At 58.3% G+C, this 56,301-nt stretch carries 54 protein-coding genes, 6 pseudogenes and 2 riboswitches (1 of these 62 only partly in view); of the genes and pseudogenes, 33 read left to right on the top strand and 27 right to left on the bottom strand.

All coding sequences use genetic code 11. The features are described 5' to 3' along the window. From C6558_RS26175 to C6558_RS26230, 11 genes and pseudogenes are all read left to right on the top strand, one after another. The coding region (locus C6558_RS26175) for an SIS domain-containing protein (protein WP_146160914.1) at positions 1-834 on the top strand (834 nt) is incomplete at its 5' end. Positions 835-1,034: 200 nt separating this feature from the next. Next, positions 1,035-2,099, top strand: coding sequence for a radical SAM protein (locus tag C6558_RS26180; RefSeq protein WP_107027899.1), 1,065 nt, complete (start codon positions 1,035-1,037; stop codon positions 2,097-2,099). Between the two features lie 159 nt (positions 2,100-2,258). Continuing rightward, positions 2,259-3,410, top strand: coding sequence for a hypothetical protein (locus C6558_RS26185; RefSeq protein WP_107027900.1), 1,152 nt, complete (start codon positions 2,259-2,261; stop codon positions 3,408-3,410). 349 nt (positions 3,411-3,759) lie between these two features. Next, a riboswitch (TPP riboswitch) is annotated at positions 3,760-3,862 on the top strand. 141 nt (positions 3,863-4,003) lie between these two features. Next, on the top strand, positions 4,004-4,747 hold the full coding sequence (locus tag C6558_RS26190) for an ABC transporter permease (protein WP_107027901.1): 744 nt from the start codon (positions 4,004-4,006) through the stop codon (positions 4,745-4,747). Positions 4,748-4,781: 34 nt separating this feature from the next. After that, positions 4,782-5,729, top strand: coding sequence for an ABC transporter substrate-binding protein (locus tag C6558_RS26195; RefSeq protein WP_107027902.1), 948 nt, complete (start codon positions 4,782-4,784; stop codon positions 5,727-5,729). After that, positions 5,726-6,466 (top strand): hydroxyethylthiazole kinase, encoded by a 741-nt coding sequence (locus C6558_RS26200; protein ID WP_107027903.1) that lies wholly within the window; start codon positions 5,726-5,728, stop codon positions 6,464-6,466. The genes C6558_RS26195 and C6558_RS26200 overlap by 4 nt, the downstream gene beginning before the upstream one ends. Next, the gene (thiE, locus tag C6558_RS26205; protein WP_107027904.1) at positions 6,453-7,115 is read left to right on the top strand and encodes a thiamine phosphate synthase; all 663 of its coding nucleotides are present in this window, start codon (positions 6,453-6,455) and stop codon (positions 7,113-7,115) included. Before C6558_RS26200 ends, thiE begins: the two co-directional genes overlap by 14 nt. Next, positions 7,112-7,921, top strand: coding sequence for a bifunctional hydroxymethylpyrimidine kinase/phosphomethylpyrimidine kinase (thiD, locus tag C6558_RS26210; RefSeq protein ID WP_107027905.1), 810 nt, complete (start codon positions 7,112-7,114; stop codon positions 7,919-7,921). Before thiE ends, thiD begins: the two co-directional genes overlap by 4 nt. Before the next feature lie 638 nt (positions 7,922-8,559). Next, positions 8,560-9,797, top strand: a pseudogene (locus tag C6558_RS26220) (TRAP transporter large permease subunit). 21 nt (positions 9,798-9,818) lie between these two features. Continuing rightward, a pseudogene (locus tag C6558_RS26225) lies at positions 9,819-10,817 on the top strand (TRAP transporter substrate-binding protein). A gap of 153 nt (positions 10,818-10,970) precedes the next feature. Then, a complete protein-coding gene (locus tag C6558_RS26230; RefSeq protein ID WP_107027908.1) occupies positions 10,971-11,894 on the top strand; it encodes a nucleotidyltransferase and HEPN domain-containing protein in 924 nt (307 codons plus the stop codon). Between the two features lie 77 nt (positions 11,895-11,971). Here the strand turns inward: C6558_RS26230 and C6558_RS26235 are convergent. The 4 genes and pseudogenes from C6558_RS26235 to C6558_RS26250 all read right to left on the bottom strand — a co-directional run. Then, positions 11,972-12,177: pseudogene (locus C6558_RS26235) on the bottom strand (transposase); the annotation flags it as partial. Positions 12,178-12,233: 56 nt separating this feature from the next. Further along, on the bottom strand, positions 12,234-13,766 hold the full coding sequence (locus C6558_RS26240) for an FAD-dependent oxidoreductase (RefSeq protein WP_107027909.1): 1,533 nt from the start codon (positions 13,764-13,766) through the stop codon (positions 12,234-12,236). Positions 13,767-14,061: 295 nt separating this feature from the next. Continuing rightward, positions 14,062-14,493 carry an Rrf2 family transcriptional regulator gene (locus C6558_RS26245; protein WP_057215310.1) on the bottom strand — a complete coding sequence of 144 codons (432 nt, stop codon included), beginning with the start codon at positions 14,491-14,493 and terminating at the stop codon, positions 14,062-14,064. Positions 14,494-14,541: 48 nt separating this feature from the next. After that, the gene (locus tag C6558_RS26250) at positions 14,542-15,006 is read right to left on the bottom strand and encodes a group III truncated hemoglobin (protein WP_107027910.1); all 465 of its coding nucleotides are present in this window, start codon (positions 15,004-15,006) and stop codon (positions 14,542-14,544) included. Positions 15,007-15,162: 156 nt separating this feature from the next. Here C6558_RS26250 and C6558_RS26255 point away from each other — a divergent pair, with 156 nt between their 5' ends. The 6 genes from C6558_RS26255 (at position 15,163) to C6558_RS26285 (ending at position 21,371) form a co-directional block, all read left to right on the top strand. Further along, positions 15,163-15,435 (top strand): DUF6522 family protein, encoded by a 273-nt coding sequence (locus C6558_RS26255; RefSeq protein ID WP_057210591.1) that lies wholly within the window; start codon positions 15,163-15,165, stop codon positions 15,433-15,435. Between the two features lie 1,592 nt (positions 15,436-17,027). Continuing rightward, complete coding sequence (locus C6558_RS26265) at positions 17,028-17,720, top strand: Crp/Fnr family transcriptional regulator (protein ID WP_107027911.1); 693 nt, start codon at positions 17,028-17,030, stop codon at positions 17,718-17,720. Positions 17,721-17,759: 39 nt separating this feature from the next. Then, the gene (locus tag C6558_RS26270) at positions 17,760-18,863 is read left to right on the top strand and encodes an ABC transporter substrate-binding protein (RefSeq protein WP_107027912.1); all 1,104 of its coding nucleotides are present in this window, start codon (positions 17,760-17,762) and stop codon (positions 18,861-18,863) included. After that, a complete protein-coding gene (locus tag C6558_RS26275) occupies positions 18,860-19,924 on the top strand; it encodes an iron ABC transporter permease (protein WP_107027913.1) in 1,065 nt (354 codons plus the stop codon). Before C6558_RS26270 ends, C6558_RS26275 begins: the two co-directional genes overlap by 4 nt. Beyond that, on the top strand, positions 19,921-20,688 hold the full coding sequence (locus C6558_RS26280) for an ABC transporter ATP-binding protein (protein ID WP_107027914.1): 768 nt from the start codon (positions 19,921-19,923) through the stop codon (positions 20,686-20,688). Before C6558_RS26275 ends, C6558_RS26280 begins: the two co-directional genes overlap by 4 nt. A 320-nt stretch (positions 20,689-21,008) precedes the next feature. Beyond that, complete coding sequence (locus C6558_RS26285; protein WP_107027915.1) at positions 21,009-21,371, top strand: YcgJ family protein; 363 nt, start codon at positions 21,009-21,011, stop codon at positions 21,369-21,371. A 471-nt stretch (positions 21,372-21,842) separates the two neighbouring features. Here the strand turns inward: C6558_RS26285 and C6558_RS26290 are convergent, their stop codons facing one another. Both C6558_RS26290 and C6558_RS26295 read right to left on the bottom strand, forming a co-directional pair. Then, entirely contained in the window at positions 21,843-22,253 is a 411-nt protein-coding gene (locus C6558_RS26290) for a pseudoazurin (RefSeq protein WP_225906570.1), read from the bottom strand. 145 nt (positions 22,254-22,398) lie between these two features. Continuing rightward, positions 22,399-23,097 (bottom strand): annotated as a pseudogene (locus C6558_RS26295) (methyl-accepting chemotaxis protein); the annotation flags it as partial. Positions 23,098-23,282: 185 nt separating this feature from the next. On the opposite strand from C6558_RS26295, the gene C6558_RS26300 reads away from it, so the two are divergent. The 7 genes from C6558_RS26300 to C6558_RS26330 all read left to right on the top strand — a co-directional run bounded on the left by C6558_RS26300 (position 23,283) and on the right by C6558_RS26330 (position 31,592). After that, the gene (locus C6558_RS26300) at positions 23,283-23,807 is read left to right on the top strand and encodes a YcnI family protein (RefSeq protein ID WP_107027918.1); all 525 of its coding nucleotides are present in this window, start codon (positions 23,283-23,285) and stop codon (positions 23,805-23,807) included. A 22-nt stretch (positions 23,808-23,829) separates the two neighbouring features. Next, positions 23,830-25,443: a copper resistance protein CopC gene (locus C6558_RS26305; RefSeq protein ID WP_158268961.1), complete on the top strand. Its 1,614-nt coding sequence runs from the start codon at positions 23,830-23,832 to the stop codon at positions 25,441-25,443. Positions 25,444-25,561: 118 nt separating this feature from the next. Continuing rightward, positions 25,562-26,101 (top strand): cytochrome c oxidase subunit 3, encoded by a 540-nt coding sequence (locus tag C6558_RS26310; RefSeq protein WP_057225582.1) that lies wholly within the window; start codon positions 25,562-25,564, stop codon positions 26,099-26,101. A 3-nt stretch (positions 26,102-26,104) separates the two neighbouring features. After that, positions 26,105-26,389, top strand: a complete 285-nt coding sequence (locus tag C6558_RS26315) for a cytochrome C oxidase subunit IV family protein (RefSeq protein WP_057225584.1) — start codon at positions 26,105-26,107, stop codon at positions 26,387-26,389. A gap of 254 nt (positions 26,390-26,643) precedes the next feature. Continuing rightward, on the top strand, positions 26,644-27,831 hold the full coding sequence (locus tag C6558_RS26320; protein ID WP_245449214.1) for a cytochrome P450: 1,188 nt from the start codon (positions 26,644-26,646) through the stop codon (positions 27,829-27,831). Between the two features lie 289 nt (positions 27,832-28,120). Continuing rightward, positions 28,121-29,356 carry an NnrS family protein gene (locus C6558_RS26325; RefSeq protein WP_107027920.1) on the top strand — a complete coding sequence of 412 codons (1,236 nt, stop codon included), beginning with the start codon at positions 28,121-28,123 and terminating at the stop codon, positions 29,354-29,356. A 565-nt stretch (positions 29,357-29,921) separates the two neighbouring features. Beyond that, positions 29,922-31,592 carry a GMC oxidoreductase gene (locus tag C6558_RS26330; RefSeq protein WP_245449215.1) on the top strand — a complete coding sequence of 557 codons (1,671 nt, stop codon included), beginning with the start codon at positions 29,922-29,924 and terminating at the stop codon, positions 31,590-31,592. Positions 31,593-32,086: 494 nt separating this feature from the next. On the opposite strand, the gene C6558_RS26335 is transcribed toward C6558_RS26330, so the two are convergent. From C6558_RS26335 to ugpB, 5 genes are all read right to left on the bottom strand, one after another. Continuing rightward, complete coding sequence (locus C6558_RS26335) at positions 32,087-32,521, bottom strand: hemerythrin domain-containing protein (protein ID WP_057210661.1); 435 nt, start codon at positions 32,519-32,521, stop codon at positions 32,087-32,089. Positions 32,522-33,316: 795 nt separating this feature from the next. Beyond that, the gene (locus tag C6558_RS26340; RefSeq protein WP_107027922.1) at positions 33,317-34,369 is read right to left on the bottom strand and encodes a sn-glycerol-3-phosphate import ATP-binding protein UgpC; all 1,053 of its coding nucleotides are present in this window, start codon (positions 34,367-34,369) and stop codon (positions 33,317-33,319) included. Beyond that, entirely contained in the window at positions 34,369-35,217 is an 849-nt protein-coding gene (ugpE, locus tag C6558_RS26345) for a sn-glycerol-3-phosphate ABC transporter permease UgpE (protein WP_025428914.1), read from the bottom strand. The genes C6558_RS26340 and ugpE overlap by 1 nt, the downstream gene beginning before the upstream one ends. Positions 35,218-35,226: 9 nt before the next feature. Further along, the gene (gene ugpA / locus C6558_RS26350; RefSeq protein WP_057220613.1) at positions 35,227-36,108 is read right to left on the bottom strand and encodes a sn-glycerol-3-phosphate ABC transporter permease UgpA; all 882 of its coding nucleotides are present in this window, start codon (positions 36,106-36,108) and stop codon (positions 35,227-35,229) included. 72 nt (positions 36,109-36,180) lie between these two features. Then, entirely contained in the window at positions 36,181-37,488 is a 1,308-nt protein-coding gene (gene ugpB / locus C6558_RS26355) for a sn-glycerol-3-phosphate ABC transporter substrate-binding protein UgpB (protein ID WP_025428912.1), read from the bottom strand. Between the two features lie 589 nt (positions 37,489-38,077). Between ugpB and repC the strand changes: the two are divergent. Then, positions 38,078-38,278 (top strand): annotated as a pseudogene (repC, locus tag C6558_RS40980) (replication initiation protein RepC); the annotation flags it as partial. A gap of 41 nt (positions 38,279-38,319) precedes the next feature. On the opposite strand, the gene C6558_RS40985 reads toward repC, so the two are convergent. From C6558_RS40985 to C6558_RS26405, 9 genes are all read right to left on the bottom strand, one after another. Then, positions 38,320-38,568 (bottom strand): hypothetical protein, encoded by a 249-nt coding sequence (locus C6558_RS40985; protein WP_156613018.1) that lies wholly within the window; start codon positions 38,566-38,568, stop codon positions 38,320-38,322. Beyond that, positions 38,544-38,876, bottom strand: a complete 333-nt coding sequence (locus C6558_RS40990) for a hypothetical protein (RefSeq protein WP_025428910.1) — start codon at positions 38,874-38,876, stop codon at positions 38,544-38,546. The genes C6558_RS40985 and C6558_RS40990 overlap by 25 nt, the downstream gene beginning before the upstream one ends. 123 nt (positions 38,877-38,999) lie before the next feature. Continuing rightward, positions 39,000-39,269 carry a hypothetical protein gene (locus C6558_RS26370; protein ID WP_025428909.1) on the bottom strand — a complete coding sequence of 90 codons (270 nt, stop codon included), beginning with the start codon at positions 39,267-39,269 and terminating at the stop codon, positions 39,000-39,002. A gap of 215 nt (positions 39,270-39,484) precedes the next feature. Further along, on the bottom strand, positions 39,485-40,102 hold the full coding sequence (locus tag C6558_RS26375; RefSeq protein WP_107027924.1) for a thiamine phosphate synthase: 618 nt from the start codon (positions 40,100-40,102) through the stop codon (positions 39,485-39,487). Next, positions 40,099-40,872 (bottom strand): thiazole synthase, encoded by a 774-nt coding sequence (locus C6558_RS26380; protein ID WP_084815240.1) that lies wholly within the window; start codon positions 40,870-40,872, stop codon positions 40,099-40,101. Before C6558_RS26380 ends, C6558_RS26375 begins: the two co-directional genes overlap by 4 nt. A 2-nt stretch (positions 40,873-40,874) precedes the next feature. Beyond that, positions 40,875-41,072, bottom strand: a complete 198-nt coding sequence (gene thiS, locus C6558_RS26385; RefSeq protein WP_025428906.1) for a sulfur carrier protein ThiS — start codon at positions 41,070-41,072, stop codon at positions 40,875-40,877. Next, positions 41,062-42,057, bottom strand: coding sequence for a glycine oxidase ThiO (gene thiO / locus C6558_RS26390; RefSeq protein ID WP_084815239.1), 996 nt, complete (start codon positions 42,055-42,057; stop codon positions 41,062-41,064). The genes thiS and thiO overlap by 11 nt, the downstream gene beginning before the upstream one ends. Before the next feature lie 222 nt (positions 42,058-42,279). Further along, positions 42,280-42,411, bottom strand: a riboswitch (TPP riboswitch). A gap of 941 nt (positions 42,412-43,352) precedes the next feature. Continuing rightward, positions 43,353-43,622: a hypothetical protein gene (locus tag C6558_RS26400; RefSeq protein ID WP_025428903.1), complete on the bottom strand. Its 270-nt coding sequence runs from the start codon at positions 43,620-43,622 to the stop codon at positions 43,353-43,355. Between the two features lie 358 nt (positions 43,623-43,980). Then, positions 43,981-44,181: a hypothetical protein gene (locus C6558_RS26405; protein WP_057210642.1), complete on the bottom strand. Its 201-nt coding sequence runs from the start codon at positions 44,179-44,181 to the stop codon at positions 43,981-43,983. 232 nt (positions 44,182-44,413) lie between these two features. Here C6558_RS26405 and C6558_RS26410 point away from each other — a divergent pair, with 232 nt between their 5' ends. Beyond that, positions 44,414-44,854, top strand: coding sequence for a hypothetical protein (locus tag C6558_RS26410; RefSeq protein ID WP_025428898.1), 441 nt, complete (start codon positions 44,414-44,416; stop codon positions 44,852-44,854). Positions 44,855-45,844: 990 nt separating this feature from the next. Here C6558_RS26410 and C6558_RS26415 read toward each other — a convergent pair. Continuing rightward, complete coding sequence (locus tag C6558_RS26415) at positions 45,845-46,270, bottom strand: hypothetical protein (protein WP_107027926.1); 426 nt, start codon at positions 46,268-46,270, stop codon at positions 45,845-45,847. 611 nt (positions 46,271-46,881) lie between these two features. Then, a complete protein-coding gene (locus C6558_RS26425; protein ID WP_038577891.1) occupies positions 46,882-47,127 on the bottom strand; it encodes a hypothetical protein in 246 nt (81 codons plus the stop codon). A 207-nt stretch (positions 47,128-47,334) separates the two neighbouring features. On the opposite strand from C6558_RS26425, the pseudogene C6558_RS26430 reads away from it, so the two are divergent. After that, positions 47,335-47,808: pseudogene (locus C6558_RS26430) on the top strand (C-5 cytosine-specific DNA methylase); the annotation flags it as partial. A gap of 188 nt (positions 47,809-47,996) precedes the next feature. On the opposite strand, the gene C6558_RS40370 reads toward C6558_RS26430, so the two are convergent. Then, complete coding sequence (locus tag C6558_RS40370; protein ID WP_164474905.1) at positions 47,997-48,170, bottom strand: hypothetical protein; 174 nt, start codon at positions 48,168-48,170, stop codon at positions 47,997-47,999. Positions 48,171-48,233: 63 nt separating this feature from the next. Here C6558_RS40370 and C6558_RS40025 point away from each other — a divergent pair, with 63 nt between their 5' ends. Then, complete coding sequence (locus C6558_RS40025; RefSeq protein WP_158268962.1) at positions 48,234-48,410, top strand: hypothetical protein; 177 nt, start codon at positions 48,234-48,236, stop codon at positions 48,408-48,410. Between the two features lie 167 nt (positions 48,411-48,577). Here C6558_RS40025 and C6558_RS41435 read toward each other — a convergent pair whose 3' ends face one another. After that, positions 48,578-48,712 (bottom strand): hypothetical protein, encoded by a 135-nt coding sequence (locus C6558_RS41435; protein ID WP_256371984.1) that lies wholly within the window; start codon positions 48,710-48,712, stop codon positions 48,578-48,580. Positions 48,713-49,399: 687 nt separating this feature from the next. Between C6558_RS41435 and C6558_RS26445 the strand changes: the two genes are divergently transcribed. From C6558_RS26445 to tnpB (C6558_RS26460), 3 genes are all read left to right on the top strand, one after another. Then, the gene (locus C6558_RS26445; protein WP_057225602.1) at positions 49,400-49,894 is read left to right on the top strand and encodes a ferritin-like domain-containing protein; all 495 of its coding nucleotides are present in this window, start codon (positions 49,400-49,402) and stop codon (positions 49,892-49,894) included. Between the two features lie 858 nt (positions 49,895-50,752). Further along, complete coding sequence (locus C6558_RS26455; protein WP_107027928.1) at positions 50,753-51,199, top strand: transposase; 447 nt, start codon at positions 50,753-50,755, stop codon at positions 51,197-51,199. Next, a complete protein-coding gene (gene tnpB / locus C6558_RS26460; RefSeq protein WP_107027929.1) occupies positions 51,196-51,528 on the top strand; it encodes an IS66 family insertion sequence element accessory protein TnpB in 333 nt (110 codons plus the stop codon). The genes C6558_RS26455 and tnpB (C6558_RS26460) overlap by 4 nt, the downstream gene beginning before the upstream one ends. Here the strand turns inward: tnpB (C6558_RS26460) and C6558_RS26465 are convergent. The 3 genes from C6558_RS26465 to C6558_RS41710 all read right to left on the bottom strand — a co-directional run bounded on the left by C6558_RS26465 (position 51,466) and on the right by C6558_RS41710 (position 54,810). Then, positions 51,466-53,682, bottom strand: coding sequence for a recombinase family protein (locus C6558_RS26465; protein WP_245449216.1), 2,217 nt, complete (start codon positions 53,680-53,682; stop codon positions 51,466-51,468). The two genes, tnpB (C6558_RS26460) and C6558_RS26465, sit on opposite strands and share 63 nt — an antisense overlap. Before the next feature lie 145 nt (positions 53,683-53,827). Continuing rightward, the gene (locus C6558_RS26470) at positions 53,828-54,289 is read right to left on the bottom strand and encodes a helix-turn-helix domain-containing protein (RefSeq protein ID WP_107027931.1); all 462 of its coding nucleotides are present in this window, start codon (positions 54,287-54,289) and stop codon (positions 53,828-53,830) included. Between the two features lie 194 nt (positions 54,290-54,483). Then, the gene (locus tag C6558_RS41710) at positions 54,484-54,810 is read right to left on the bottom strand and encodes a DUF5372 family protein (RefSeq protein WP_371412301.1); all 327 of its coding nucleotides are present in this window, start codon (positions 54,808-54,810) and stop codon (positions 54,484-54,486) included. Here C6558_RS41710 and tnpB (C6558_RS41715) point away from each other — a divergent pair. Together tnpB (C6558_RS41715) and C6558_RS26480 are read left to right on the top strand one after the other, a co-directional pair. Then, on the top strand, positions 54,747-54,932 hold the full coding sequence (gene tnpB, locus C6558_RS41715; RefSeq protein ID WP_371412305.1) for an IS66 family insertion sequence element accessory protein TnpB: 186 nt from the start codon (positions 54,747-54,749) through the stop codon (positions 54,930-54,932). The two genes, C6558_RS41710 and tnpB (C6558_RS41715), sit on opposite strands and share 64 nt — an antisense overlap. Before the next feature lie 64 nt (positions 54,933-54,996). Beyond that, a protein-coding gene (locus tag C6558_RS26480) for an IS66 family transposase (protein WP_107027933.1) crosses the window boundary here: on the top strand, positions 54,997-56,301 show its 5' portion. Its footprint extends 351 nt past the window's final position; 1,305 of the gene's 1,656 nt are visible here — the first part of the coding sequence; it begins with the start codon at positions 54,997-54,999; its stop codon lies off the right edge, out of view.

Below are 56,301 nucleotides of genomic sequence, written 5' to 3' on the forward strand. Positions count from 1 at the left end.
GAAATCCCGCTGTCGCCGCAGTCGGCCGCGCTGTTCATCTCGCAGTCCGGCGAAACCGCCGATACGTTGGCATCGCTTCGGTACTGCAAGGACCATGGCCTGACGATCGGCGCGGTCGTCAACACCCACGAATCGACCATTGCGCGCGAATCCGATGCCGTGTTCCCGATCCTGGCCGGTCCTGAGATCGGTGTTGCCTCGACCAAGGCCTTTACCTGCCAGCTGGCGGTGCTCGCCGCCCTTTCGATCGGCGCCGGCCGCGCCCGTGGCACTGTCTCGGCCGATGAAGAACAGACACTCGTTCGCCACCTCGCGGAAATGCCGCGCATCATGGGCCAGGTGCTGAACGCCATCCAGCCAAAGATCGAGATGCTGTCGCGCGAACTGTCGAAGTGCCGCGACGTGCTCTATCTCGGTCGCGGCACCAGCTTCCCGCTGGCGATGGAAGGCGCGCTGAAGCTCAAGGAAATCTCCTATATCCACGCCGAGGGTTATGCCGCCGGTGAATTGAAGCATGGTCCGATCGCGCTCATCGACGAAAACATGCCTGTTATCGTCATCGCCCCGCACGACCGCTTCTATGAAAAGACCGTGTCGAACATGCAAGAGGTGGCAGCCCGCGGTGGACGCATCATCCTGATCACCGACGAAAAGGGGGCGGCCGCCTCGAAGCTCGAGACGATGGCGACGATCGTTCTGCCGAATGTCGACGAGATCATTGCGCCGATGATCTTCTCGCTACCCATCCAACTGCTTGCCTATCACGCGGCCGTGTTCATGGGCACCGACGTCGACCAGCCGCGCAACCTGGCAAAATCGGTGACGGTCGAATGACGTTTTGTTGATGCTGGCTGCACCCTGTTGTGAATGATGTTGCCGATCTAGGCTGCGGAAAACTTGTGCAACGCTTGTGCTGGTGGAGAGCAAAGCGATCGGCTCAAACGCACGTTCTCATTGAAGGAGTGTTGTATATGATTGCGGTACGTTCGGATCGCAATCTATGCTACTAACCACGACATTCGAGGATCAAGAACTTGGTTTCGTACAACAGTGTAATCAGTAATGCCAAGGAGCTTCTGCTCAAGCAGGCGAAGTCCCTGCTAGGCGTTTTTCCGATGGGATCAGACCGCCCAAAATCCTCGGCGCCGACAATGAGAGAAGTTTGGCTTCCCGAGAATGGCCAGCGCGTCGCTCTGGTACGTTGGTTCATAACTGAGTGGTGCAATTATCGCTGTCCATATTGTCCACAAACACATGAACGGCGCGCACCTAAAGGGAATGGCTTTACCGCCCACGCATTCGACAATTTTCCCGTCGAGGAATGGAAAGATGCATTCGATCGCCATTTTGACGACCATCGGCTTTCTATAGTCATCACCGGTGGCGAGCCGATGGTTGACCGCCAGAATATGGGCAAGGTGCTTGCCCATCTGACTATGAAGCCCAACGTTGAGTGTATTCGCATCGACACCAATGCGTGGTGGAAACCTGAACTTTTCGTGGGTGTAGATTTCAGGAAGATCATCCTGATGTGCACATTCCACCCGAGTCACACAAACGAAGAGGAGTTCAAGGAACGCATTTTGGTTTTAAAGCGAGCGGGCGTCCAAATAGGCATGGTCAACTACGTCATGAGTGATGACAACGTGGAGGCGTTCAAGCGTCGTCGGGACGAATTTGCTGAATTGGGCTTGGTTCTACACCCAAACCCGCTGTGGCTGAGCAACGGAACGTATTCAGATGCGAGCTTAATGGTCATGGCCGATGCGATCCCGGACCTTGACTTTCGCTATCGTACCGGCAGCGATGACCCGTTTGGCCTGCAATGCAGCTTTCCGGCGGTGGCCTATGAGGTAGACTACACGGGGAAAGTGTTTGTCGGCTGCCACCCCGCCGAGTTTGGATCGTTCTTCGATCCAGAGCTTCCAGCGCGGCCGACCTCGGCCGTGCCGTGCCCATTTCATTCGTGCGTATGCTTGGACAAGTATTCGTTTCTGGACGGTGTCGAGCGCAATCTAAGCCTCAATCCATTGGCTGAGTATTCGAAAGCATTGCAGCATCAGCACTCCTCGACTGCAGGCGAGTTGCTGCGGCCCTGAACGGGAACCCGTTCGCAGGAACGTTAAGGTGATTCGTAGTAGAGCGAAAGCTTCGGCTCATAGCATCTGATGGTTCTCACATGGCGGGTACTGCCACATCACGATGCGCGGTTACCTTATGCCTGATTCTTCAGGTATGCTGCAAAGACAGGAGTTATTGTGAAGCGACGCTCGTTCCTCAAGGCGGGTCTAGTAGCGGGCGCGGGCGTGGTTGCCGTGACGAAGGGGTCTTTGACGGTCAGCGCACGCGACCGATTGCCTTTCGTAAACGGAGAGAACTACGGCCTGCGCTCATCCGAAAACGGACTTGATCCCAGCAACGCTCCGGCAAATACGGCCGCGTTAAAGGCGATTCGGGACATGATGCAACGAGGCGGTGCACATAGAGGGGGAAAAATTGTCCTTCCTCGGGGTGGGGTCTACTTCTTTAACGATGAGATTAGGTTTGATGCAGATCGGATTGAGAAGGTACATAATATTTATCTTGAAGGAGAAGGTCAGCAGGCTACGGTTATGGATTTCTCCACTGCTGCTCCCGGGAAGTGCGGCATAAAATTTGGGCCTGGCGTAGGCTTTGGAGTACGCAATCTCTCCATTCGGAGTGCTCCGTCCCACAACATCGCGGTGGTCGGCGACAACTCGGGGGGCAGCAACTACGCGGCGCGCGGGATGTTTGAGAATGTAAGAACGCAGCAGGCTGGCGCCGAAGGAATACTTGTCCAAAATGCGTTCGGGATCGAAATGCGAAGCATTTGGTCGACGTTGAACGCGGGCGCTGGTGTTAAAATCTCCGGATTTTCAACCACAATTGCTGCCTATAGTTGCTATTCCTCAGACAATAAAGGCGTTGGCTGGCATATAGCTGGCTCTGTTGCCGCCGCGCTGTTTAATTGTTCAGCTGATCGCGACCTTTTTGGATTTTACATTGAGGGCTGCACAACCGTTAATATTGTCAGTGGTTACTCCGAAGGGTGCCAAAAGGAAGCTGTCTATGTCAGGGCATCACCCATGGCATCCTTGCCGCTGGCACTCCAAGAGCAAGTCAATGGTGCAAATCTCATCAAAATCGACGGATTTTACGCCTTGGAGAATAGCAAGATTGGTCTCAACAAAGCTGCCAATTTTCTGTCCGTGGAAGGTGTCTCCAACCAGGAAGCCACTGTTGAGTACACGGGGGCTTGGTCTTCCAATCAGCCCGGCCAATCACTCGGCGCGCGTTTCAACGGTACCGCTGGAAAGATTGTACGGAAACCGGGCATTAATCGCATTCAAGGTGACGTAGTGGACGTTGGAAGTGTAACAGTCTTATAGAAAGCGATGCAATCCCTACCGGCATCAGTACACGACACCATGTAAACGAGCGATTCAAGCAGCCGTTCGTGGGTGTGGTAGATATCCCTTGATGAAATATTCATATGCTTCCTTGGTGTTGTGTCTGATTATATTTTTATTATATCCTGTGTTTGCCGAGGCATTCACAATATTATTCTTTGGTTGTTCTGTCGTTATCTATAAATTCGGTATTTTTATGTGAATTCAACATGACGTGATTCAGATTTCGCACCCATTGCCAGTCACTGGTAGTCGTGTCCTTTTGTATTGGCGGAAACACAGAGTTTTGAAAGTATCCTTGACACATTTGAGAGTATCCCATAGGTTCAAGTATTCCGAGGGGAGCACTACTCTGTGCTGAGATGGCGGTGAGCCGGACCCTTGAACCTGATCCGGGTCATGCCGGCGTAGGAACGGGAAAAGAGCCAGTTTCGGCAAACTAATCGCGTCTTCGCTTTCACCTGGGTCTCCGTGATATTTTGTCTGGAGATCGATCGATGCTGTCTTTTGCCAAGTTGCCGCCGGATGGCGGGTTTGTATTTAGTCCGGGTTGCTGCGTCGGCTGACCGGCGATGCGCGTGTCTTTCACATTTGTTCGTAGCCTTGCTGTGCTTGCTGTCCTCTGGCAAGGGGCGGTCGTCGTCTTTGCGCTGCCGCGCTATCTGCTACCAACGCCGATCGAGGTACTGGCCGTCTTTGCGCGGCAGCCAGAATTTCTGCTTGAGCAGAGCTTGGTGACGATCGTCGAAATGCTGGCGGGGCTCGCGGTCGGCACGGCGTTCGGCGCTGCGACTGCTATCGTGCTCGCGGCATTGCCGCGGCTCGGAAAGCTCGTCTGGCCTTTCGTGCTCGTCCTCCAAGCCTTTCCTGTCTTCGTCATCGCACCTTTACTGGTGCTGTGGTTCGGCTTCGGCATGATCTCCAAGATCGTGATGGCGGCGATCATCATTTTCTTTCCCGTTGTTTCCGCATTCTCTGATGGGCTGCGACGCACCGATACGCAGATCCTTGATGCCGTGGCGCTGACCAAAGCGAGCCACTGGCAGGCGCTAAGGTTTGTGCGGCTGCCGCTGGCGTTGCCGGGGTTGGTATCCGGCCTGCGGGTTGCGGCCCCCTTGGCGCCGCTCGGCGCGGTCGTCGGCGAATGGGTTGGCGCCTCGGCCGGCCTCGGCTTCGTTATCGTCCAGGCAAATGCCCGCATGCAGACCGATGTCGTCTTTGCCGCGATGGCCATTCTTGCCGTGCTTGCCGTCGGCCTCAGGCTTCTCGTCGATGAGGCAACCCGTCCTCTCGCGCACTGGGCGCGGGAAACGTGAATTTCTGAGATCCATTGGGAGAGTTCATAACATTATGATCCGCAACTTTCTGTTTTCCGCCAGCCTCGCGCTCTGCGTCGTCTTTTCAGCCGGCTCAGCAACTGCCGCTGAAAAGCTGACAGTGATGCTGGAGTGGTTCGTCAATCCCGACCATGCTCCGATCGTTGTCGCCAAGGAGCTCGGCCTGTTCGAAAGGGCGGGGCTCGATGTCGAGTTGGTTCCGCCCGCCGATCCTTCAAGCGTGCCGCGTCTCGTTGCAGCGGGGCAGGCGGATATCGGCGTGCATTATCAACCGAATCTCTATCTCGATCATGCCGCGGGCCTGCCGCTTGTTCGCATTGGCACCCTGGTCGAGACTCCGCTTAACACCGTCACCGTCCTTGACGACGGTCCGATCCGAAGCCTTGCCGATCTGAAGAGCAAAAAGATCGGCTTTTCCGTCTCCGGTTTCGAGGATGCAATGCTCGGCCGGATGCTGGCCTCGGCCGGCCTCAAGAAAGAGGATGTCGAATTGATCAACGTCAACTTCGCGCTCTCCCCATCGCTGATCGCGGGCAAGGTCGATGCAACGATCGGCGGCTTCAGGAATTTCGAGCTGACGCAGATGCGGCTCGAGGGGCATGATGGCCGGTCCTTCTTCCCAGAAGAGCATGGCGTGCCGTTTTATGACGAACTCGTCTTCGTTTCCGACAAGGCAAAGGTGGCCGACAAACGCTTGCGGCCCTTCCTGGCCGCGGTGGAGGAGGGAGCGATCTTTCTCATCAATCATCCGGATGAAGCCTGGAAGCTGTTCGTCAAGGCCTACCCGAACCTGGATGACGAACTTAACCGCAGCGCATTCACGGACACTCTGCCGCGTTTCGCCAAAAGGCCGGCGGCGCTCGACCGTGGCCGCTACGAGCGGTTTGGCGCTTTTCTCTCCGAAAGCGGTTTGATCGGCAAGGCACCTGATGTCGACGATATCGCGGTCGAAATTCGATGACGGGTACATCGGACTTCGTCGAAAATGCCGCTGCATCGCTGGCGCTTGTGCGGGAGCAGCGCCCGCGGGTGCATTGCCTGATGAACACGGTGGTGCAGAAGTTTGTGGCCGATGGGTTAGCAGCGCTGGGTGCGATCCCCTCGATGACATCGACACCGGAGGAGGTCGAGGCTTTTGCCCGCCGCGCCGATGCGCTCGTCGTCAATCTCGGTACGCTTGATGAAGAGCGCCGGAGGGCGATCCGTTTGGCAGCGGCGGTTGCGCGCGATACCGACAAGCCGTGGATCGTCGATCCCGTGCATTGCGACTATTCGCCGTCGCGGCTTGTCTTCGCCCGGGAGCTCATCGCATCCGGCCCTTCCGTTGTTCGCGGCAACGCAAGCGAGATGGACCTTTTCGGGGAGGTCAATGGCGCGCTGAAGATCAAGACCGGGGCAGTCGATGAACTCACACTGGATCTACATACGATCCGGGTTGAGAACGGCCACCCCCTCATGGCGCAGGTCACGGGTACCGGGTGCCTCTCCGGCGCCTTGATCGCAGCTTTCATGGCCGTCGAGCCGGATCGCCTAAAGGCTGCCACGGGTGCACTGCTGACGAGCTGCATCGCCGCCGAAATCGCCGTGCAGAGCTCGAGTGGCCCCGGCACGTTCGAGGCGGCCTTCCGCGATGCGCTCGCAGCGCTCGACCCCGAAGATATCATTGCTCATGCCAGGATTTCCCATGCCGGAGGTTGATTATCGCCTGAATGCCCTCGTCGATGCGCGCCTTGGGGACAACACGAATTTGGCAGACCTCGCGCGGGTCGCCGCGCTCAATCGCGCGACGCTGATCCAGTATCGCGACAAGACGAGCTCGACGCGGGAAATGATCGAACAGGCCCGGGCTATCGGCGCAGGTCTTGCCGGTACCGGTGTGCCCTTCGTCGTCAACGATCGTGTCGATGTGGCGCTTGCAGCAGGTGCCGCCGGCGTCCATCTCGGCCGGGACGATATGGATGCGGCAACGGCGCGCTCGATCATGGGCGATGCTGCGATCATCGGTCTGACGGTTAAGAACGAAGAGGACGCTGAGACGGCGATTGCCTCGCCGATCGACTATGCTTGCATCGGCGGGGTCTATGAGACGCTGTCGAAGCACAACCCCGATCCGCCCCTCGGTCTGGAAGGGTTCGCCAGACTTCGTGCCACGCTTCTGGCGGCCAAGCCGAACCTGCCTGTCGGAGCCATTGCCGGCATAAATGCGCAGCGCGCCGCGGATGTCGTTGCCGTGGGAGTGGATGGTGTTGCAGTCATCTCCACAATCTTCGCCGCTGTGGGTCCAGCGGCGGCCACGGGCGAATTGCGCGCTTGTGAAGAGAAGGCTCTGGCGGAGGCTTCGCGATGACCGCCATTGCAGTCACCATTGCGGGCTCGGATTCCGGTGGCGGGGCTGGCATCCAGGCAGACCTCAAGACCTTTTCGGCTCTCGGCGCCTATGGTGCGAGCGTTATCACCGCGATCACGGCGCAGAACACCAGGGGTGTAACGGCGGTCGAAGACATCTCGCCCGCAATTGTCAAAGCACAGATGGATGCGGTGTTCTCGGATCTCGCCGTTGGCGCGGTAAAGATCGGCATGGTGTCCCGCGGAGAGACGATCGCGATCATTGCCGACGGACTTCGCCGATACGGCAGGATGGCAGTGCTCGATCCTGTGATGGTCGCCACATCTGGCGACGCGCTGCTACGCCCAGATGCTATTGCTGCGTTGAGCGAGCAACTGCTGCCACTGGCGCTGATCGCCACGCCCAACCTGCCAGAGGCGGCATTGCTGACCGGGCGCGCGATCGCGACAGATGAGGCAGAGATGGCGCATCAGGCGCAAATCATTCTGAAGGCCGGCGCGCGTTCGGTCCTGATCAAGGGCGGGCATGGGCATGGCCCCGAAGCGACGGATATCCTCTTCGATGGAGGAAACCCCGTTCGGCTGACGGCGCCGCGCATTGAGACGACGAATGATCACGGCACGGGATGCACGCTGTCGGCGGCGATCGCCGCCGGGCTTGCAGGCGGAATGTCACTCGCAGACGCCGTCATTGCCGCCAAGGATTATCTACACGGTGCCATCGTTGCCGCCGGCGATCTCAAAGTCGGGCAGGGACGTGGACCAGTCCACCACTTCCATCGCTGGTGGCGGCCCGATGTTCGCTAGCGCGGCACAGGCGTTTTCGCTGCAACTGGAGCGAACGCTAGAGCTTGCCGGAGCGGTTCTGCTTGCGCTCCTGCTCGTCACCATCACCTTCTCGGTTCCCCTCCGATACGTGGCGGGAAGCGGTTTTACCGGGGCAGAGGAAGCGGTGAGCTGGTTGCTGGTGGCACTTGTCTCGATCGGGTTGCCGCTTGCCTCGACCGCTAGGGGATTGCGGATCGATCTGTTTGAGGGGGGGAGCGGCGTCTCGTCATTGCCGCGACCATGCGCAAACTGTGCACGGCTCGTTGCAGATTGTCGGGGAGGGCGCAAAACCGTCGTTCCGGCTAAGACGCCTCGCTCCCCGGCATCTGCGCGCGCTGCTCTCCGGCGCCATCACCCTGCTTGCTTGCATCATCCTGATATCGGGCAGCGGCAAAGCGGCTCTTGATCGTGGCGGCATTACGCCGTCGCTCGGCCTGGCCGAAGGACTGCGTCCGGCCATGTTGAGTGCCGGGGGCGTGCTGGCGATCGTTGCGATTCTCCTCCGCCACCTCGCAGAGGGTCGCCTCGTCGCATTCGTTTCGATGCTGGTGGCTGCCGCCGGATTGCACTGGGCGGTCGGTGTCGCGCCGGCCCTGGGCCTAGCATCGCCCAGCGTCATGATTTGTTGTCTTGCTTTTGCGGCAATTATCTTGGGAACGCCGCTACCCCATGCCTTCATTGCCGCAGCCTATGTTGCAGTGGCGTTCGGCGCACCGATGCCGGAGGAGGCGATGGCGGCGGCCACCTTGTCCGGCATGCCGCGTTATTTGCTCACCGCCATTCCATTCTTTCTGCTCGCAGGCGCGCTTTTGACCCGTCCGGGATTGCGAGCGACCTGGTTCGGTTCGCCGCCGCCCTTGTCGGCCATCGTCGCGCCGGGCTCGGACAGACGGTGCTGCTGACCGGCGTGCTTTTTTCTGGCGCTTCCGGCTCGTCGATCGCCAATGCGGCGTTCGGCGCCGCCGCTTTCATGCCGCAGCTGACGAAGCTCGGCACACCGCCTGAACGCGCCGGGGCGCTGGTTGCTGCCGTCTCGGTTCTCGACAACATCATCCCGCCATCGATCGCCTTTCTAATCCTTGCTGCTGCCGCGGATCTATCGACCGGCAAGCTCCTGGCCGGCGGCTTCGTCGCAGGGCTGGTCATGGCGGCAACGCTTGCCGTTGCCATCCATCTGAACGGCGCGACGACAGCGAGCGGCGACAGGGTATCGGCCGGAGAGTGCCGACGACTTGGCGTTCGTGCGCTGCCCGCATTCGGTCTCGGCATCATCGTCGTTGCCGGCATTCGCGCAGGCGTGGTGGCGCCGACCGAGGCTGCTGCACTTGCGGCCGCCTATACCTTGGTCGCGGCCATCTTGAAGCGAACGGCGATTCAAGAGATTGGAGCTGCCTTCCGGCAATCGGCGCGCGAAACCGCAGCAATCTTGTTGTTGATCGGTTCGGCCGCGCCCTTCGCGTTCCTAATTGCCGTTGATGGCGTGGCCGCTCAGGTGTCGTCTGCAGCGGCTTGGCTCGGGTCCAACCCATTTCTGGTGATTGCCGCGCTCAATCTTTTGCTGCTGGGCGTTGGACTGTTCCTCGATATCGGTGCGGCGATCCTGTTGTTTGCACCGCTCACCCTGCCGGTCGCCGTCTCGGCTGGTTTCGACCCCATTCATTTCGGTGTCATCCTGGTCGTCAATCTGATGATTGGCGGTTTGACGCCGCCGGTTGGCATCCTCGTCCAGACCGTCGGCAACGCTTCCGGTGTCCCTGTTGTCGCACTGTTTGCCGCGTCGCGGCCGTATCTGCTCGCGCTGCTGTCGGCGCTGGCACTTCTCAGTTTTTCTGCGGCGCTTGCCGCCTGCTTCTGAGCCCCAAGGGAGGGAATGGATATGCTTCGCCTCAATCGTCGTTCGTTCAACCTGAGCCTGCTTGCTACCGGTGCCTCCGCACTTGCGGCTCCGGCATTGACGGGCCGGGTGGCCGCCGCACGCCGCGTACTCATCGCGTCACTGTTGGGTGAAAATAGGCCGGAGACCAAGGTTTGGCTCAAGATACACGATCTCATCGAAGCCAAGCTCCCGGGACGATTTTCTTTCAACATCGTGCCGAATGCAGCACTCGGCGGCGAGAAAGATGTCAACGAAGGTCTACGGTTGGGTGCCATTCAGGGGAGCCTCTCCACGCTTTCTTCCCTGTCTGCCTGGGCGCCAGAGTGCCAGCTCTTCGATATGCCGTTTCTCTTCCGCAGCCGACCATGTCCGCGCGACGGTCGCTTCTAAGCCCGGAGACGCGCTGAAGGCGAAGCTCGAAGGGGAGGGTTTCAGTGTTGGAGACTATGTCAACTACGGCGCGCGGCATCTGCTTGCCAAGGAACCACTGACGCGTCCCGGTGATGTGGCCGGCAAGAGATTGCGTGTCATCCATAGCCCGCTTCATGCGACGCTTTGGGAAAGTTTCGGTGCTGTTCCTGTCGGTCTGCCGATCACAGAGACCTATAACGCGCTGGCAACGGGTGTCGCCGATGCCATGGACCTGACGAAGTCAGCCTATGCCGGCTTCAAGCTCTATGAGGTCGTGCCAGATGTAATCGAGACAGGCCACATTTGGGCATCGGGCGCGATTGTCTTTTCCAAGGCCTTCTGGAATAGGCTTTCGGGCGAGGAGCAGGCGGTGTTTCGGGATGCAGCCATAGAGGGCGCACAGCATTTCAACGCATTGATCATCGCCGATGAGGCGGCCTCGGCGAGGTGGCGAAAACGGCGGGTGCGCGCTTCCTTGCCGCCGAAGATCGCGAAGAATGGATCGCTGGCGCACGAAAGGTTTGGGCTGCATACTCCGACAAGGTCGGCGGCATGAAGGCGATCGAGGCTGTGCGGGTAATGGGTTAGAGCGGCATCTGCTGGCAAAGCACTCAAGCTGAAAAAATCGGGGCTGCTTCATAATATTGTTAGGGTTCTCACTGCCCTAGCATCGGTCTACATTGCCGCGAATCATATGCCACAGGTTGACGAATGCAGGGCCCACAACATGGTCACGCGCCGATGAAATCGAGTATTGCTCATCTCCCTGAGCGTAAGCAGCGTGAGCTTGCGCGCGTTGTCGAAGTGTTGCACGAGGAGTTCGAAGATGCGCTAAAGGACGGTACTGCCGACTTCAAAAAACGTGGTCGAATACTGAAGGTAATTCTGTTCGGCTCCTACGCACGCGGAAACTGGGTGGATGAGCCGCATACCACGAAAGGCTATCGCTCGGACTACGATATCCTTGTCGTTGTGAACAACAGCAAGCTGACTGACTTCGCGCGCTATTGGTCGAAGGCACAGGACCGCTTGCTGCGTCACTCCGGAATTGAAACACCAACTAGTTTGATTGTCCACTCGCGCCGTGAAGTGAATACCGCGCTTTATGATGGTCGCTATTTCTTTGTCGATATTCGGCGCGATGGCATTGTGCTCTACGAACTCGATGATGAGCCGTTAGCAGTGCCGAAACGGCTAACACCGGCAGACGCCTATCGTATGGCGCAAGAGCATTACGACACCCGCACCGTTACTGCCGCCAACTTTCTGCAGCTCGCTCGATCGGCAGCAGCGGCCAACATGTGGAAAGAGGCTTCGTTTCTGTTGCATCAGTCGATCGAACAAGCCTACGCCACGCTTCTTCTGGTACTGACCAACCACAGCCCAGCCTCCCATAACCTCAACTTCCTGCGTGGTCGCGCCGAAGAGCAGCATCGCGAGCTGGCGGAGATCTGGCCGCGCGATCAACAACGCTTCGCTGCGTGGTTTAACATTGTCAACGAAGCCTATGTAAAAGCGCGTTATTCGCGGCACTTTGAAATTACCGAGGAAGCCCTGTTGTGGCTACTGGGCCGGACCGAGGCACTCATCGATCTGGTGGAAAAAGCCTGCCGTAACCACCTTGAATTGCTCAAATCAGGAAGCCCCAAAGAACCAAGCGAATAAAGCACGATACTAGGTGTCTGGCGGTATCTTGATCATGCATCAGCTTCTGTGATGGGCGCCAACGGATCCGGGTTGCACCATTGTGTGCTCGCGACTTGCGGCGTCTCCTGGGCGAAGGTGGTAGCGATGAAGGCAGAGATGACACAGCGGCCGGGCTTGCCGGCATGCGCCAGCACATTGCGCATGAAATGCACCCGGCCCTTTGCCATGGCGCGCACAGAACCTTGGTGGCGGCCGCCTTGAGGCATTTCTGCGCATCGGAAAAGAGGAGCTTGACGGCGCGCTGACTGGCCCCGTCCAGGAAGAGAGGGCCGGATCTTAGATCATAATTCGTCCCTACTAGGCCTCGCCCCGCTCCTTCGCCAGTTCGGCCTCGAGGCTCTCGGTGTCGCGGAAGATCGTGGCGACCGCCAGCACACTTCCGTCGCGCCTGAAGCGCAGGAGGCAGTCCCTGGCGGGAATGTCGCCCTCGACCTCAATCTCGTCCCATCCTTCGGCATGGCCGACATAGTTGATCGGAACGTCGTAATGCTGGCTCCAAAAGAACGGCACATCCGTGAACTTCTTCCGGCGTCCGAGCATGTTGAGTGCGGCCGCAGCACCTTGCCGCTGCGCCACCACCCAGTGCTCCACCCTGATGTTCTCGCCGCTGTGGGGATCGGGCCACCGGGCAATATCGCCGGCCGCATATATGCCCGGCACACTGGTCTCAAGATATGCATCGACCTGAATGCCCCGATCGGTGGCGAGCCCGGCCGCTTCGGCGAGACCGACCCGCGGCCGCACGCCGATGCCGGCAACGACCATGTCTGCGGCCAGGATGCCGCCGCTGCTCAGCTGGATCTCCTTTGCACCGATGCTCGTCACGGCATCCCCAAGGTGGAAGATGACGCCATTTTCCTCATGCAGGGCGCGGATGAAATCGCCGATCTGCGGCCCCAATATCCGTTCCATCGGCCGTTCGTCGGGCGCCACCACATGCACTTCGATGTCGCGGGTCCGAAGGGCGGCAGCAACTTCAAGGCCGATGAAGCTGGCGCCCAGGACGACGGCGCTGCGTGCAATGCCGGCTTGCGCGATGATCTTCCGACTGTCGGCAAGCGAGCGCAGCGTGTGGACATGAGACTGGTCGGCGCCGGGGATGGTCGGGCGAACCGATTCGGCGCCCGTCGCCAGCAACAGTCTGTCGAAGGCGACCCGAGCCCCATCGGCGAGCAAGATTTCGCTGGCGCGGACATCGATGCCGGCAACCCTGGTTCCCAAGCGCAAGTCGATGCCATTCTTGGCATAAAAGCCCTCCTTGCGCAGCGGGATCCAGTCCTCCGGCGCCTTACCGGCGAGATAGTCTTTCGAGAGGTTAGGGCGGTCGACGGGCAGCGCCTCGTCATCGCTGATCATGACGATGGCGCCCTGAAATTGTTCGCGCCGCAGCCTCTCGGCGGCGGCAAAGCCGGCGGCGCCACCACCGACGATGACGATCTTTTCGGGAGCCGCCCCGGCATCACCCTCGCGTGGGGCAGGCGTCTGCTTCTTGCGCTTCTCGCCAACGATTATTTTGTCGCCGCGCTGTTCAACCGACCAGCATGCGAGCGGCGATAACGCCGGAGCACGCAGGGCCTCTCCGGTGCGCAGATGAAAGCAGGCGTGATGCCAGGGGCAGCGCACGGTGTCGTCGGCGACGAGGCCATCGACGAGCGGCCCACCGTAATGCGAGCAGTTGGCGGCTATCGCGAATATCTCGGATCCGCGGCGCAACAGAAGCACCGGCTCGCCATCGCGATGACCGACCAGCTTGCCGCCATCGGGAAGATCGGTGAGCGCAATGCCGAGGGCGAGGTCGGGTCCGGTCGGGCCTGAATGGTTAGCGGCCATCTTCTCCTCCGTCGAAGGGCAGCTGCCGGTATCGTCCACTGCGACGCTGGGCTTACCTACCCAACAGGCAACTCCTCCGGGATTGTCCGCCATTCCGGCTCCCAGGCAAGTGAATTTGACCTGCAGTTGCGTGCAATTTTTGCGATATGCTCCATCGGAGCCAAGCGCGGTCGTTCCCGCGCCGGGGCAGTCGCTAGAGCGTTTCCGATTTGGACGGAACCGAACAAACGTTCTATCTCTTTGTTTTTACGCATTTCCTGACGGAAAACCGCTTCGCACGTTTCCTGGAAATGCTCTAGGTGCGGGGCGTATCAACCAGGAAATCCTGGCGCGTCAGTGCGATGTCGGCAAGCGTGTAACGGTCGAGGGTGTTCTGGAACGACGACAGCGCGTCGCGCAGCATGCCGGAAAGCTTGCAGCAACGCGTGATCGTGCACTGGTTGCCGGTGGCAAAGCATTCGACCAGGGCGAAATCCGGCTCGGTCAGCCGGATCACGTCACCTATGCGGATGTCTTCCGGACGACGTCCGAGCGTCAGCCCACCCGATCTGCCGCGAACCGCCGTCAGGTACCCGGCGCGGGTCAGCGTGTTGGCCACCTTGTTGAGATGCGCCTTCGACACGCCGAAGGCGCGCGCCGTTTCCTCGATCGTAAACAGCCGGTCCCCAGCGGATGCCGCGAACATCAGCATGCGCAGCGTGTAGTCGGAAAAGTTCGTCAGCCTCATTTCGCTCCAACCTTTGCGCATGCCGATCCTGCCGGTTGCCCCGGAAGGTCATAGGCTGTCGGCCGTGATCGGCTCGACGGACAACGTGTTTTCACCGCGATTGTAGGCCAGTGCAAGGCGGAAGGAATGCGCGATGCGCAATGCCCGTTCCATGAACAGCGCCGCAATCTCCGGCGGGCAGAGTTTTTGGACTGTAGCGCGAAACAAACCCAGCCACTGGCGAAAATGCTGTTCGCCCAGGCCAGGAAGCGCCAGATGCGGCGGCAGCGGTCGGCCGTCATAGCGGCCGCTGCGAAGCATCAAAGACGACCAGAAGTCGCACATTTTCGTCAGATGCTGTGGCCAGTCATGCCGCGCGATGGCGCTGTTGAACACCGGCCCGAGCAGGGCATCCTTGCGGATCCCGTCGTAGAAGCCGTGAACCACGTCGTGGATCATCTGCTCGTCTAACTGCTCGGGTAGCACCCGGCCGTCGATAACGATGGTTGGTTTGTCATTTGCGCCTTTGCTCATGCCTGGATTCAGTCCTCAGTCAGGCCGATACGGCCCTTTTTCGTCCAACGACGATCGGGTGTGTGATGAGAATACGCTTCACTATGCGGATCAAAACATATATCGTCAATATATCTTTATGCCACATACCGGCGCGTACATTCGATGAGGGACCAGATGAGGCTCGAGCTTGACCAGACCGGAGATTATGTTCTGGACCCGGCATTCCTGGCGGTGCGGCTTTCGATAGAGGCGAGTGAACTTCGGCGCCGAATGCGTCTTGGCCTCGTGACCAGCATAGTAGAGCGCGGCGTCGACAGCGACGAAGGCCGCAAGCGCCTGACTGTGCGCAACGGCAACTCGGTCTGGCGGGGCATTGTCGACGCCGACAACTGCATTGTCAGCGAGGAGTCCCTTGACCTCAGGCGACCTTCGACCTTGGGAGGCTAGCTGCGTTCGTCGACCATCCTCGTCCTCCCGCAGAAAGCGCTCGGCAGGGCCCGACCAAAGTCAGTTAGCCAAGAAACGAATCCAACAATAGGCGGAATAGCAACATGAACGATCGTCAGTCGGAAAGTACACTCGTGCCAATGCTGGTCGTTGGCTTATTGCTCGTTATCGTGGGCTACATGGTCGTTATGATGTTCGTGTAAGCGAAGCGATTTGACTGAGCTGTTGGCGAGGTATGCCTCCAAACGATTGAGTTCGCCCATCTGGGATTGGCCGGTCTTGTCCCTCAGTTCCACTGGAACTTCCACCCCGAATTGACTCCGTTCATGTTCGGAAGCTCATGGGGGATAGAAGGTGTTCGTGAAGGTATCCAGAAGCCAGAAAGAAAGTTCCGTTCGTGATGTAATCGGTGAACGTTCCTCGACGTACGCGCCAATCCGCTTTGCTGATCTGGGATGGCCAGCAACAAGTGAGGTGCAGGTCAGCCATTTCATCGGGCGGCATTCGTCGATCGCTCAGATCGAGCGAGCCGAACACGATCGGCCATCAAATGGGCTGGAGGGCGTAAGACGATATCGTGTCTGCAAGGGCTCTCAGTTTGGTACTGATTTCGCGAGCCTGATGCTCAGTCAGTGCAAATTGGAGTGCTGATACGTCTGTGTTATCAGGATTGACGCTGAACTCGAGCCTAAGGAAGACGTCGGCTTCGTTGTTGATCAGCGTTGCGGCCTTCCAGCCGACGACCGGTGATACTCTGACGCTCCCGCGCCCGTCCTTGTTCCAACCATTCATCGTGTTGCAAACCTCCGCTGACGAAGTCAGATTAAAGCAAAACAATGACAGGTTGCCGACTGCCGCCACGATTTCACGGCAAGGCAGGCTGATGCCCTGGCCGCACCGATCAGTGCCACTTGCACGTTGTGTCGCTCACCTGCGCGGCGGCAATCAAGGTGAGATTCAGCGTCAATCAGGATGAGACTCGGCGGTTTCTGCAAGCCGCGACCATCGCCGAGGCAAGTCGTGCGGGAATGTCGCTGAAGCTTGATCTGGAGCAAGGTCGCTCGCCAGCAATAGGGTATCAATAGAGTGTCAAATCGGGAGATTTCATTTGTCACGGGCTTATGGAAAATGGGCGACCTATCTGCGCTTGCTGTGCGCGATTGCCCTGTTGTCCATATCATTTGCCCATAGGGCTCCAGCTACCGCGTTCGTAGCTGTCGGCTTTGACGTTTCCGCGTTTGCTCTTCCAGATGGCACGGCGCCGGACTTATGCCTTGCCGGCGTCCATGACGGTGAAGAGGGGTATGGCGCATCGGGAACCTGCGAAGCGTGCCGCCTCAGTGCCTTGCTGCTGCTTCCGTCGCCGACAGACACGGTCGGGGTGCCGGTAGGCTCAATTCGAGAGCATGGTTTTTCCGCACGCCCGAACACAGACCGGCGACCTGTGCGAACCGCCAACGCGTCGCCGCGAGCGCCTCCCGCCAGCGTCATGGGTTGATCGTACCGCCGCGCCTTGCGCCGGCGGATAGCAATCTTGGCGGCTGCATCGCACTTGCACGAGCAAGCCCGCGGCCGAACGCCGGAAAAAATCCATGCTTAACATCTCGATGCCTGTGGAGGCAGCGCTTGCGCTGCCGCCGAATTTCGCAGGCTTGCCGTTTTCTCCATCATTTGTCGGCCGTCGCCGGCTGTTTTCACCCCGAACGACGATTTACGACCAGGATGAGACCGCTGTCCCCATCTATCGACTGGTGGATGGTTGTGTCGCGCTCACACATTCACTCAGAGACGGTCGCCGACAGGTCCTCGACATCATTGGTCCCGGTCGCTTGTTCGGTCTCGTCTTTCACGAAGACAACCATTGCGGCGCCCAGGCCCTGACGTTCAGTCAAGTCGAAAGCCTTGGTCGAACGGTCGACGAAGGCATTCTCGACCAGGCTCTGGTGCAGATGCTGAACCGGGCTCACAGCCTTGCAACCCTGCTTGGACGCAAGACTGCGATGGAGCGCGTGAGCTCGGCCGTGTTTGATCTTGCCCAGCAGTTCAAACGCGCATCGCGCAACCCTCAACGCGGTGCACCGACGTTCAATCTGCATTTGACCCGCGCCGATCTCGGCGACTGGCTCGGCTTGACGATTGAAACAGTCAGCCGATGCCTCAACCAGCTCAAGCGGGACAAGGTCATCGATTTCTCACACCCGGAAATCGTGAGGGTGCTGGACACAGACAGGCTGCAAGCGATGGCTGCAGGGGGACGCGGCGAGGTCCGCAAACGTCGAGCCTGAGCCGGACTTCACACAAGTTACTGGAAATGAATCATTCCCATGAAAAAGACACTTGCACTTATCGTCACCACTCTCCTGGTCTTTGCCGGACAGGGCCGCGCGGAAATCAATGTCACCGACGTCAAGGGCCGTCACGTCAGTTTGGCTGCTCCCGCGCAACGGGTTGTCCTGAACTTCTATTACGAGGATTTCATCGCGGTCGTTGGTCCAGGCGCCATGGACAAGGTGGTCGCGTTGTCACTTTCCACCTGGAAGGACTGGCGGCCGAACCAGTTTGCGGCCTATCTCGACGCAATTCCCTCCCTTGCAGCACTGCCGGATGTCGGCGATACGGAAAACGGCACGTTTTCGATTGAGAAGGTGCTGTCGGTGAAACCGGATCTCGTCATTTTATCCGCCTGGTCTTTCGACGCGCTTGGCGAGGCCGTCAAACAGATGGAGACGGCCGGCATTCCTGTGGTCGTGCTCGACTATAACGCCCAGACGGTCGAAAAGCATGTCCAGTCGACGCTTGTTCTGGGGGCGGTCATGGGATCGCGTGACCGTGCAAAAAGACTTGCTTCGCAATATGAGGCAGCAATGCAGGATATCGACAGGCGCATCGCCAACGCGAAACCGACGAACAAGAAGGTCTATGTCGAGCTGGCTCAAAAAGGCCCGTCCGAAGTCGGAAACAGCTACGGCAACGGTATGTGGGGATCGCTCATCGACAGACTTGGCGGGACCAATATCGCCAAGGGGCAGTTGGAAAACTGGGGGCCGCTCAGCCCGGAATACGTTCTTGCACAGGAACCCGATATCATCTTTCTCGCCGGCTCTGAATGGTTGGACAAGCCAGAGGCGGTCACGGTCGGGTTCGGCGCCTCTAAGGAAATCGCACGCGACCGCATGAAGGCCTATATCGCCCGACCAGGTTGGAACGGGTTGCCGGCGGTTAGAAACTCCGCCTTGCATGCGATCTACCACGGCGGTGCGCGAACTTTGTCTGACTATGTCTACGCGCAATATATAGCCAAGCAGCTCTACCCAGATGCTTTCAGCGACGTAGACCCGGCAGTCGAGATTAAACGCTACTACGACACCTGGATGCCGATTAAAGCAGAGGGCGTTTTTGTGCTCCCCTATCGGGCCGACGGCCAATGAGCGACGCGACCCTCAAACTCGATATCTTTCGTTCGCACTATCGCCGCGACGTTTCCCTTCGTCTTGCGGCACTTGCCGCCGCGATGCTGGCGCTTGCATTTCTGGTGCTGGTTGACCTGGCAAAGGGGCCGTCGGGCATGGCACTTGCCAATGTCTGGGCGACGCTTTGGGCTGGCCCTCATGGCGCAGATCGAATGGCGGCGACTATCTTGTGGCAGTTGCGCATGCCCCAGACGGCTATGGGCGTGCTCGTCGGCGTCTGCCTCGGGGTTGCCGGATTGCAGATGCAGACGATACTTTCCAATCCTTTGGCAAGCCCGTTCACGCTCGGATTTTCCGCTGCCGCAGGGTTCGGTGCAGCGCTGGCAATCATGTTTGGTGGGTTCCTGCCTGTGCCGGGTTTCATTCTGGTTCCGGCATCAGCCTTCGTCATGACGCTCCTTGCATGCGGCCTCGTCTACTGCGTTGCGGCCCTGCGGGGAACGACCCCCGAAATTCTCGTGCTGGCCGGCATTGCGGTCCTGTTTCTTTTTCAGTCCATGCAATCCCTGCTGCAATTCATGGCCGCACCCGAAGTTCTCCAACAGATCGTCTTCTGGCTGTTCGGCAGCCTGCTGAAAGCAAGCTGGACCACTGTTGCCGTCACCGCGGCGATCCTGACCGCATGCCTTCCCTTCGTCATACGCGACAGCTGGAAGCTGACGCTACTGAGATTGGGTGACGTCAATGCCACCAGCATGGGCTTGTCGGTTGATGCGCTGCGCAGACGCAGCTTCGTGCTCGTCTCGCTTTTGACGGCCGCGGCCGTCTGTTTCGTGGGGACGATCGGTTTCGTCGGCCTGATTGCTCCACATGTGGCGCGCGCGGCCGTTGGCGAGGATCACCGCTTTGCGCTGCCAATGAGTGCAACGGTCGGCGGGATCATCCTGATCGGTGCATCGGTTTTCGGAAAGCTGCTGTCGCCGGCCGCCGTCATCCCCGTTGGCATAATCACGGCTGTTGCTGGCGTTCCCATGTTGTTTGTCGTCATTGCGCGGCGTGGCAAAGGAGAGCAACAGTGACCGAGGGTCTGACTTTGACGAACGTTTGCGTAGACCACGGGCGAACCCGCACGATTGACTGCTTCTCGCTGACGCTCGCGCCTGGCCAGATCGTCGCCGTGGTTGGCCCGAACGGTGCTGGCAAATCCACCTTGCTCGGCGCCATTGCCGGGAGTGTTGCGCATTCGGGTACGATCCTATGGGAGAGCGGCCCAATCGACTGCAGAACTGTCGGCTTCATGCCGCAGCATTGCTCTGTAAACGCAGATCTCTCTGTGCTGCAAACCCTTCTGCTCGCCCGCCATGAGCAGTTGGGATGGCGAATAGGCGAACCTGAGATCACGAGAGCCTTGACGATGCTTTGCCAGCTGGGACTGGAGCATCTTGCCAATCGCCGGATCAACACGCTGTCGGGCGGTCAACAGCAGTTGGTCCTGCTCGGGCAGCGGCTCATGCGCCAGCCGCGGCTGCTTATCCTCGACGAAGCGACCTGCGCACTGGATCTGCGCCATCAATTGACGGTCCTTGCTCTGTTGCGGGACTATGTTTGCCGATCGGGCGCACTCATCCTCATGGCGGTTCATGATCTCAATCTCGCGGCCCGGACCACCGACCGGCTGCTTCTGCTACACAAAGGCAGGGTTGCCGCTTCCGGAGAGCCAGCGGCTGTCCTGACCGCCTCGAGACTAGGCTCGGTCTATGGAGTTGATGTGGAGGTTGTCGCTGAGGGACAGGACGTTCCCTTCGTCATACCGATCGCGGCGCGGCGATCCCATGCCGCCTAGGTTGCGAATTCCCGTACAGATCCGCCTGCTTGTTCGGTGCCTAGCGACGACGGCAACATCGTCTATGGCGCAATGGGTAAGGGATGTTGCCCGAGCACGGTGTCGGCCATCACGTGATGATCTGGCGAGGATACTGCTATGGCAGGTGGCCACGGTCGCGGCGTCGCCAGCATCCTCATCCGTTCGGCACTCGCTGCGCTCCGTTCCCGGATGCGGCCTCCGGTCCCGCCCTTGATCCCATTTCCACGCACGCAAACATGTTTTCGTCCGTTTGTCTTTTATTCTTTGAAGAAGAATCACCCACCAAGCGAGGTCTAACTATGAACAAACTGTACGTTTCGATTTCTCTGGCCTTGTTGTTGGCCCTGGGCGTGATGCCCGCTCACGCAAAGCAGCGGGCCACGATCCAATCGCCAGCGTCGGGCGTGCTGTGCGACCGCTACGTGTGCGCCAATGAAAAGGGGATCTCCCACGAGCTGACGAAAAAATATCTCGGTAAGAAGGCCGCCGCGAACAAGCTGTTCACAACCAGTGATGTTGACCTGACCGAGTTCACCTTTGCCAACGGGGTTTTCTGCGACGCGAAGGAGCGGCTGTGCCGTGAAGATCGGTACTATGGCGCGAACGGACAGCGCAGCGGGACCGTCTCCAAGAAATACACCAAGGCGCTGTTTGGCGAATGACCAAAACCGGTCGGTTCCGGCTAAGGGGAAATGACCCTCTCTCATCATGACCGGCACGGGTCTTGCTCGCTCTAAGCACGGGCATAAGCTGGAAGCTCGCCCAAGGTGTCTCGAGGATTTCCCATCTTGCCTGGATTTCGCGGCACGCCGATCAGGTTGCTATGTGTTATCAGAACTCCCGTGGGTCTATTTCCTCATCGAACTGGTTGGATATGTCGGCTCACATTCCACACAAAACCTGCCAGCTCTCGGACCGCGGTGATGACCTTCGGTTGCGGTTTGCAGGCCGCAGAGTGCCGACGGTATCGCTGGCACAGTCTTGCCTGTGCCTTCCAACCATCGCCCTGATCTCTTCCGGAAGATGTTCGGCCCGCATCCTGTATCGAAGTTCCTCGCGTGCCGGCAGTCGATAGGACCATATGAAAACGCCCACGTTTTGGGAACGTGGGCGTTCAGATCGTTGCGGCGTTGTTACATCGCTCCCGCTGCAATGTCAGCGTCGAGACGATCCCGCGCCTTCTTCGGGAGCTTGGCAGTCTTCACGATTTCGAGGTTGTCCGGAGCGTCGCCGACGACGACAAGAGCGACCATACCCATGCTCATGTGGGGAGCGCATTTGATGGCGTACGCGCCCTTAACATCGAAAGTGATTTTCACCGTTTCGTTCATCTTCCCTTTGAAAGCCTGCGCACCTTCCGGGATGAGGTTGGCGATCGATTCGGCATTGTGAGACTTATCGGTCGGTATAAATGTTACGGTGTCTCCCGGGGCCACTCGAGTAAGTCCCGGCTCGAACACCATCACACCGTCTTTGCCCTTGTTCAGCATGTGTACTTCATAGTCGGCTGCCTGCGATACGGTAGCCATTACCGCCAAAGCCATTGCAGTTCCAATCGTGAGGTTTGCCAGTCGTTTCATAGCTCTTCTCCTGTTCTTGAAGCCGCTTGGCTTCGTTGACGCTGATGTACCGGAGAAGACGCCGTGAAGTTTGACTAAACGCAAATAACTCGACGTTCGCGAAAATCGCTCACGCAACGCGTTGCCGTAGTCGCTCTCCTATCCTCGACAGGGGGTTTCCCTCGCGCGAAGACGCCCCTAGAGACCGCGCGTCGGACAGAGTGGCTTCTGTACTTGCGAGCCAGAACCGTTCCACAAGCCCGTGGAGACGGGTTGCTTCTGCAGCCAAGGTCGCGCTTGCGCTATTGGTCTCCTCAACCATTGCGGCGTTCTGTTGGGTTACCTGATCCATTTGGTTGACGGCCGCGTTGACTTGCAGGAGCCCTGCGGATTGCTCATTGGTCGAGGTGGCGATGGCATCCACGTTCAGGTTAATGGCATTAACCTGGCCTTCGATACTTTTGAGGGCTTCCCCGGTGTCCTTAACGAGTTGGACGCCGGTCTCGACATCGATACGAGAGCTGTGGATGAGGTCTTTGATTTCTCGAGCGGCTCCTGCAGACCTTTGCGCGAGTTCACGCACTTCTTGCGCGACGACAGCAAAGCCCTTGCCAGCCTCGCCTGCCCGGGCCGCCTCCACCCCGGCGTTCAATGCAAGAAGATTGGTCTGAAACGCGATTTCGTCAATCACGGCAATTATGCCGGCAATCTGTTTTGATGACTGTTCAATCTTGACCATCGCTACAATCGCTTCGCCGACGATCGTGCCACTCCTGTCGGTGTTTAAGCTGGCTTGCTTGGCGGTGCTGCGCGCTTCGTCGGCCCGCTTGCCGATTGGGCGACATTTTAGACGAAGGCTGGCTCGCCTCTAAAGCTCTCTTCCTTGACGCAAATCAAAGTTGTCTGGAGCACTCAAGTCTATTTGCTTTTTTAGCGGCGCGGCTGGCGTGACGTCGAAACAATCGGACCGTGTCTCCTTGAATGACAGCGGTCACAGAGTGAAGGAACTACGAGATGTCCATGCTCAAGACTTCGTTGGCCGCCATCTTGCTGGCGGCCGGAACGGTCTTTCCTGCCATGGCGCACATAACCCTCGACAACGGCAGTGCAAAGGTCGGATCAACCTACAAAGCCATTCTGCGGGTCGGGCACGGTTGTGACGGCAAGGCCACGGTTGCTCTTAGGGTGCGGTTTCCGGAAGGCGTAATTTCAGTGAAGCCCATGCCCAAACCCGGTTGGAAAATCGAGAAGACGCATGGCGAATATGCGAAAGCGTACGAACTGCACGGTCAGCAACAAACAAGTGGCGTCCGCGAACTGATCTGGTCAGGTGGCAACCTGGCGGACGACGAATACGACGAGTTTGTGTTCCGGGCTTACATCACCGACGCCTTCAAGCCGGGTGCAACTGTCGCGTTTCCCGTCGTCCAGGATTGCGTAGGTGGGGCTACCACAAGGTGGATCGAGGTCCCGACTGACGGGAAGAGCGCTGATGACTACGAACATCCCGCGCCGACTTTGACCATCATCGAAAAGTGACGACGCTGGCGGGGGCATGGGCATGATCCGTACTTTCGAACTTGCCCGCCCCCGCAACGCTTCTGTGTTGGTATTTCTGGTCACCCTTGCGCTCTGCCTGGTTATGCCTTGGCAGCATGCCTTTGCACACGCAGTCTTGGTCTCCTCCACTCCGGCGCAAGGAGAGCGTCTGACCTCCCGGCCGCTTCAACTGTCCCTCCGGTTTTCGGAAGCTGTGACCCGCGTCGACCTCACGCTCGTCGACCGCAATGCGAAACCAGCCAATCTGCCAGCGACGATTTCCGGCAACGACGTCGTGGTCGAGCTCGCCGAGCCGCTAGGGGAGGGCGCTTACGCTCTAAATTGGCGGATCCTTTCCGAAGATGGCCACCCCGTCGCGGCCTCCGTCGTCTTTGCTGTTGGCGCTAGCTACGACATGAGCGAGTTGAAGGATGACACGGGAGGCGCGGAGCGGGTTGCGCTGTTAACACTCGGAACGAAGTTTCTATTCTACCTGGCTTGCCTGTTCGGCATCGGCGGAAGTTTCTTCTCGTTCTGGATCGCGCATAGAGCGCCGACAAGAACCACAATCACTCTTCTATATACCGCGGCGGTATGTGCTGTGTTTCTGATCGGGCTCCTCGCAGTTGAAAACAGCGCGTCATGGGCGGCGTTGCTTGGAGCGAAGGCTTGGGCCGACGCACTCGATAGCAGCCTGGCGCGTTCGATATTCTTGGTGGGACTAACGCTCCTACTGGCAGTTTGTGCAAGGCCGCGATCGATAGCCGGCAAGGCGCTGATGTTTGCATCGCTGGCTTTGATTGGCCCCGCTTTTGCCTTGACGGGACATGCGTCCGGCGCTGGCATTAAATGGCTCTCCTTTGCCGCGGTATCACTTCATGTGACGGCGGTCTGTTTCTGGGCGGGCTCGTTGCCTGGTTTGTGGCATGTTCTAGGGCCCCGCCATCAAGGGCAACGTGACAGTTTACTGAGGTTCTCGGCCGCAATTCCCTACTCGATCGCTGTCATGCTGGTCGCCGGAGGGTATCTCGCCTATGTCCAGGTTGGCTGGCCCCCCGCGATCTTGGGTTTTGATTACGGCAAGGTTCTGCTCGCGAAAGTGACATTGGTGAGCGGCGCACTTGTACTCGGCGCATGGAATCGCCTCGTTCTAACGCCACGTGTCGCGTCGGGCTGCCTTCGTGCGGCCAAAAGCATGAAAAACCTAGTCTCGGTCGAAGTTTTCCTGGTCGTGCTGGTATTGGCAGTCACTTCATTGTGGCGGTTCACACCGCCGCCCCGTGCGCTCGCGCTAAGGCAGCCAATCGCCACATCCGTTCACCTCCAGGATGCCGAAACAATGGCAATGCTGGCGTTCGAAACGACGCCCGATCTGATCTTCAATGCAGAGATATCTCTGTCGACTGCCGAATTTGCCGGCTTGGATCCTCATGAAGTCACACTTGAGATGTCGTCGGTTGACGGCTCGGTTTCAAAATTCAAGGTGCCTATCCGTCGAGTGTCGCCGGGTTTCTGGAGCGTGCAGCACGTCCCGGTACCCTGCGATTGCGAATGGAACGTCCGCCTCGATCTGCTCATCTCGGATTTTGATCTGGTTAGCTTGCAAAGCCGAGTCAAATTGCTTTCCGGCGGTTGAGCCTCTCCAAATTTACGATCAGCATCGCGAAACGCGCACTCGGACCATTCTTTGTGCAAGCACAAAGAACGCCGCGGTGTTTTGTAGCACCAGTGCATAAAGTGGAGATTTCGAGTTCATGGCAGTTGAACTGGCGCAAAGCGACGAACCGAGTGATGATCTGGTGCTCTGGATTCTCGTTTGGAGCGAATTGTTTGCGTTCGGCGTCTTGCTTGGCGGGTTCATGGTGATGTCGTACCTTCACCCGGACAGCTTTTCGCTTGCCAAAATTCATTTGAATGGGCGGCTCGCTAGTCTCAACACGCTCGTATTGATCGCAAGTGGATGGTTGGCGGCGGAGGCGGTGCGTGCGGCGACATACCAAAAGCGAAGGTTCGCCTTGGTCGCATCAGCGATGCTTGGATTTTTATTCGCAGCGACCAGGGTCGTTGAATACCAAGGCGAGTTACGGTTCATCGGTGACGCGACATTCAATGCCTTCTTCGAACTCTACTTCATGATCACAGGTTTCCATCTCGCGCATGTGGCATTCCTGAGCCTGCTCATGTTGCTGATCGCACGAAGGATGGAGCGGTCCAATGTGGTGTTGGTTACGACTGTCTGGCACGTGATTGACATCGTCTGGCTGGTAATTTTTCCCGTAATCTATCTGGGGTAGACGATGCAAACCAACAATTCCACATGGCTGCTTGGTCGTGCCGCAAAACTACTGTTGTTTGCAATCATCGCCGCTCTTATCTCGGCTCAATGGAAGCACGAAGCTGTTCCGTTCACGGCTTTCGGCGTCATTCTGATCCTAACCGTCATCAAATCGCGCTGGGTGGTGGTCTACTTTATGGGGCTGCGTGATCTACGCCCTCGATTATCGATGGCACTTGTCGGGTGGTCCGCATTCTTCGCGGTCGCCGCAGGCACAAAGGCGCTACTCGCGACATATGGCTCCTGAGTAGGGGCCATGGACGGGTGAAAGAGGTCCACACTCACGCCGTGCCACACATGCCGGGAATGGCGATCTGGTATCAGATGCCAAGTCAAGGACGGGCGGTTCGCGCCTTGGTCGGAGCCGTGATGGAGGAACTCATATCGAGCAAAAATTGGGCTTCAAAATACTGGAGCGTGCGCAAACTATTTGAGTGACGACAAAGAACGCGCCTGCCGCTGATGCACATATGGGCACATATTGGCGGAAAGGGCGCATGAATGGAATCGGCAGCGGCTTCCAACCAGCACAAGTCTTCTATGGAGACAGTCTCCGATTGGGATCCTCGCAGTCGCGAGGTTCTAGCCAATCAGATCCAGGCCTACGACCAGATGCGCGAGGCGTGCCCGGTGGCCTATAGCGACTACCTCGGATGGTCGCTTTTCCGCCATACGGATGTCTTGCAGGTACTGAACGATCACGAAACCTACAGCAACGTTGTTTCACGCCACCCGTCAGTTCCCAACGGAATGGATCCGCCTGAACATACACACTACCGGCAGATGATCGAGCCCTACTTCGCGGTGGAGCGGATTGAGGCCTTCGAGCCGGCATGCCGCTGGATTGCTCGCGATCTGGTCGCCTCACTCAAGAAAGATCCGTCTAGCGAATTCATGATGGGATTTGCTGAACCATATGCCATACGAATCCAGTGTGGCTTCTTGGGCTGGCCCCGATCATTGCACGAACCATTACGGCAATGGGTCCGGAAGAACCGCGAGGCGACGCTGGTCCGCGATGCGAATGCCCTTGCGTCCATAGCGCTCGAATTCGATGGCTATATCCGATCACAGCTGGAAATACGCCAGCAGGCCGGCGCTGCAGCGCCGGACGATATCACCACCAGTTTGGTGCGGCAGGCCGTTGATGGACGGCTGCTCCGGCCTGCGGAGATCGTTAGTATCTTGCGCAACTGGACCGTGGGCGAACTGGGCACCATCTCTGCCTGCGTCGGGATCATTGTCCATTTCCTTGCGGAACATCCCGAAGTCCAATCACAGCTACGCCGTGACAGGGCTTTCCTTCCGCAAGCCGTGGACGAAATACTTCGTCTCCATGGACCATTGATTTCCAATCGGCGCGTTGCTTCTCGATCTGTGGCAATCGGTGAGCGGACGATCAAGGCAGGAGAAAGGATGACAGTGATTTGGGCATCAGCAAACCGTGACGGTGCAGTGTTCGAGGATGCGGACCAGTTCCGTCCCGATCGGGATCAGTCGCAAAATCTGCTCTATGGCGCGGGGATCCATATCTGCCCGGGCGCAGCATTGGCAAGGATGCAACTGAGGGTCGTCTTGGACGAACTGCTTAGCGGCATCGGGAACTTTGTCCTTCCTCTCGGTACCGAGGCTATCCGTGCGGTCTACCCTGCAGGCGGGTACGCATCATTTAACCTGCAAATCAATTGATGCTTCCGTTGGGCTGCAGTCTGCCCTCCGCACGAGCGAACACCATCGTGGTCGGTAGTGCAGGTTTGGGAACAGACCAAGACCGGAACAATGGCTCGGCAAGACGGCAGCTCCGATCTCGGCAAAATTGGCGGGCGCTGGAATCCTCTCACCGCGACGGCGTCTGCACTGCGTTCGATACCGGACGGTGCAACTCAACTGACGATCGGGTGATGCATATACATTTTGAGAACGCGGGACGGCTTGCGCGCTTTGGGGCTCAATCCAAGAGGGGCATTTGATATCAGGGGTGGTCAATTCGAAGTCTATTTGGCAGGCACCCTACCGACCGCTGTTTTTTCTCGCCGGACTTTGGGCGCTCGTCGTACCCCTTGTCTGGATCCTCCCGGAAGAAATCGCGCTGGAGAGAACTAGTTGGCATAGTAGCGAGCTTTTGTTCGGCATGGCCGGTGCTGCGGTAGGGGGCTATCTCCTTACGGTCTTGCCCGCGTGGACGAAGAGAGGTCCCGTTCCACCTGCGGTCACAATAATTGCTTCTTCCCTTTGGTGCACTGCCCGGCTCACGGCAGCATTCTCTATGCATTTCCCGCATCTCGCATCTGTCATCGGGGCATCTGCATATTTCGTGTTCTTGGCGGCTGTCCTGGCGGTTGCGTTGTTAAAGGCCGCGGCGTGGCACCGCCTGTGGGCACCACTCGGAGCGGCCGCACTTGGAATTAGCGCCGCGCTCTCCAACGTTTACGGCTTGAACTCGATAGGTTCGCCGTGGGGGATTTATAGCATGTTGATCACCGCGATTGGTGGACGCGCCGTGCCTGCCTTCACGCGGCATTGGCTCGTCCGGACCGGGACACAGACCCCCTTTCGCGATCGGCCGGCATTTTCGTATCTGGCGATCCTGGGTATTCTGGCCGCCATTTGTATTCGAGGCGCGCTCCAAAACATATCCGGCTACCTGTTGATGCTTTCAGGCGCTGTGTTGTTGCTGCAAATGGCGAGTTGGCAAAGCCTCAAGGCCGCGCGGTATCCGGCACTGTTTATCCTGCATATCGCCTTCGCCTGGATGCCGGCGGCGCTCATCCTGAACGGCGTTGCTATTATCTTTCCCGCCCAGTTCCCACCGCTCGCCGCCCTGCATGCAATGACGATGGGAGCTATGGGAACGATGATCGCCGCCTTCATGATGCGGTCGGCCTCGGTTCGTAACGGTGAGAGGCTGATCCTCAGCAGGCCCACAACTTGCGCGTTCAGGCTTCTATCTGTCTCCGCTTTGCTGCGTGTTTTTGGCGACGGCATGAGTGCCGCGTATTTCGAACCCGTTGTTGCCGCGGCGGTCTGCTGGATGGCCGCGTGGGCTCTCTTCATGATGGTCTTTGTTCAGGCGATGAGCCGTCCTGTGCCCAGACCGGTCTTTAGTGCGGCCAGCCGCAATCAGGCTTACGGCAAGCGGGAAAGTGACGTTCGACCTTACTTGCAGAACACGGCAAACCGGTGCGCGGTGGGTCGGCCAATTAACGAGGCCTAACACAGCATGCCAGGCGCAAGCGATTGTGGCGAGCCTGCTGTTATTGTCGGTCGCATGGCTTCTGTCGGTCAAAACAAGAAGGTCGCTCGACGGCTCCGCCTGAAGGTGGCCACCCGCCATCGCTGCCGATCGTTGCGTCTACGGCTTAACCTCTCAAAGGCCGGTCCTTGGAAAGGGGTGAGGCTCTAAAGCGTCCTGGCGGTGATCCAGAGTTGGGCAGCCGCTTCCGCAGTGGCAAGCCCTTGTCGAAGCGGTGCAACAACCAGCACCCCTTACCTTCAGCAAGTTGACGCGAACGGCTTTGATCCAACGCAACGTTCTCTCCATCCAGGGCTGTAAACTGTGAGGCAAGGAGGACGGAGGAACCGATGCGAAAGAGCGTCCAGGATGGGGTTAGCCGCAACTGCGTAGTTACTCGCAAGCCAAAAGGGATGCGCTTTGCCGATAGGGTGCAGCGCTTCGCTTATCGATCATTGTGCACAGGTTGGACTTCCGTTTCCTCGAAGAGAACTCCCCTTAGATGAGGATAAGGCGGCTTTCGGAGTTTGACGACAACTCCATCATCATGGCGGATATCGTAATCGTGGGGGCTGGCCCTGTGGGCCTGACAATAGCCGAGGAGTGTTCCAGGGCGGGAAGGAAGGTCGTCGTCGTCGAAAGCGGGCTTGAACTCGAAAGTCCCGAGCATTCTGCGCTCAATGAAGTTGAGAACGTCGGTGAGCTTCGAACAGAAGCGCAGATCCGCAAGAGGATAGAATTTCATGGTTCGCAAGCCAAGTTCTGGTCACCTGACGTACAGCCCTATGGCGTGCGATGCCGTGGCCTTGGCGGATCCACACACGCATGGGCGGGAAAGTCGGCCCCATTTGATGCGCTAGACTTTCAGGCTCGAAGCTGGGTGCCCTATTCCGGCTGGCCAGTCGATCACGAACACATCGTGCCCTATCTCCTTCGTGCAATGAAGGTCCTCAACCTATGCCCAAAGGCACCGCCGGAACGTTTTGACAACGAAGGGCTACGTTCATTCTACTGGCAGTTTGCTCGCTCTCGCGTCGATCGCCTTGACATAATGCGCTTCGGACGAGAGTTCCTGGCCCGCCGGCCGACCAATACCGACGTTCTTCTCGACGCGACAGTGAGCCGCGTGGGTGTGAACGGCGATGGATCCCAGTTTTCGCGCATCGATGTCGTCAGTGTTGGGGGCAAGCGCGCGCGCATTGAGGCCACGATTTGCGTGCTGGCTGCTGGCGGGATTGAGAATGCCCGGTTGTTGCTAGCGTCCACTGATGTCTTTTCGCAAGGAATCGGCAATCACTACGATGTCGTCGGGCGATTTCTCATGGACCACGTTGCGGCACGCGTGGGGCGGATCCCGACCGATCGAATGGCAGCGCTCACAAAGCTCTTCGGCTTCTATGGAGTTCACCACGAAAATCGCGCGCACATGTTCGCCCATGGTCTTGCTCTAACCGCTGCTGCCCAGGAACGCGAACAGATATCGAATGCCGCTGTCTTTTTCTCGACAGAACGTGCACCAGACGATCCATGGGTCGCCTTGAAGAGGCTGTTGCATTCGCGCAGCGACAATGTCGGACGTGATGTTCTTTCCGTTGCCGCCGGTTCGGGATTCATCGCCAGGGGGATTGGTATGAAGATCCTTTCGGACCACCGCACACCCAAGGTCTTCAAGGATCTTATCGTCAACACGGCGATTATGATTTCGCCAAATCTCGTCGCCGACGAGTTCCAGTCCCGGGGTCTGCCTCACAAGTTGTCTGGGTTGCGCATAGAAGCGATCTGCGAACAGGCTCCAAATCCGGCGAGCAGGGTCAGCCTCAGCGAGCGGAAGGACAAGTTCGGCGTACCGCTCGCCAAGATCGATTGGCGCATTAGCGATCTCGAATACAAAACGTTGCTCAGGATTGCCGAATTATCGCATGAAGCTCTCGCCCGTGCTGAGCTCCCCACCCCGAAACTGGAACCTTGGGTCACAGAACGGCGCACACAGGATCTCGTCACCATCGATATGGCGCACACGCTTGGAACGACGCGCATGTCGGCGAGCCCAAAAACTGGTGTCGTCGACCTTCATTGCAGAGTTCATGGCATCAACAACTTGTACATTGCCGGCGGCTCGGTGTTTCCAACCAGCGGTCACGCCAATCCGACGTTGACGATCCTTGCTCTTGCAATCCGGTTGGCCGATCATCTGAATTCGGAACTGGAGCGAGGCTAAGGGCAAGGAAATGCGCTCAGTCTCCGCCGCGGGCGCATATCGCCTTTGATGGCGTGACACCTATCAAGTTTACGCTTTCCCAGACGTCCCCGTTTGCCCCCGGCACCGCTCGACAGCCGTCCCGTAACCCCACCTGCACCGCCAACATCACGGTCAGAACATGTCCGACCAGATGGGACGGGCGGCAGTTCGTTGGGGGGGGGGAGGAAGTCCCGGAGTATCACCGAGGCGAGTGCCATGGCTCGCTGCTGTCGAGCACGGCGGAAACGATCTCATCCTACGGGCGTGCGCTGGTGTAAATCAGCGCTTGGCCTGCCCGGCGCTGGCCGGGGTTGCAGAGGGTAGGCCAAGTAGTCGAGTGACGTCGACTTGAAGCGCCGCGAGCCGGGGTGCCGACAAGAAGTCGGGCCACCGGAGATTGCCCGACCCGCATAGTGGTGCGCCAGTACCGCGATTGATTGATCCGTTCTTGGCCATGTCGCGACAAGCGCGCGTTACTGAAAAATCTCGCGAGCTTCGGCCTTAGCCGCTAACAGCGCCTCCATTACAAGGCTCTCGGCGTGAATATGCCGGCGGAGCGCTTCCTGGAAGCCGTGCAGTAGACGGGCAATGGTGTCTGGCCCGAGATCAGACCGGCCATCGGCCAGTGCGCAAAAGAGGAGTGAGAGTTCCTCTGCCGCCAGCCGGTCGCAGCGATGATCAGCCTTCAGCCTTTCGATGGCCTTGGCGGCGAAGAGCGAACCCGCGTTGCGATCGAAATCGGGAAAGAGAGTATGCTCTTCGAGGTCATGAACCTCCTTCAAAATTGCTGGGATCGACTGCGCAAGCTCACGAACTGGTTCGCTCGCGCTCATCTCGATGTCCGCGGCAACCTCCTCGAGCCGAAGGCAAATCGTGAGCAGTTCGCGGTGGAGCGTTTCCAGGCGCATGATATCTGCAGCGCCAAGCGGGCGCGACGTTGCGTTCAACTCCACCTCCTATCACCTTAAGAATGCCACACCATCCTGGTGGCGGTCGTCGCCTCGGCCGCAAGCGTTCGAACTCCCTGGGTGCCATCCAGCACGTTGAAGTCTCAAGCTCGACTACCTGTTCGGATATCACGATCTCCAATCTACTGTCCCCATCATGCCGCCGGCGCCGACGCTTCTCATTGCGCAGGCGCAAAGACTGGGTCACTCTCGACCGTTCGACATGGTCCTTGGACACCAAAGTTACTTTTTTTTCGGTCGCTGGCTGGCCGTCGGAGGCGACGATCGAGAGGCCCATCGCGCATCGTGATGCCGCTACAGTCCGGCATCCCACAATCTGAAATTCCTGCGTGGTCGTGCCAAAGAGCAGCATCGCGGACTGGCTGAGATCCGGCTACACGATCAGCAGCATTCGCTTCTTGGTTTAATATCGTCAAGGAAGCCTATGTAAAAGCGAGATATTCCCGGCAGATATCAAATTGCCGAAGAGGGCTTGATGTGCCTAATGGGCCGGACCGACGCACTCATTGATCTCGTGGAAAGCTTGCGCCGCACCGACCTCGAAACACCTAACGTATAGACAGAAAGCTCATTTGGAATGGTGGAATAACGAGTAATATCAGCTAATTATCTGTTCCTGTTGATCTAGAAAATCATCGCCTGAGATGCAAGACACGCGGAACGATCGCTCCATTCCGACGCCGAGGCAAGGCTGATTGATTTTGGCGAGGTTGGGAAGCCGCAAAGCCCGTGTTTTTAGGACACGCGCTTGCCCCTATCATCAAACACATGCAGGTCCTTGGCCAGCGCGCCGACGGTGACATGATCGTCGATCTGCCTCACCGATCGTCCTGGGACTCGGAACACAAGATCCTGGCCATTGGCGAATTTGCCATGCACGTAACTCTCCGCTCCAACGAGTTCGATGCTGTCGATGCGGACCTTGGCGGTGAAATCAAAGTCCGCCGCGGTGGGTTCACAGACTGCGAGGTCTTCCGGTCGGATGCCGATCGTGAGTGCGCCTGCTGGTTTGGTCACAGTTGGTGAGATCGACCAGCCTTCAAGAGTTTCAGCATGTTTGAGCAGGTTCATCGACGGTGAACCGATGAAGGTTGCGACAAACGTCGTTGCCGGTTTTTCGTAGAGTTCGATCGGAGATCCGACCTGCTCGATCTGTCCGCCATTGACCACGACCAGCTTGTCGGCAAGCGTCATCGCCTCCATCTGGTCATGCGTGACGTAAACGCTGGTCGTGCCAAGAGACCGCTGCAAGCGCTTGATTTCGATCCGCATCTGCCCTCTCAACTTGGCGTCGAGATTGGACAGTGGCTCGTCGAACAAGAACGCGGCTGGTTCACGCACGATCGCCCGCCCCATGGCCACGCGCTGGCGCTGGCCACCGGACAACTGGCGTGGTTTGCGGTGGAGATACTGCTCTATTTCCAGGGTCTTGGCGGCAATCGCGATACGACGCTCGATCTCGTCCTTCGGGGTGTTGCGGTTCTTCAGCCCGTAGGCAAGGTTCTGATGCACGGTCATATGCGGGTAGAGCGCGTAGTTCTGAAACACCATCGCAATGTCCCGCTCAGCGGGTTCCAGATCATTGACTGTTCTGTTGCCGATGACGATCTCGCCGGAGCTGATGCTTTCGAGACCCGCAATCATGCGCAGAAGCGTGGACTTTCCACATCCGGATGGGCCGACGAGAACGACGAGTTCGCCATCATCGATCTGCAGCGAGACTCCCTTGATCGCCTCGATATTGCCGCCATAGATCTTGCGGACGTTGTTCAGGGTAATTTGAGCCATTACTTCTCAGTCTCCACAAGACCTTTGACGAACCAGCGCTGCATCAGCACGACGACGAGGATTGGCGGGATGATCGCGAGGATCGCGGTTACCATCACGTAGTTCCAGGGTGTCGAGGCGTCGGTGAAATCGACCATGCGACGCAGGCCGATGATGATGGTGTTCATCTTCGCGTCGTTCGTTACCAGCAACGGCCAGAGATACTGGGTCCAGCCATAGATGAAGAGAATGACGAACAGCGCGGCGATGTTGGTTTTCGAAAGCGGAAGCAGGATGTCACGCATGAAGCGAAAGGGGCCGGCATTGTCGATGCGCGCCGCTTCCACCAGTTCGCCCGGGATCGTCAGAAAGAACTGCCGGAAAAGAAAGGTCGCCGTTGCCGAAGCCATCAAAGGCAGCGTCAGGCCAGCATAGGTATCGATCAACCCGAGGTCGACGATCACCTTGTAAGTGGGCAGGATGCGTACCTCGACCGGCAGCATCAAGGTAATGAAGATCATCCAGAAGAAGACCATCTTCAGCGGAAAGCGAAAGAAAACGATCGCGAAGGCCGAGAGGAACGAGATGACGATTTTGCCGACGGCGATCGCAATCGCAACGACGGTCGAATTGAACAAGAGCCGCTCAAGGCTGACGCCGACCACGCGCTCGACGCCGCCGGACATCGCCTCCGTATAGTTCTCGCTCAGTTGATCGCCGAGGGTCAAGGACATCGGCGGGCGGATGATCTCGACCGACGTCCGGCTGGAGGCGACGAAGGTGTAGTAGATCGGAAAGGCGACGATAATGACGCCGATGATCAGCACGAGATGGCCGATGAAATTGGCGATGGGACGTTTTTCAATCATCAGCGCGCCTCATGAGTAGTGAACCCGCTTCTCGACGAAGCGGAATTGGAACGCCGTCAGTGCGACGACGATGACCATGAGAATGACCGATTGCGCGGCGGAACTGCCGAGGTCGAGATTGACGAAGCCATCATTGTAGACCTTGTAGACGAGCGTTTCCGTCGCCTTCGCCGGTCCGCCGCCGGTGACCGCATGGATGATGCCGAACGTGTCGAAGAAGGCGTAGACGGTGTTGACCACCAGCAGGAAGAAGGTGGTCGGTGCCAAAAGCGGGAAGACGATCGTCCAGAAACGCCGCGCTCCGCGTGCGCCATCAATCGATGCAGCCTCGATCAGCGATTTCGGGATCGCTTGCAGACCAGCGACGAAGAAGAGGAAATTGTAGCTGATCTGCTTCCACGCAGCCGCGACGATCACCAACGCCATGGCCTGGTCGCCATTCAGAAGCGGATCCCATGCAAAGCCGTTGCGCCGTAAGATATAGGCAAATGTCCCCATCGCCGGATTGAACATGAAGAGCCACAGCATGCCGGCCACTGCGGGTGCAACGGCATAGGGCCAGATCAGAAGCGTGCGGTAGATGTTTCGGCCGCGAACGACACGGTCTGCCGCCGTTGCCAACAACAGAGCGACAGCCATCGAGAGCAACGCCGTCGCCAGGCTGAAGACCACTGTCACCTTCAGCGAATGCAGGTAGTCCGGGTTTGCCAGGACGGCGCGAAAGTTGGCAAGGCCGACGAAGCCGGACTTGAGCCCGAACGGATCCTCGCGAAGCACGGATTGATAAAGCGCCTGGCTCGCCGGCCAAAAGAAGAAGATGACCGTGAGCACGATCTGCGGTGCGAGCAGGAGATAAGGCAATATTTTATTGGGAAAGACGACAGGCTGCAAAGCGACCCCCTTCTTTGCGCGAGGAGATGGACTGCCCCGGTTCACGCCCGGGGCAGTCCTGCTATTGCATCGTTAGTTTCCGATGGCTGCCGCGATTGCGGCGTTCGCCTTCTTGGTACCTTCGGTCAGGGCTGCTTGCGCATCCTTCTGCCCGGCGAGCATCGCCTCGAACTCTTCGTTGAGGATGTCTCTCACCTGCGGAAGATTGACGAGCCGCACACCCTTGGAGTTTTCCGTTGGCGCCTTGCCCATCATCTGCAGGATCGGCGTTTCACGGCCGGGGTTCTTTTCATAGAATCCCGACTTCTTGGTTTCCTCATAGGCCGCAAGGGTGACGGGCAGATAGCCCGAGACCTGATGCAGGCGTGCCTGGATTTCGGTCTTCGACAGGAAATTAAAGAACTCGGCGATGCCCTTGTATTCATCGTCGGATTTGCCGCCGAATACCCAGAGGCTTGCGCCGCCCGGGATCGTATTCTGCGGACCGCTGCCCTCGTAATAGGGCAACTGGCCAATACCGTATTTGATACCCGACTTGATGATGTCGCCGAGGCCACCGGATGATTCCGTCAGGATGGCGCATTCACCTGATGTGAAGAGCTGCTTTGCCTCCGAGGTGCGGCCACCATAACGGAACGTACCGTCCTTTGCGAGATCGGCTATCGCCTGGAAATGCTGCACGAACAGCGGTGCGTCTACCTTCAGTTCGACGTCGGGGCCGGCAAGGCCGTTCTCGTTCGTTCCGTAAGGCACGTTGTTCCAGGCTGCGAAGTTTTCGGTCTGGATCCAGGTGAGCCAGGTGGAGGTGAAGCCGCAGGCCGAAGCGCCGCTCGCCTTGATCTTCTTGGCCGCGTCGAACACCTCCGGCCAGGTCTTCGGCGGGTTCTCCGCATCGAGGCCGGCCTTCGTAAACGCGTCCTTGTTGTAATAGAGGATCGGCGACGACGAATTATAAGGGAAGGACAGCATCGTACCGTCCGCCTTCGAATAATAAGCGACGATGCCCGGCAGGTATTGATCCTTGTTGAATTCGTAACCGCCCTTCTGGAGCACCTCTGCCACCGGCAGGATCGCGCCTTCCGCACCCAGCATCACACCGCTGCCTGCATCGAAGACCTGCAGGATGGCGGGCGCCTGCTTGGAGCGGAACGCGGCAATGCCGGCGTTCAACGTTTCCGGGTAGGTTCCTTTGAAGACGGGCACGACTTTGTAGGCGGTCTGGCTGTCGTTGAATTCCTTTGCCAGCTTGTCGACAACTTCGTTGTTGGCGCCGGTCATGGCGTGCCACCAGGAAAGCTCGGTAGCGGCCAATGCGTTTGAAGCAAGGCCGACTGAAAATGCGGACGCGACCACGACGGTCCAGTTCAAATGTCTGAACATGATTCCTCCCATTTCTCAAAAGCCAGGGCATTTGGCACGCCCGGCAAAATCGATCCTCCTCGATCGAAGCTTACGCAACCTTCGCTGCGAAACCAAAAAGTAGTAGAAGCGAAATGAAATGAATATGCAACGAAAATATGACAATAGAACGCGTATTCCACTTAACCATGACGTGCCGTGTTCTCTTCACCGAGGCCGGTGGAAATCCCAGCCAAATCTGCGCGATTGGGCGAGATTGTTGCCCCTCGGTTTTGGCTGCCAGGGCGTGGGCGCATGGTCGCGAAGCGTGAAATGCCTCGGGAGTGCGGAGCGGCTTGCCGGGGGTAGTCGGTCCCGGTTCCCGGCCTGCGGCCGGCGCTTGCGCTGAACCTCCGCGGCGACCCTTTTAACCGGTCAAGCCGCGCGCGAACGGGCTTTGGCCGCGATAGCGGCCGCCGCCTGGTACGCTCATCCTTTTCTGGGCGTGCAGCATGACCAGCGTGGGCACATCGCGCGCACGGAGCCAGTTTCGCAGAGATGCCCAGCCGGCAAGGCATCAGGCTCAGTACTGTTAAGCCTGCATCGGAAGCGACCTTGGACTTGTCTTTTCTATCAGGATGCTTGTGAGGCGATCGGACCGGAAAGCGTCGCCGCAACGATGGCCTGCATTCTCGAGAAGGCAGGCTACATCAACTCGGCCGGCGGTTGTCTGTGCTATTTGACGGCAAAGGCGCGGCGAGGGGAGTTTTCGCTCGGACCAGTGTTGATGGCGTTGTTGCGAGCAAATGGCGCTTCAGTCCGGGAGCCTTAGTAGCGCCCAAAGTGGCGGTCTGCGACTTGGATGGGCTCATGCTAGACTTTTGCGCCGGTCGAATGAGCGCAGATGGCTTCCAGGAGTTTGATCGTCATTGCCTGTCCCAGGCGTGGAATCTCGGAAAAGCCTTCACGGTACAAAAGTCTTGTCATGATGGTCTCCGCGAACTGCGGGTTCATCTGGCGAGCGACTTTTAGAGCCTTCTCGCATTTGTCTCCGAAGGGCGTAAGGGCCTCATTGAGATACTCGACACCGTGAGTCTTCACGACGCAGGCGATGTCGAACATGTCGCGGGGCTGCATCGTGGCCCGCGGTAAAATATTTTCTTTGCGATGATTTCGCCAGGGGTCTCAAGCAGGACGTCGCGACCGCGCACCTCCGCTTTCACCGTGGGGTTATCAGTCAGGCTGGGCGCGCAGATAAAGTCGATTTCGCCAACATTCTCGAAGACGATCTTCAATGTTCTTGATCCATCGGACTGATAGCCGTCAGGGTTGATGTCGAGCGCGTAGCCCTGTGTCTTCGGGTTCAGAAGCTGCGGATCATCGATGAAGATGTCGACATCAAAGCTCTCGCGATGATCGATCTGGAGCATCAGGGCGGTACCGCCTCTAAAAGTCCAATTGTCGATCAATGTGAGTTGGGAGCTTGCCTGATCGATAATGCAGCCAGCGTGATCAAACAGGTCCCCCCATCTGCTGGCTGGGTGTTCGACCAATTATGCCGCCCGCGCCAAAGGTAGCGGGTAACCGGCAAGTGCCGAGAACTTCCGTGCTAAGTCGGAAGCGATCGCCGGATCAACGTGCATTTCGCCAAGGAACGAGATCTGAAGGTTCTCGTCTACCTCGGAAAAAAAGGAGAACGCCGACGCATCGAAATTGACTGCGCTGGCAGGATCGGAAATCTTGGATGCCAATTGCTCAGCCGAAAGCTTCGTCCCATAAGGGGCGTTGACAGTCGACAAAACCTTTACTGCAACAATAGACATCTTCCTCGACCACAGCACCTTCAGGTTTCTATATACCTTGACGATCCTTGCGAAACAAGGATCGTCGGTGACTACGCCGTCACACGTTAGCCTCGCGAGGCTCTTCTAGGCATCTATATTCGGCCGATTTTCCGTTGTTGCGGCTTTTCTGAGGGTGAGGCTCATCTGGGGACGGTGCTCGGCCGTGGTCGCCGGCTGGGAAACGAAGATCTCGTTCAAGCTGGCGCAATGCGCCACCGTGACGTCGCAGCGATCCATTGCCTTGTTCTGCCCTCGGGATCCTGGCTACGTGTAATGTCGGTCACGACCGCGGCACACTCCGCGCCATGTGTGAGAACGCCATCGATACGTTCAAGGTTCAGTCCACCGATCGCAACCAGCGGGGTCGATCCGATTTTCTTCTTCCAAGTGGTGAGGCGGGCAAGCCCCTGCGGCTCCCACTTCATCTTCTTGAGAATGGTCGGATAGACCGGGCCCAGCGCGACATAGTCGGGCGCGACTGACAGCGCCATATCGAGTTCGGCCTCGTCATGTGTGCTGATGCCGAGCTTCAGTCCGGCCCGACGAATGGCGGCCACGTCAGCTTGCGCCAGATCTTCCTGACCGAGATGAACGAAATCGCAGCCTTCGTCGATCGCCATGCGCCAATGGTCGTTGACGACAAGTTGGCAGCCGTGTCTGTCGCATATGGTTCTGGCGATGCGGATATCGCTACGAACCTCGCTATCGGGTCTTTCCTTGATGCGAAGCTGGACCAGCCTCACTCCAATTGGAACGAGGCGTTCGACCCAATTCGCGCTGTCGACAATGAGGTAGAAGGGATCGAGCTTCATGAGAAGACTGCCTTTCCGATCACCGGGGTGGAGGGGACTGCCAGGTCTCGCGGTTCGAGCATGCCGGCTTCAAAAGCCAGCCGACCGGCCTCGATCGCCTTGGCAAAACCCGATGCCATCACGGCCGGATTTCCCGCGCCGGCCACCGCGGTATTCAGGAGCACGGCATCGAAACCGAGCTCCATCACTGTCGTTGCATGCGAAGGGCGGCCGATGCCCGCATCGACAATCAGAGGCACGTCCGGGAAATGCGCGCGCATCGACCGCAAGGCGGACGGATTTTGCGGCCCCATGGCACTGCCGATCGGAGCGCACCAGGGCATCAACACGCGGCAGCCAGCTTCCAGCAGGCGCTCGGCGACAACCAGATCGTCGGTTGTATAGGGAAAGACCTCGAAGCCTTCGTTCGAAAGGATCCGTGCGGCTTCGACCAGCGAGAACACATCCGGCTGCAATGTGTCGTGATTGCCGATCACTTCGAGCTTGATCCAGTTCGTCTTGAAAACCTCGCGCGCCATCTTGGCAGTGAGCACCGCCTCCTTGGTGGTGTGGCAGCCGGCGGTGTTCGGCAGTATTTTCGTCCCGAGCTCGCGGATCAGTTCGAAAAACGCACCTCCCGCTTTGCCGCCGGCCGTCTCTCTCCTCAACGAGACCGTGATGATTTGTGTCCCTGAAGCCCGCACGGCGTCCGAAAGCACGGCTGGAGATGGATAGCCCGCTGTTCCCAGAAGCAGTCGAGAGGTGATTTCCGTGTCGTAGACTTGCAGCATGTTCAGCCACCTTTCATCGGCGAGAGAATTTCGATGCGATCATGATCGCCTAAGCGCCATCGATCGCGGTCGGCCGCGTGAACGAGTTCGCCGTTGACAGCGGTCGCCAGCCAGCTTCCTTCATAGTCGAGTGCAGCCATCAGTTCGGCGAGCGTCGAGCAGGCGACCTCGTGCTCTTCGCCATTGACGTTAAGGTTCATCATAGAACTCCGATCTGTGGTCCGGGTTGAGCAGAAGTTCGGCAACGTCGTGCGCAAGAGCCGGCGAGAGCAGGAAACCATGCCGATACATACCGTTCACGGAATAGATCGAACCGCTTTTCGTGATCCTTGGCAGATTGTCGGGGTAGGCGGGGCGAATGCCAGTTCCGGTTTCGGTGATCTGCGCTTCGCCGAAGGCCGGGTGCAGGGCGTAGGCTGCGTTTAAGAGCTCCATCAGCGACCGTGCAGTGATAGGACCGGACAATTCGCTCTCTATCATTGTTGCCCCGACCATGAAGACGCCCTGGCGGCGTGGAACGACATAGATGGGGTGTCGAGGATGCAGGAAGCGCACTGGACGCGACAGTTGAATGTCGCCGGTGCGCAGATAGAGCATCTCGCCACGCACGCCCCGCAGTGCCGCGTCATCCGGGAGCCTGGCAGGGCCTGTGCAGTCAATATGCGAATCGACACGGCGATCGACGGTGGCATCGGTCGCCTGGCCGAAATGAAAACGCACCCCCATGGCCATTAATGTGTCATGGAGTGAAGGCAGCGCCTCTCTCGGATCGAGATGCGCTTCCCTCGGGAAGTGGAGTGCACGAGAAAAACGGCCGGCGAGATCGGGTTCCAGTTCGGCTATCTGGTCTGCATCAAGCCATCTGTGCCCTTTGGTTCGCGCCGCGAAGCGATCGAGCTCGCGTGTATCGCGCGCGGCGGCGACGACAAGTGTCCCCTCTTGCACGACCTTGTCGGGCAGCGCCGTCTTCCACCACTCGATGGCTGTCGCGCCGACGCGTTCGACTTTCTCGTCGGCACTTTCGCGCTCACACCAGGGCGCCAGCATGCCGCCCGCAAACCAGGATGCGCCGGCGCCAATCCGTTTTGAACGTTCGAAGACGTCGACCTCAATGCCGCGTCGCGCCAGTTCGTATGCGGTGACAAGGCCGATGACACCCGCTCCGTTGATCAGCACCTGCCTCATTTGGCAGCCGTTCGAGCTGTTACCTGGCCGGAGCTGTAGGGCCATTCATCCATGCGCCGCACCGCTAACGGGCGTCGATGTTGCCGTCTATGTCCGCGGTTTGGCTCGTGTACGACATCTGAAAAAACCATTGGTCGGCTCCAACCTTGACGTTTGGAGACCCAGATCTTGGCGCTGGAAAGATAGAGACACGTCCACGCGATCGCAAAGGAGCTGTCGCAACTGCCGTCGTTCCCACCGTCCCTACGCCAGCATGAACTGGATCAGGTTCAACGGGTCATTGCGCTGCGGTCGAAAGAGCCGATCCGCCCAGCAATATCTCAGCCCCTTGTCGGGACTCCCCTGGTGAATGAACCGAGTTGAACGGCCAATGCCGTGCTTTGTCAAGCGTTGTTAGTCTATTTCCAACGGGGCTAAAGCGTCATCCACATACCTTAGACTCAACGCGTATCGCGCCGAGAGGAGCAACATGAGCCGGCGCATCAATGCGGCGGGCCTCGCGCTCGTCTAGCGGCGGGAAGGCATCAAGGAGCATGCGTTTAGTAGAAAAGGCGCTGCAGCGTGAGTTTTGCTCTCAGGCAAGTGGAGGCATCGTCTGCCCCACAACAATCAATGGTCTCGAATGTTCTCAAGCGATTCCTTTCTCGCTTCTTCATTGATGTCGCTCAGAGACCTTTCATGGTTGGTGCCGTTCCTGGAAGTGACACACATTTCCCAAGCACACCGTCGTGTCCGCCTGCGCGGGCGCGCCCGAGGCGATGAGAGCCACGGCGATTCATGCAGTTCGACCATTTCTCCTCAGTAGGGCGCCGTCCTGGAGCCATGAGTTTCCCCCGTTTTTGAGTGGTTCACGGTGCAAGCCTGGTCGGAAAATGGCCAGCATCCAATAAAAAGGAATCCGAATGGCGCCATATCTGTGCAGAAAATTCGCTCGGCCGCGAAAGGGCGGTCAATGCAAGCAACTTCACCTCCGTCATGGTCGCGCTCGATCGCTATGGCGACATGTTTGGTCTCGATAAGTCCCGTCGCCTGCTGCTCGCAGCACGGACATGAACGTGCCGACTTCCGATTCTATCGCGAGGTCTGGGGACCGACGCCGGCGCTGAATTAACGAGCACATGCATATCGGATCGGGCCTCGGATCCGGAATATTTTCAGCTGTCTCTGGGGCATCTCGATGACGGCGTGGCCGTTGCGCGGCCACGCTGACCGGAGTATGCCTGGCGTAGTGTGATCCCAGTCGAGGGCCGAGAGTGGGGCAGCGCGTCACTCTGCGGTGTTGAGCAACACATCGCCTAGTGCAGCATACTGGTCGGTTGCTGTTCGCTCTGAATTCGACGTGTTGGGCTCGCCCGCCTACAGAACCAGCGACCGCACTCTGTTAACGCCAACTCATCCGTATTGCCGAACCTAAATTCATCCATCAGGAATTTTGCGAGGCGGCCAGCGCGGATGTCTTGGCGCGGGATCCTCGTTTCGAAGCAAATGCGATCGAATATCCTTTGAAGTGTATCGAGCTGTTCGGGTGCGAGTTCAAAACCTGACTGGTCAAAGTGAATAGCCATTTAGACCTCCCTTCTTGAGCTACCGCCTTCACCGACGAGAGAAAGATAGCGAAATCTTTAATTGGCTCCAAGTGAGCAAAAGTTGAGATTTGCGTGCGTCGAACTGCTGCTGGTAGCGGGGAATCCGGCTCAGAGCCCACAGAGATGCGGCGCTTATAAAAGGCGCCGCGGGAACGACAGCGGAAACGAGACGACCCCTTAGCCGCCCCTTTCCTTAAATGCGAATTGTTCTCGCCAATCATTAGATTTAGTTCGATATTTAGTCGTTGCTGAGATTGCTAGCGGTCTTCCCGCAGAGCCCTAAAAGAAGGCCGCTCTTTTCCAGTTGTCCCGCCGGGTCAGGCAGCCACCCTCCCAATTAACCAGCCATTTGTTTGAGCGCATCGTGGTCGTGGATGCCGCTTTGAAAAAGGCTGATCAGGTGCGCCGCGAGCGTAACGGCTTCATCGCTATCAAAGGCGAGGTGCCTTTCCTGAACCATTTCCCGGAAGACACATTCGATCTGCTTGAAGTCGTCAGGCGTTACAATCCCTGTGCGAGATCCAACCGCTTTACCCATAGCCCTAATCCTAGCCGGCCCAGGGGAGAACAGGGCCGACGTTTGCCCCGCATAGAGTATGCGCCGTTGCTGGGGGGATTACACTGGACTCGTGGAGGGAGATCCAGACGGTCTTTGGGTTGGAGAGTAGCCAGACCGTCCGGAGCCCACGTTGGGTTGCCTCCACAATACACCAACGCTTATGCATTTAAAAACGCGTGCGGTAGGGCATTGTTCCGATTGCTAATGTATCGTGAATCTGTTCGGCGTGCGTGCCTTATGGCTCTGGCTAAAGTACCCGCCCACGGTTCTCGATCAAGGTGCCTGCGGCGATTGGGTAAAGCTGAAGTGCATCCAGAGCGACGGCTTTGTAGTCGTCGGATGTGAGCCATCGACGAAGGTGGCCGGCGCGATTTCGCGGTTGCTGCTTACGGCGAGGCGAGGCAACGAGCTGGTCTATGTATGCGGGGTCGGAACAGGCTTTACGGACAAAATGGCCCGCGACCTTCGCAAGCAATTGTCGGACATGCCGCCGGTCGCGCTCAAGCGCAAGAACGCGGTTTTCTGTGAGCCGGCATTTGTCGCCGAGATCACCTATACCGAGATCACCAGCGAAGGGGAGTTACGGCATCCATCGTTCAAAGGCCTGCGCGAGCTGGCCGAGAACGTTGATGTCTTCGAGCTCAAAAAATAGACCCGGGGAAGAGGGGCCTTGGAGCTGATACGTTGGGGTGCTCTTATAACTCGGGTGCGACAACAATGTTCCATCGCTGCGGTCGACAATCACCGTCGGTGTTTTCGCACCCGGATCACGTTACCGTTGTTGTTGCTGCACTGCTTACAACGCATGCGTCGACCAGGTGCCACGATCGACAGAGTTGTGCCGAACCATCCCGCCAGGCCGTGCCGATCGAGGTGATCCCAGAGCGCTGCTTTGCTTGGGGCAGGGGCGTGCGCCCTGGGACCTCTAGCGACCTAGAGGCCGCTCTGGACAATCGGCAGCCACAGACCTTCGGCGCAGCGCCAGCCGGTTAGTGGAATGTCGCACTTGCGGTCGAACTTGCCAATTGGCGCCTCGCGAACACAATTCACAGTCGAGCGAAATGGGTGTCCTGGGACCTGGAAGGTCGTCTGAGCATAGGAGGCGGTGCACGAAAAGTATGTGAGGATAGCTAGGGCGCATGCGATATAGTTCGGCATTGCGGGATCCTCTCCAATTTTAGAAGCTGCTAAAGCTACTTCAAAACGGAGCGATTTGCCCTTAGCCTTTTCGAACTAGCTCAGGCGGAGGGGACTCTTGTTCAAACATGGGAAGCTTCATTCCTTCCCATCCAGGATAATCCGCAACGTCCGGATCATATTCGCCGCATCGAGCAGGGCAGCCCTAATTTCTCCTTTACGCGGCTCTCGACAAAACCACGCTGGCACACCTCGTCGGGAACGTGTTGCCACCATGCTGCTAGAAAGGTGTCGTTCTGCAAACGGTTAAAGGGGGACCGGTCATGGAGCAGCGACGGGAAGCTCCGTCATCCGTCGTTCAAAGCGTTGCGCGAGCTGGCCGATCTTCGAGCTAAAAAAATAGGCCCCTGCGGGAGGGGCTCGAGAGTTCGACAGCACGTCGCATGTCCGCAAAAAACGCGTCTCTCAGAGGATTGTTCCTCCCCCCAGACAAGCCTTGCAGGCGCTATCGACGTGGGCCAACATTGGCCGCCTTGTAGATCGACGGCCCCATGCCCCGATACTCGGGTTGAAGGAATGTGAATTCGTAGCTCCGGGTCAATGCTTCGACCAGCGCATTGACGATGGCTGTACGGGCGACCTCTTTCCTGTTGGCGTCAATGGCGACGAGGTCTTTCGCTACTGCGTTAGGCAGCTTCCAAAGCTCGGCCGCGACGAGCGCGACAACGTCGGCATCGTCGACCGTAGTTCCGGCGCGCTCGATACGGTGGTTGATGCGGATATGCCTGACGAGTTCCTCAGCGATTGAGCGGGCGCTGTCTTGTTCGCGGCGGCGCGAAACGCCTGTTCCTGCGAAGCGGCGTTTGGTCGATTGGTCTATCACCGCCAGATGGATGGCGACGAATGAGGATAGTTTGGCGTGGTCCGTCACTTGCTGAACTCCAGATAGCATTCTTCAGTGCCCGATCGTCGATCGGGGCGAGTTGTGCCGCATGTCTGAGATTGGCGCCCGCCTAGCGCCGTGGGTCAGGATCGCTTGGCCGGTGGCCATTCGATCTTGTGTTCGAAGCAATACCAGTTTGGCGCCGACCGTCCGTGGGCATAGCCGAACGCCTCCCACTTCATGCAGCAGGGAGGTTCGCACAGATGCTCGGCCAGGCTGCTTTCCGCTCTCTTGGTAGCGCCAACCTCGTCGCTCATGCTCAATGCCCTCTGAGTAAACGGTTCTACAAATGTTCTCATTAAGGCAGAGAGTCAACGACCAGATTTGGGGAGGCTTTCCGCATAGCTCAAAATGGGGAGCGCTGAATCGCGGAGCTCAATCAACCATTCGAAGCCGGTAGGTGGCTGGCAATTACCCAACCACCAAACTCATTCATTTGCTGCCATCGACCCTTCTTGCCGTGTCGAAATCCCTCGCTATTCGATTTGTGGATTTTGAACCGATAGGGACGCACGACGCGGACAAAGATTACGGATCCATCCTCCGGCATGTCGCCTTTTCGCCATGTGGTGCCGGGCATTTTGATAGCCTCCACCCAATCAATGCGGCTTTGGGGCTATCAGCACGACGCCGGCGCCAAGCTCAAACATTTCTGCCTCAGCATTGATCGAGAGATAGTGGTTTTCGGCCAGTTCGATCAACGCTGATGAGGCCTCTTCGGGCGACCATCCTGCTGCCTCGATCCTTTCGATCAAAAACTGGAATTCATCAGTGATCGCCTCCTGGCATTGCAGGTCACGATCGGGGTGAGATTTCGGATGTCTAGGCCCGGCGATTTTCGGCATGGCGTTTCCTCCTGCAGAAGATGTTAGGGCGGTCATTTCTTTCTGCAAGGCTTGGCTAATTTAACGACTCGCCTTCGATCTTATCCAGCCGCGCCGATAGGCATCGTCGGGCACGTCGCGCCACATGTCATCATCGGACCCGTTGACTCAATTTGCTTGAGCGAGCAGGAAGACGGCCACCAAGTAAACCTCACGAAGCTCGTCGACGCCCAGACGGTGACGCCGTACATGCAGGCCCACTACGGCACGGGTGACTGCCAGCCGGAAACGGAACCGACGCGAACCATCACGAAGGACCGTGATGGTCATGTCGAGGCGACCGTCACTGCGCCGCCGTTCACGCTACGGTAGGCTGAGCGGGCTCGCGAGGTCGCCAATTTCATGCGGGGCACACGGGCTTTCGGGACGATCGCGAGTTCGTCACGGTCGAGGTCTCTGGCGTTCTTCGTCATCGTCGATATCGCCATGCGGATGCTGAAGCCGCGGGAGGGGCCTTCCCACCGGATTGCGTTCTCGCCGGTGCTCATGACTATCAGGAAGATGGCTTGGGGTCGGTCTGGCGCTTGTTTTCCAAATCCGTGCAGGTGTCCTGCGTCGGCAACTCCGTGTCGCCCCCGGTCGCGTGCGCGCTGGTCCCCGCGCATTGCGCGGTACCTGGCAGTGCAGAAGGGCGCCGCATGAAAATCACCTACGCCGAACTCATTGAATAGGCCGAAGCACAAAAGCGCCAGAAGTTCACTGGTTGGATGACCAGGCTCGCGCTCCAAGTTCCCGCGCCCCGACGCTGAGATAGAAAACAAGATGCGGGACATCGCCATGCTCGACGCTGTCAGCAGCATCTTCAAGGCGAGGGCGGCTGCATGACGATGCTATTTCAGGTGCTTTGGCGGCTTGTCATTTTCATCCGGATTCGGGTTGGGAATCTCGTCGGGAAGGACGTCAGGCTCGGGTTCCTCAATCGGTGGCTGAGGCAGGTCCGGCGGCAGGCCTGGCGGCAGCTCTGGAGGGGGCTTCGGGATCGGTTCCGTAGGTATCGTGCTCATGGTGGACTCCTTTCGGAGGCCAACTGATCCCGCGCCGTTTTTGTTCCGCGAGGGAGACGAAGCGTGACGGTAATTGCATCCAACTACGCCCGGGTCGAGAACGATCTCTACCAGACGGAACCATGGGGCACCGAGCTTCTCGAGCGCTTCCCTGTGGATGGTCTCGACGTTTTCCGGCGGCAGGAAACCACCTCATGGCCGATGTTCTGGCAGAGCAAGCCGGGTGGTGAACACGTCTGACATAGCCCTACGGTCGCCAGCATGACGAGATTTTCGACTTCCTGAAGCCTTATGGGTCTTGGGCGATTTCGGACGCCGTCATCACCAACCGCCCTACGGCAAGGGGAGCCGTGACGCCCGTCTTTTCGCCGGGTATGCGCTGCCCCGTTGCAAGGGCGCTGGTCGCTTTACTCGAGGCGACGCCTGGTGTCGCTGGCATCAAAGCCGTCGATGGTCGCCCTCTTGCGATCGATATCATGGATATCCTCAAGGTAAGGGCGGCCGAGGTCGACGCTGAGGTCGAGTTTGACCGCAGGTCTCACGGCTTGCGCGTCAGATTCTGCGCAAGAATTCGAAGACAGATCCTCAGGGCGGCCGACGCCCTTTCCCATTCACTTGCTGTACGTGGTCTTCCGCTTCTATTCTGTCCACTTGAGTTATCCTCGGAGGTAAAGCCGCGGCTTCGTTGGGGGCCAGCTGCCAGTTCGATCTGGTAGGTTGCTTTCTCGCCGCGAGCGATGCCACCCCGGCGATAATGAACTTCATTGGTAGTCTTCTAGGTTCGAACCACCCGCCAAGGATGCGGGAGTCTTGGCACAGGACTATGGACGAACCAGTGACATACGGCAGGTGTCGTATTTCCACGGTTCAACGGTACCTGACACCCCGAAATGGTTACGAACTTGTTTGGAACACATTGGCCCCCTATATACCCGCCATCGGCATTGGTTATGAGCGCTGAAAGTTTCGCCGCTCGCAAATGCCTCATCGCTTTAGACTTTTGACCACGGATGTACTGGCACTGGTTGGTAAGCGATGATGAGGAAGGTCGGTGCGGTTTCGCCCCGGCCTTTTTTCTTGCATAAAGACGAGCTCTTCCGTTTCCTTGATATTCGTGCGGACCCCTTGCGGCCCGTCGTCCGCGTGTCCGGTATTTTAGACACACGAACTGGAACGATTCCGCCGCAGGAAGCTTTCTCCCCTGCATTCATTTGCCAAGGAGAGAATTGATGAAATCGCTGGCTGATATTTTCGAACATACGCTGCAGGATGTTTATTTCGCTGAGAACGCCATCACTAGGGCGCTTCCAAAGGTCGCAAAGGCCGCGAATAGCGCGGAACTCAAGAAGGCGGCCGAGGAGCATCTTTCGGAAACGAAAGAGCAGATCAAGAAGTTGGAGCAGGTCTTCAAGTCAATCGGCAAGACGGCATCCGGCGAAAAATGCGACGCCATCGAGGGTCTCATCAAGGAGGCCGACGGTTTGATGAAAGAGGCGGAAGGGACCGCGCTGGACGCGGGACTTCTAGCCGCTTGCCAAGCTGTCGAGCACTACGAGATCGCCCGCTATGGCTCGCTTCGTGAATGGGCCAAGGACCTCGGCCATGATGAGGCGCACAAGCTTCTTAGCGAGATCCTCGACCAGGAGAAAGCGACGAACAACAAGCTCACCAACTTGGCGGTCACATCGATTAACAAGACCTCGGCGCGTTCCAAGGCTGCATAGCAAAACAAGGGCGGCACTGACCGCCCTTTTTCCATTTCATATTCAGCGCCATTGGTAGTGGCGAGACCTTTTCCTCCCGCCGGAGAGGTGGATGAATCCGGTAACAATTTCCGCAGGCAGGGCAAATGGTAAGCCGCGTGCGAAGAACCGGGATCAATTCCCGGGTCTGCAATCAGATAGCCGCTTAGTCGGCAATAGAGCAAGAGTCGGAGCGACTATAGCTCCGGCCCCCGCCAGACGGTAAACAAGCTGGTGGGGCACCAATGAAATTAGCGGCTTCGGTCGCCTTTTTCCGCGCCGGCGACGTGAGTGAGCACGCAATTTCACGCAGGCAAATGCCCGAGGTGTCATAACGGCCGGCTCTTTCTCTTTCGCGAGAGCGAAACCGGAGATGTCTACGGACACTGCGAGGAGTGCGAGCAGGGTTATCGATCGCCAGAAGAAATCCAGGGCAAGAGCGGGTTTCTAACGCTACTCAACGATTCCGATGCCGAATGGGCGACCGAGGATGAAATATCTCGAAGTGTCTGCTCGAACTATCAGATTTTCGAGGCATAGCCTCAACAGTTACGACAAGCGCTAAGGAGCGGACACCCGATGATTGCCGCCTATGGAATATGGCGGCTCGACTGTTTCCAGTTCAGCGGGTGATTGGTGGTGTCGGGGCTGTCTCTGATCCGAAATCCTCTTTGAACGCCATGAGGCTAAGTACGATCCCAACGAGGATGCACAGCAGCACGATGAAGATGAGGCCGGATTTGTTCATCAGTATGCGCCGCCTACATCCCATTGATTCCGTGTGTTTCTGAGCATTGAGGTATCTGCCACAAGGTTTTCGGCAAGAGCTGGAGATTTGGCATGGCAGATGGTGAGGGATTTGTTGGGCGCTGTGAAATTGTCGAGCCTCGTCGTGGAAACCGACGATGGCCCAATGCTGTGAAGGCGCGGATTGTTGCGGAGAGCCTTCAGCCTGGAGTTAGGGTCGCTGACGTTGCGCGTCGTCATGATCTCGTTGCGCATCAGCTTTCTTGCTGGCGACGACAAGCACGTCAGGGTCTTCTGGCGCTGCCTGCCGAACTGATGCCAGCCATTGAGGACGGGTCTATCGAACCTGCCTTTGTGCCGGTGGCGATCGCAACGGAACCGAAGGAGGCTGCCGATGCATCGCCGGTTCCGGAGCTGGTCGAGATCACTTCAGGGATTATGACAGTAGAAATAGGCGCAGACCTCGTGGTGAGGGTTCCCGGCGATGTGCCGGTTGATCGGGTTGCGGCCTTGGTGCTCGCGATGCGAGGGACAGCATGATCGTCGCGGGCCAACGCTTACCGATCCTGATCGCGACGCGGCCGGTGGACTTCCGCTGTGGCCATCAGGCGCTGGCATTGATGGTGCAGACCGAGTTGAAGCTTGATCCGCATTCCGGGGTCACCGTGGTCTTCCGGTCGAAGCGCGGGGATCGTTTAAAATTCCTGGTATGGGATGGCACCGGAATGGTGCTGACCTACAACGATCTGCATTCATACTGCATCTCTCTTTCGCATTCAGTTGAAGGTTTTGGCTTGGCTGGCATTTTACTTACGAGCGGCGACGCGATCGACGAGCTGGTTCCATCGACTGCATTGCTTTTGCGGTAAATCTGTCTTCGGAAGCTCGTACAGGTAGTAGTGCCCGTTGTAGGCATGGCTGGTGACGAGGCCGTGTTCAGCCCATCTGGCGAGAGTATGTTCATGGATATTGAGGTGTGCAGCCGCCTCCTTTTTTGTCAACATCCCACGATCCCGGAGCCGGTCATAGCGTGATCTCAGCTTGTATTCGCGAACGAGATAGGTGACGCGTTTGGTTGTGAAGCGTGCATTACGCTGGTCACGGCGCGTCACCGAGCCCGGACGATATCCCTGATCGTTGAGCATCTCTGCTATCTCGGAAAAAATATGATTGTCGAGGAGGTTATCGATCAGTTCGATGATGTCGGGGTTCGTCTTGATCTGCTGGCTGGGAGATTTTGGGCTCATGGTGACGAGCGTCTGGGTTTTACCGCCCTTGAAGCGAATATGAGCCTTGGTTGTGCCTCTCTTCGGTAGTTTGAGGAGGGTGACGTCCTCAATGATGTGGGCAAGCAGGCGCTTTCGTTCGCGGTTCGGGGTCTCTGGATTGGTCCAGAGTTTTTTGAAGTCCGCCGTCATTGCGACCAACCGCTCGTGGACGGCTTTATCGAGGATGAATTGATCGTGCTCCCGGGCGCGCTCGCGCTCTTCGCGGGCATTGGCCAAGATGCGGAGCTTCTCGTTCCATTCGCCTTCGAGCGTGTCGGCGACGAGGCGGTTATTGGGATCGACGAGCATGAAACGGCGCTGGGCGAGATCGGCTTCCGTTTGGGCGCGCTCGATCGCGCGACAGCGCAGCCGATCCGCCTCTTCATGTCGCGCTTCGATCTCTTTGCGGACTTCAATCGCCAGTTCGATGGCTGCCGGCGTCATCTGCTCTGCGATCAGCATACCGATGGCTTCGTCGACGGGAGGTGCAGCGATCGCCTGGCACAAGGGTTCACCGCGATCGCTACGGGCGCGATCACAAACGTACCAGGCTTCCTGCCGGCCGCGTCGGGCAGCGTAGCGCATGCGAAAATGCCTGCCGCATTGCCCACACACGGCGCGCCCCTGCAGCAGCGCCGGGCCTTCCCGCGGCGGTGATGCGACCGCCGCGTTCCATTTATGGCAGATGTTTGACTTCAGAATCCTCAGGTTCTCCTGATGCTGCTCCCAACTGATGTAGCCGGGATGGGCATCTGGAATACATGCCGTCCAATCATCATTATCTTGTTCACGCACAATCCTCTTGCCATCAATGGTGCGTCGATAGCGGCGGCGGCCATAGGCATAGGCTCCGGCGTAACGTGGATTGTGCAGCACACGCATCGCCGTCGAAGTCGTCAGCGGCCGGAAAACCGTCTGGCTGTTGTGCAGGCGTGAGGGAAAGAGAATGCCTTCCTGACGAAAGGCCTTGACGGTCTGGGAGGCGGATCCGACGCGAGAGAACGTCTCGAAGAAATGGACGATCGTCGATCTGATTTGCATGTCCGGCTCAAGCGCCACATTGCCGGAATGGTCATAGACCAGCCCGGTTGGCAGGGGGCAGCGGAACTCGCCGCGCCGCGCCTTGTTGAGGATGCCGCCGCGCAGCCTTGCCTTGATCACATGCAGTTCGGCTTCACTCATTGTTCCCTTGAGACCGAGCAGAAGCCGGTCGTTGAAGCTTGCCGGATCATAGACGCCGTCCTCGTCGAGGATCAGGGTGTCGGCAAGGGCGCAGATCTCCAGCAGACGCTGCCAGTCGGCATTGTTGCGCGCCAGACGGGAGACCTCCAGGCCCATTACGATCCCGGCATGCCCCATGCCGACATCGCTGACCAGCCGCTGAAACCCCTCGCGCCACGCCGCCGATGCACCGGACTCTCCTTGATCGTTGTCGATGACGATAATCTGCTCGTCGCGCCAGCCGAGGGCGACAGCGCGTCCCCGAAGCGCATATTGCCGCCTGGCGCTCTCGACGTTCTCAACGACTTGCCGCATGGAAGACTGGCGGATGTACAGGTAGGCGCCGCGTTCGAGGTGATGAGACTGGACTTTGAGATGTACATTCATGGTGACCTCCGATCGTTGGTGCTCATGGCGATTGTCGCAAGGACGTGAACGACGGCGCTGTGTCCGCCGTGCAGCGGACAAGCAATTGACGATGGGTAATTCTGCTCTCGCGGGGTGGTTGCTGTTGCGGCCAGCGCCTGTACCCATCCCCACATGCCCCGGCGCAGAAAGAGCATCAGGCCGCTACGGGCCATAAGCGGCAGCGCTGCGCCGAGGGCAGCCTTGCGCAATACCTCGTACTGGGACGCGATGGTCGACGGTTGGATCGGGCATGCCGCCGTCGCGGCAATGTTTACGTGCCGCTTTTTTTTAGAACCCGCTCGATCGATCTGGGATGAAGCTCGATATCGAGTTCCTGGCGGAGCAGCTTGGCCAGTTCCCGGGCGCGAACGGGTTCTCCTGGGGCGAGCTGCGCCTGCAGAAATGCCAGGACTTTGTCGTCGATCTTGTGGGGACCGCGGGGGCCCGGCTTTGTCGGCACCAGTCCGGCAATCCCGGCCATGTCGAAGTTCACCTTGGCCTGGTAGTAGGTTGGCCTGGAAACACCATATTCGTCGGAGGCCTCCGTCACCGACACCTTGTCGATGGAGACGCGACGCAGCATCTCGTATTTGATCTGCACGGCGTCGTGCGGATCGAAGAACTCGCTGCCCCGAAACTTTGGATCGCGCACCTTCTCGGGGGTTGGATTGAACGTGCCCTCTTCGATGAGGACAGCGGTCTTTGTGCGCTTGCTGTCGTACTTCGCAGACATCGATGGCTCCGAGGACATGAAGCGACGTAATCGTAATGTTAATTATGACGCAGTTTGCTGTCTCGTCAAGGCAATCCTCATGGTTTACCATCATGCATCCCTTGTAATTGCGGTGATAATTCCATCAAAATAGTACCTATGCGGCATAATCAGCTTTACATGTGCGGCATATTTGTCTTTACAACTCCTGCACATCATCGTGCTCTGGAAAGGCGCTCCACCAAGGCGGCCAATTCCATTAAGTCGGCGACCCGCAAGAGCGGCCGTCCGTTACCCATGACAACTTCAGGATCTGGGCTCACAAGGTCAGTCCATTGCGGGGGAACGGACCAAACGGTGGCATCCTCGGTCTGCAACAGCAAACGTTTGCCCTGCGAGTTAGCTCGCTCGCCGACGCAAGGAAGCTGTTGTCCATAAAGGGGATGAAACGGGTGCATGACCCGCACTAACTGCTGACCTGCGCTGGTCGGGGCTGCATTCTCAGATGAGGTACAAAATCTTGGAACAGGGCAGCTTTGCATGGCCCAAGGTGCAGGATGGAACGATGCGGCTGTCACGTGCGCAGTTTGAAGCGTTGTTCGAAGGGCTCGATTGGCGACGAGTGATGGCGCGGCGGGTGGCACCGCCAACTGCGGCAGGATGACTCACCGGTTCGGTTTTGGCGTTGTTTTGTTAGGCTTTTCTGCTTCGATTTGCTATGAAGCTGCATGTCGCAGCCGATCGATCTCAGCCAGTTCCCGGACCTTCCCGTCGAGGTATTGAACGCCTTTGCGGCGGTGCAGTTCGAGCTGTCGGTCGAGCGTGCAGCACGTCAGCATGAGCAGGCGGTGGTGGCCGAAAAGGACGCCTTCATCACCGAGCTAAAGGAACTGATCGAGAAGCTTGAGGGCCAGGTTCAGGACTACCGGCGTACGAAGTTCGGGCCGAAATCGGAAAAGCTGGATCCAACGCAGATGGAACTGGCGCTGGAGGACCTGGAGACGGCGATTGCCGAAACACAGGCCCAGATCGCCGTCGTCGAGAAAAAGATCGCGGCGAGCGGACCCGATATCGGCAAGGACGTCCCTCGCAAACAGCGCAAGACGCGCGCGCTGCCTGAGCACCTGCCGCGGGTCGAGCGGGTGATCGAGCCCGACAGCATCGCTTGCCCCTGTGGTTGCGGCAACATGGTTCGGATCGGCGAAGATCGGACGGAACGGCTCGATCAAATTCCGGCTTGCTATCAGGTGATTGTCACGATCCGCCCGAAATACGCGTGTCCCAAGGGCCGCACGGGCGTGGTTCAGGCCAGAGCGCCGGCGCATTTGCTGGAAGGTAGCTGGCCGACCGAAGCCCTGTTGGCGCAGATCGCCGTGTCCAAGCATTCCGAACATATGCCGCTCAACCGTCAGGCGACAGTCATGGCCCGGCACGGAGTGCCGATCGACCGCACGGTCCTGGCAGATTGGATGGGCCGGACGGGTGCTGCGATCGCGCCGGTGGTAGACCACATGGCCATGATCCTGAAACAGGGCAGCTCAAGGCTCTATGTCGACGAGACCACGGCCCCGGTGTTGGATCCGGGAGGCGGCAAGACCAAAACTGGCTATCTCTGGGCGGTTCTGCGCGACGATCGCGGCTGGAACGGCTCTGCGCCGACTGGCGTGGTCTTCCACTACCGGCCTGGGCGTAAAGGCGAATATGCCGCAGAAATCCTCGACGGCTTCAACGGCACGATCCAGGTCGATGCCTATGGTGGCTACTCGCACCTCGCCACGCCGGACCGTACGGGCGGCGATCCGTTGAAGCTGGCCTTCTGCTGGGCGCATGGCCGCAGAAAACTGATCAAGGCCAGGCCGAAGAAGGGGTCGCCCATCGTCGACGAGGCGTTGTTACGCATCGCCGCTCTTTACAAGATTGAAGACGGCATCCGAGGCCGTGATCCCGAATATCGCCGGGATGTCCGCCAACACCTGTCCCGCCCATTGGTGGATGAGTTCTTCACCTGGCTGTCCGCCCAAGCCGCGCGCGTC

Origin of the sequence: Ensifer sp. NM-2 (assembly GCF_003024455.1) — a bacterium.
Lineage (GTDB): Bacteria > Pseudomonadota > Alphaproteobacteria > Rhizobiales > Rhizobiaceae > Ensifer > Ensifer canadensis.

Coding starts and splice junctions, on each gene's coding strand:
- C6558_RS26190 (WP_107027901.1), top strand. CDS start 4,004: ATGCGCGTGTCTTTCACATTTGTTCGTAGCCTTGCTGTGCTTGCTGTC.
- C6558_RS26240 (WP_107027909.1), bottom strand. CDS start 13,766: ATGGCCGCTAACCATTCAGGCCCGACCGGACCCGACCTCGCCCTCGGC.
- C6558_RS26405 (WP_057210642.1), bottom strand. CDS start 44,181: ATGGGTAAAGCGGTTGGATCTCGCACAGGGATTGTAACGCCTGACGAC.
- C6558_RS26400 (WP_025428903.1), bottom strand. CDS start 43,622: ATGGCTATTCACTTTGACCAGTCAGGTTTTGAACTCGCACCCGAACAG.
- C6558_RS26445 (WP_057225602.1), top strand. CDS start 49,400: ATGAAATCGCTGGCTGATATTTTCGAACATACGCTGCAGGATGTTTAT.
- C6558_RS26250 (WP_107027910.1), bottom strand. CDS start 15,006: ATGAGCAAAGGCGCAAATGACAAACCAACCATCGTTATCGACGGCCGG.
- C6558_RS40985 (WP_156613018.1), bottom strand. CDS start 38,568: ATGTTCGACATCGCCTGCGTCGTGAAGACTCACGGTGTCGAGTATCTC.
- C6558_RS26245 (WP_057215310.1), bottom strand. CDS start 14,493: ATGAGGCTGACGAACTTTTCCGACTACACGCTGCGCATGCTGATGTTC.
- C6558_RS26375 (WP_107027924.1), bottom strand. CDS start 40,102: ATGAAGCTCGATCCCTTCTACCTCATTGTCGACAGCGCGAATTGGGTC.
- ugpB (WP_025428912.1), bottom strand. CDS start 37,488: ATGTTCAGACATTTGAACTGGACCGTCGTGGTCGCGTCCGCATTTTCA.
- C6558_RS26425 (WP_038577891.1), bottom strand. CDS start 47,127: ATGCCGAAAATCGCCGGGCCTAGACATCCGAAATCTCACCCCGATCGT.
- C6558_RS40990 (WP_025428910.1), bottom strand. CDS start 38,876: ATGCTCCAGATCGATCATCGCGAGAGCTTTGATGTCGACATCTTCATC.
- C6558_RS26305 (WP_158268961.1), top strand. CDS start 23,830: ATGATCCGTACTTTCGAACTTGCCCGCCCCCGCAACGCTTCTGTGTTG.
- C6558_RS26255 (WP_057210591.1), top strand. CDS start 15,163: ATGAGGCTCGAGCTTGACCAGACCGGAGATTATGTTCTGGACCCGGCA.
- C6558_RS41710 (WP_371412301.1), bottom strand. CDS start 54,810: ATGCAAAGCTGCCCTGTTCCAAGATTTTGTACCTCATCTGAGAATGCA.
- tnpB (WP_107027929.1), top strand. CDS start 51,196: ATGATCGTCGCGGGCCAACGCTTACCGATCCTGATCGCGACGCGGCCG.
- C6558_RS26370 (WP_025428909.1), bottom strand. CDS start 39,269: ATGTCTATTGTTGCAGTAAAGGTTTTGTCGACTGTCAACGCCCCTTAT.
- C6558_RS26340 (WP_107027922.1), bottom strand. CDS start 34,369: ATGGCTCAAATTACCCTGAACAACGTCCGCAAGATCTATGGCGGCAAT.
- C6558_RS26330 (WP_245449215.1), top strand. CDS start 29,922: ATGGCGGATATCGTAATCGTGGGGGCTGGCCCTGTGGGCCTGACAATA.
- C6558_RS26270 (WP_107027912.1), top strand. CDS start 17,760: ATGAAAAAGACACTTGCACTTATCGTCACCACTCTCCTGGTCTTTGCC.
- thiS (WP_025428906.1), bottom strand. CDS start 41,072: ATGAACCTTAACGTCAATGGCGAAGAGCACGAGGTCGCCTGCTCGACG.
- ugpE (WP_025428914.1), bottom strand. CDS start 35,217: ATGATTGAAAAACGTCCCATCGCCAATTTCATCGGCCATCTCGTGCTG.
- thiE (WP_107027904.1), top strand. CDS start 6,453: ATGCCGGAGGTTGATTATCGCCTGAATGCCCTCGTCGATGCGCGCCTT.
- C6558_RS26455 (WP_107027928.1), top strand. CDS start 50,753: ATGGCAGATGGTGAGGGATTTGTTGGGCGCTGTGAAATTGTCGAGCCT.
- C6558_RS26310 (WP_057225582.1), top strand. CDS start 25,562: ATGGCAGTTGAACTGGCGCAAAGCGACGAACCGAGTGATGATCTGGTG.
- C6558_RS26320 (WP_245449214.1), top strand. CDS start 26,644: ATGGAATCGGCAGCGGCTTCCAACCAGCACAAGTCTTCTATGGAGACA.
- C6558_RS40370 (WP_164474905.1), bottom strand. CDS start 48,170: ATGAGCACGATACCTACGGAACCGATCCCGAAGCCCCCTCCAGAGCTG.
- C6558_RS26200 (WP_107027903.1), top strand. CDS start 5,726: ATGACGGGTACATCGGACTTCGTCGAAAATGCCGCTGCATCGCTGGCG.
- C6558_RS26195 (WP_107027902.1), top strand. CDS start 4,782: ATGATCCGCAACTTTCTGTTTTCCGCCAGCCTCGCGCTCTGCGTCGTC.
- C6558_RS26275 (WP_107027913.1), top strand. CDS start 18,860: ATGAGCGACGCGACCCTCAAACTCGATATCTTTCGTTCGCACTATCGC.
- C6558_RS26285 (WP_107027915.1), top strand. CDS start 21,009: ATGAACAAACTGTACGTTTCGATTTCTCTGGCCTTGTTGTTGGCCCTG.
- C6558_RS26315 (WP_057225584.1), top strand. CDS start 26,105: ATGCAAACCAACAATTCCACATGGCTGCTTGGTCGTGCCGCAAAACTA.
- C6558_RS26230 (WP_107027908.1), top strand. CDS start 10,971: ATGAAATCGAGTATTGCTCATCTCCCTGAGCGTAAGCAGCGTGAGCTT.
- thiD (WP_107027905.1), top strand. CDS start 7,112: ATGACCGCCATTGCAGTCACCATTGCGGGCTCGGATTCCGGTGGCGGG.
- C6558_RS26265 (WP_107027911.1), top strand. CDS start 17,028: ATGCTTAACATCTCGATGCCTGTGGAGGCAGCGCTTGCGCTGCCGCCG.
- C6558_RS26290 (WP_225906570.1), bottom strand. CDS start 22,253: ATGGCTTTGGCGGTAATGGCTACCGTATCGCAGGCAGCCGACTATGAA.
- C6558_RS26335 (WP_057210661.1), bottom strand. CDS start 32,521: ATGCGCCTGGAAACGCTCCACCGCGAACTGCTCACGATTTGCCTTCGG.
- C6558_RS26380 (WP_084815240.1), bottom strand. CDS start 40,872: ATGCTGCAAGTCTACGACACGGAAATCACCTCTCGACTGCTTCTGGGA.
- thiO (WP_084815239.1), bottom strand. CDS start 42,057: ATGAGGCAGGTGCTGATCAACGGAGCGGGTGTCATCGGCCTTGTCACC.
- C6558_RS26300 (WP_107027918.1), top strand. CDS start 23,283: ATGTCCATGCTCAAGACTTCGTTGGCCGCCATCTTGCTGGCGGCCGGA.
- C6558_RS26470 (WP_107027931.1), bottom strand. CDS start 54,289: ATGTCTGCGAAGTACGACAGCAAGCGCACAAAGACCGCTGTCCTCATC.
- C6558_RS26465 (WP_245449216.1), bottom strand. CDS start 53,682: ATGGGTACAGGCGCTGGCCGCAACAGCAACCACCCCGCGAGAGCAGAA.